General features: G+C 72.4%; 41 protein-coding genes and 3 pseudogenes. 15 read left to right on the top strand and 29 right to left on the bottom strand.

The features are described 5' to 3' along the window. Positions 1-462 precede the first annotated feature (462 nt). From GUI43_RS25945 to ftsY, 5 genes are all read right to left on the bottom strand, one after another. A complete protein-coding gene (locus tag GUI43_RS25945; protein ID WP_112581989.1) occupies positions 463-2793 on the bottom strand; it encodes a [protein-PII] uridylyltransferase in 2331 nt (776 codons plus the stop codon). A gap of 16 nt (positions 2794-2809) precedes the next feature. Beyond that, positions 2810-3148 (bottom strand): P-II family nitrogen regulator, encoded by a 339-nt coding sequence (locus tag GUI43_RS25940; RefSeq protein WP_172862163.1) that lies wholly within the window; start codon positions 3146-3148, stop codon positions 2810-2812. A gap of 25 nt (positions 3149-3173) precedes the next feature. Then, on the bottom strand, positions 3174-4586 hold the full coding sequence (locus GUI43_RS25935) for an ammonium transporter (protein WP_112699992.1): 1413 nt from the start codon (positions 4584-4586) through the stop codon (positions 3174-3176). A gap of 275 nt (positions 4587-4861) precedes the next feature. After that, positions 4862-5725, bottom strand: coding sequence for a phosphotransferase (locus GUI43_RS25930; RefSeq protein ID WP_181518597.1), 864 nt, complete (start codon positions 5723-5725; stop codon positions 4862-4864). 6 nt (positions 5726-5731) lie between these two features. Next, positions 5732-6913 (bottom strand): signal recognition particle-docking protein FtsY, encoded by a 1182-nt coding sequence (gene ftsY, locus GUI43_RS25925; protein ID WP_112603473.1) that lies wholly within the window; start codon positions 6911-6913, stop codon positions 5732-5734. A 151-nt stretch (positions 6914-7064) separates the two neighbouring features. Here ftsY and GUI43_RS25920 point away from each other — a divergent pair, with 151 nt between their 5' ends. The 5 genes and pseudogenes from GUI43_RS25920 to GUI43_RS25900 all read left to right on the top strand — a co-directional run bounded on the left by GUI43_RS25920 (position 7065) and on the right by GUI43_RS25900 (position 12140). Beyond that, positions 7065-8792 carry an alkaline phosphatase D family protein gene (locus tag GUI43_RS25920; protein ID WP_112581996.1) on the top strand — a complete coding sequence of 576 codons (1728 nt, stop codon included), beginning with the start codon at positions 7065-7067 and terminating at the stop codon, positions 8790-8792. 10 nt (positions 8793-8802) lie between these two features. Beyond that, complete coding sequence (locus GUI43_RS25915) at positions 8803-9243, top strand: MarR family winged helix-turn-helix transcriptional regulator (RefSeq protein ID WP_238681244.1); 441 nt, start codon at positions 8803-8805, stop codon at positions 9241-9243. Positions 9244-9493: 250 nt separating this feature from the next. Further along, complete coding sequence (locus GUI43_RS25910; RefSeq protein ID WP_486480153.1) at positions 9494-11071, top strand: MDR family MFS transporter; 1578 nt, start codon at positions 9494-9496, stop codon at positions 11069-11071. A 9-nt stretch (positions 11072-11080) separates the two neighbouring features. After that, complete coding sequence (locus tag GUI43_RS25905; protein WP_181518596.1) at positions 11081-11575, top strand: universal stress protein; 495 nt, start codon at positions 11081-11083, stop codon at positions 11573-11575. A 44-nt stretch (positions 11576-11619) separates the two neighbouring features. Then, positions 11620-12140: pseudogene (locus GUI43_RS25900) on the top strand (DinB family protein). A 12-nt stretch (positions 12141-12152) separates the two neighbouring features. Here the strand turns inward: GUI43_RS25900 and GUI43_RS25895 are convergent. Next, positions 12153-13127, bottom strand: coding sequence for an ArsR/SmtB family transcription factor (locus GUI43_RS25895; RefSeq protein WP_112603469.1), 975 nt, complete (start codon positions 13125-13127; stop codon positions 12153-12155). A gap of 76 nt (positions 13128-13203) precedes the next feature. Here GUI43_RS25895 and GUI43_RS25890 point away from each other — a divergent pair, with 76 nt between their 5' ends. Then, on the top strand, positions 13204-14154 hold the full coding sequence (locus GUI43_RS25890) for an NHL repeat-containing protein (RefSeq protein WP_146765958.1): 951 nt from the start codon (positions 13204-13206) through the stop codon (positions 14152-14154). A 13-nt stretch (positions 14155-14167) separates the two neighbouring features. Here the strand turns inward: GUI43_RS25890 and GUI43_RS25885 are convergent, their stop codons facing one another. The 3 genes from GUI43_RS25885 to GUI43_RS25875 all read right to left on the bottom strand — a co-directional run bounded on the left by GUI43_RS25885 (position 14168) and on the right by GUI43_RS25875 (position 18945). After that, positions 14168-14788, bottom strand: coding sequence for an HAD family hydrolase (locus tag GUI43_RS25885; RefSeq protein WP_112699989.1), 621 nt, complete (start codon positions 14786-14788; stop codon positions 14168-14170). Beyond that, positions 14788-18402 (bottom strand): chromosome segregation protein SMC, encoded by a 3615-nt coding sequence (gene smc / locus GUI43_RS25880; protein WP_112582002.1) that lies wholly within the window; start codon positions 18400-18402, stop codon positions 14788-14790. Before smc ends, GUI43_RS25885 begins: the two co-directional genes overlap by 1 nt. Positions 18403-18750: 348 nt before the next feature. Continuing rightward, complete coding sequence (locus GUI43_RS25875; protein WP_030487463.1) at positions 18751-18945, bottom strand: hypothetical protein; 195 nt, start codon at positions 18943-18945, stop codon at positions 18751-18753. Positions 18946-19317: 372 nt separating this feature from the next. On the opposite strand from GUI43_RS25875, the gene GUI43_RS25870 reads away from it, so the two are divergent. Both GUI43_RS25870 and GUI43_RS25865 read left to right on the top strand, forming a co-directional pair. Beyond that, entirely contained in the window at positions 19318-20481 is a 1164-nt protein-coding gene (locus tag GUI43_RS25870; protein ID WP_112699988.1) for a CAP domain-containing protein, read from the top strand. 115 nt (positions 20482-20596) lie between these two features. After that, the gene (locus GUI43_RS25865) at positions 20597-21439 is read left to right on the top strand and encodes an endo alpha-1,4 polygalactosaminidase (protein ID WP_112699987.1); all 843 of its coding nucleotides are present in this window, start codon (positions 20597-20599) and stop codon (positions 21437-21439) included. Positions 21440-21490: 51 nt separating this feature from the next. Here the strand turns inward: GUI43_RS25865 and GUI43_RS25860 are convergent, their stop codons facing one another. From GUI43_RS25860 to rsmD, 9 genes and pseudogenes are all read right to left on the bottom strand, one after another. Then, positions 21491-23710: an MMPL family transporter gene (locus tag GUI43_RS25860; protein WP_112582007.1), complete on the bottom strand. Its 2220-nt coding sequence runs from the start codon at positions 23708-23710 to the stop codon at positions 21491-21493. A 220-nt stretch (positions 23711-23930) separates the two neighbouring features. Next, a complete protein-coding gene (mutM, locus tag GUI43_RS25855) occupies positions 23931-24788 on the bottom strand; it encodes a bifunctional DNA-formamidopyrimidine glycosylase/DNA-(apurinic or apyrimidinic site) lyase (RefSeq protein ID WP_112582008.1) in 858 nt (285 codons plus the stop codon). A 253-nt stretch (positions 24789-25041) separates the two neighbouring features. Then, positions 25042-25758 (bottom strand): annotated as a pseudogene (rnc, locus tag GUI43_RS25850) (ribonuclease III); the annotation flags it as partial. After that, a complete protein-coding gene (locus GUI43_RS25845; protein WP_112582010.1) occupies positions 25755-26738 on the bottom strand; it encodes a phosphate acyltransferase in 984 nt (327 codons plus the stop codon). The gene GUI43_RS25845 and the pseudogene rnc, both read right to left, overlap by 4 nt. 114 nt (positions 26739-26852) lie before the next feature. Continuing rightward, entirely contained in the window at positions 26853-27026 is a 174-nt protein-coding gene (rpmF, locus tag GUI43_RS25840) for a 50S ribosomal protein L32 (RefSeq protein WP_030335284.1), read from the bottom strand. Between the two features lie 5 nt (positions 27027-27031). After that, positions 27032-27595 (bottom strand): YceD family protein, encoded by a 564-nt coding sequence (locus GUI43_RS25835; protein ID WP_091393061.1) that lies wholly within the window; start codon positions 27593-27595, stop codon positions 27032-27034. Between the two features lie 109 nt (positions 27596-27704). Then, complete coding sequence (locus GUI43_RS25830; protein WP_030335287.1) at positions 27705-28202, bottom strand: SPFH domain-containing protein; 498 nt, start codon at positions 28200-28202, stop codon at positions 27705-27707. Positions 28203-28469: 267 nt separating this feature from the next. After that, entirely contained in the window at positions 28470-28952 is a 483-nt protein-coding gene (coaD, locus tag GUI43_RS25825) for a pantetheine-phosphate adenylyltransferase (protein WP_091393067.1), read from the bottom strand. Then, positions 28949-29512: a 16S rRNA (guanine(966)-N(2))-methyltransferase RsmD gene (rsmD, locus tag GUI43_RS25820; RefSeq protein WP_091393070.1), complete on the bottom strand. Its 564-nt coding sequence runs from the start codon at positions 29510-29512 to the stop codon at positions 28949-28951. The genes coaD and rsmD overlap by 4 nt, the downstream gene beginning before the upstream one ends. A 398-nt stretch (positions 29513-29910) precedes the next feature. Between rsmD and GUI43_RS25815 the strand changes: the two genes are divergently transcribed. Continuing rightward, positions 29911-30873 (top strand): S-Ena type endospore appendage, encoded by a 963-nt coding sequence (locus GUI43_RS25815; protein WP_112582011.1) that lies wholly within the window; start codon positions 29911-29913, stop codon positions 30871-30873. A 76-nt stretch (positions 30874-30949) separates the two neighbouring features. Here GUI43_RS25815 and recG read toward each other — a convergent pair whose 3' ends face one another. Together recG and GUI43_RS25805 are read right to left on the bottom strand one after the other, a co-directional pair. Then, the gene (gene recG, locus GUI43_RS25810) at positions 30950-33148 is read right to left on the bottom strand and encodes an ATP-dependent DNA helicase RecG (protein WP_112582012.1); all 2199 of its coding nucleotides are present in this window, start codon (positions 33146-33148) and stop codon (positions 30950-30952) included. Beyond that, the gene (locus tag GUI43_RS25805; RefSeq protein ID WP_112582477.1) at positions 33145-34758 is read right to left on the bottom strand and encodes a DAK2 domain-containing protein; all 1614 of its coding nucleotides are present in this window, start codon (positions 34756-34758) and stop codon (positions 33145-33147) included. The genes recG and GUI43_RS25805 overlap by 4 nt, the downstream gene beginning before the upstream one ends. Before the next feature lie 287 nt (positions 34759-35045). Between GUI43_RS25805 and rpmB the strand changes: the two genes are divergently transcribed. Then, positions 35046-35237: a 50S ribosomal protein L28 gene (gene rpmB, locus GUI43_RS25800; protein WP_011905179.1), complete on the top strand. Its 192-nt coding sequence runs from the start codon at positions 35046-35048 to the stop codon at positions 35235-35237. A gap of 177 nt (positions 35238-35414) precedes the next feature. On the opposite strand, the gene GUI43_RS25795 is transcribed toward rpmB, so the two are convergent. Next, positions 35415-35876 (bottom strand): GNAT family N-acetyltransferase, encoded by a 462-nt coding sequence (locus tag GUI43_RS25795; RefSeq protein ID WP_112582014.1) that lies wholly within the window; start codon positions 35874-35876, stop codon positions 35415-35417. A gap of 29 nt (positions 35877-35905) precedes the next feature. Further along, on the bottom strand, positions 35906-36895 hold the full coding sequence (locus GUI43_RS25790; RefSeq protein WP_112699986.1) for a thiamine-phosphate kinase: 990 nt from the start codon (positions 36893-36895) through the stop codon (positions 35906-35908). 96 nt (positions 36896-36991) lie between these two features. Here GUI43_RS25790 and GUI43_RS25785 point away from each other — a divergent pair, with 96 nt between their 5' ends. Both GUI43_RS25785 and GUI43_RS25780 read left to right on the top strand, forming a co-directional pair. Continuing rightward, positions 36992-37225 carry an Lrp/AsnC ligand binding domain-containing protein gene (locus tag GUI43_RS25785; protein ID WP_030487446.1) on the top strand — a complete coding sequence of 78 codons (234 nt, stop codon included), beginning with the start codon at positions 36992-36994 and terminating at the stop codon, positions 37223-37225. A gap of 9 nt (positions 37226-37234) precedes the next feature. Beyond that, positions 37235-37918: a DUF3515 family protein gene (locus GUI43_RS25780; RefSeq protein WP_112582478.1), complete on the top strand. Its 684-nt coding sequence runs from the start codon at positions 37235-37237 to the stop codon at positions 37916-37918. A 55-nt stretch (positions 37919-37973) separates the two neighbouring features. Here the strand turns inward: GUI43_RS25780 and GUI43_RS25775 are convergent, their stop codons facing one another. Both GUI43_RS25775 and GUI43_RS25770 read right to left on the bottom strand, forming a co-directional pair. After that, positions 37974-39074 carry a D-alanine--D-alanine ligase family protein gene (locus GUI43_RS25775; protein ID WP_091393084.1) on the bottom strand — a complete coding sequence of 367 codons (1101 nt, stop codon included), beginning with the start codon at positions 39072-39074 and terminating at the stop codon, positions 37974-37976. A gap of 195 nt (positions 39075-39269) precedes the next feature. Beyond that, positions 39270-39488 (bottom strand): hypothetical protein, encoded by a 219-nt coding sequence (locus GUI43_RS25770; protein ID WP_030335309.1) that lies wholly within the window; start codon positions 39486-39488, stop codon positions 39270-39272. 278 nt (positions 39489-39766) lie between these two features. On the opposite strand from GUI43_RS25770, the gene GUI43_RS25765 reads away from it, so the two are divergent. Both GUI43_RS25765 and GUI43_RS25760 read left to right on the top strand, forming a co-directional pair. Beyond that, complete coding sequence (locus GUI43_RS25765; RefSeq protein ID WP_091393087.1) at positions 39767-40612, top strand: helix-turn-helix domain-containing protein; 846 nt, start codon at positions 39767-39769, stop codon at positions 40610-40612. Positions 40613-40617: 5 nt separating this feature from the next. After that, entirely contained in the window at positions 40618-40818 is a 201-nt protein-coding gene (locus GUI43_RS25760) for a DUF397 domain-containing protein (protein WP_112582016.1), read from the top strand. A 41-nt stretch (positions 40819-40859) separates the two neighbouring features. Here the strand turns inward: GUI43_RS25760 and GUI43_RS25755 are convergent, their stop codons facing one another. The 5 genes from GUI43_RS25755 to GUI43_RS25735 form a co-directional block, all read right to left on the bottom strand. Beyond that, positions 40860-41909, bottom strand: coding sequence for an ROK family protein (locus GUI43_RS25755; protein ID WP_112582018.1), 1050 nt, complete (start codon positions 41907-41909; stop codon positions 40860-40862). Between the two features lie 176 nt (positions 41910-42085). Continuing rightward, positions 42086-42871, bottom strand: coding sequence for a putative protein N(5)-glutamine methyltransferase (locus tag GUI43_RS25750; protein ID WP_112582020.1), 786 nt, complete (start codon positions 42869-42871; stop codon positions 42086-42088). Between the two features lie 144 nt (positions 42872-43015). Next, on the bottom strand, positions 43016-44134 hold the full coding sequence (locus GUI43_RS25745; RefSeq protein ID WP_112603450.1) for a cystathionine gamma-lyase: 1119 nt from the start codon (positions 44132-44134) through the stop codon (positions 43016-43018). A gap of 8 nt (positions 44135-44142) precedes the next feature. Next, positions 44143-45150, bottom strand: coding sequence for an NAD(P)H-dependent glycerol-3-phosphate dehydrogenase (locus tag GUI43_RS25740; protein WP_091393100.1), 1008 nt, complete (start codon positions 45148-45150; stop codon positions 44143-44145). After that, positions 45147-45884 (bottom strand): lysophospholipid acyltransferase family protein, encoded by a 738-nt coding sequence (locus GUI43_RS25735; protein WP_112699985.1) that lies wholly within the window; start codon positions 45882-45884, stop codon positions 45147-45149. Before GUI43_RS25735 ends, GUI43_RS25740 begins: the two co-directional genes overlap by 4 nt. Positions 45885-46012: 128 nt before the next feature. On the opposite strand from GUI43_RS25735, the pseudogene GUI43_RS25730 reads away from it, so the two are divergent. Then, positions 46013-46292 (top strand): annotated as a pseudogene (locus GUI43_RS25730) (2-phospho-L-lactate guanylyltransferase); the annotation flags it as partial.

Genomic DNA, 46292 nt, shown 5'->3' with positions numbered 1-46292 from the left:
CGGCGCTTGCGGGCGGCGCTTGCGGGCGGCGCTTGCGGGCGGCGCTTGCGGGCGGCGCTTGCGGGCGGCGCTTGCGGGCGGCGCTTGGCGGCGGCGGCAAGCAGAGCTGACAGACGTCAGCGGACGCAATCGGCGGCGGACATCGCGGAGAGCGCTATACCTCAGAGGTATAAATATGCCTCTGAGGTATAGCGCTGAAAGGGGCACGAGGGCTGGCGGGCCTGCTTCATGGCTGGCCCCGGGTGGCAGGGCCGAGGTGGCAGGGCCGCGAGGTCGCCGAAGAGAACCGGTAGCCGCAGAGGCAGCACGCCTCGACCCCCAAACCGCAGCCTCGGCCCGAACGGCAGCGCTGGCCCGAACGGCAGCGCTGGCCCGAACGGCAGCGCTGGCCAGGACGGCAGCGCTGGCCAGGACGGCAGCGCTGGCCAGGACGGCAGCGCTGGCCAGGACGGCAACCGTGGATCAGACGGCGGCGAGGACCGCGGCCTCCAGGCGGGCCCGGGTGGCGTCGTCCGGCCAACCGCCGACCAGGTAGAAGGCGTCGACCACGTCGGCGCCGAGGGTGGAGATGCGGGCCGCGCGGACCAGGGCGCCGGCCTCGTCGAGCGCGCAGGCGACCCGGTAGAGCAGCCCGGCGGCGTCGGCGGCGCGCAGTTCCAGCAGTACGGCGTCGGTGGCCGCCTCGCGGTGCCAGACCACTCGTGGAGCCGCGCCACCGCCACGGCTGGCGAGCGCACGGCCGCGCAGCCGTTGGATGACCGACACGTCGCCGGCGACCGCCCGGCGCAGGTCGGCGCGGAGGGGGACCGGGTCCGGCGGAAGACCGTAACGGGGCTGCACCCGGCACTCGACCAGGGCCCGGCCGTCGACGGCGGAGGCGTCCGCGGAGATCACCTCCAGCCGGTGCAGCGCCAGGCAGCCGGCCACCGTGGCGAGCAGACCACGCCGGTCGGCCGCCGCTACCGACACCCGGTCGCCGGTCAGGTGGACGACCGGCAGTGGCCCGGCCAGCAGCTCCGGGTTCGGGGCGGGTGGCTCGGGGAGTACGCCGGTGTCCAGCGCGGTGCGAACCCGGGCGACCAGCTCGGCGACGAGGCGGCCCTTCCAGTCGGACCAGGCCGCCGGCCCGGTCGCCGCCGCGTCGGCGCGGACCAACGCGTGCAGCACGTCGAGGGTGCCGGTGTCACCGACCGCCTCGGCCACCGAGGCGATGGTGACCGGGTCGCTCAGGTCCCGGCGGGTGGCCACGTCGGGCAGCAGCAGGTGCAGCCGGACCAGCTTGCCGATCAGCTCGACCTCCGCGGTGGGCAGACCGACAGTGGTGGCCACCGCCTGGGCAACCGGCACACCGACGGTGCTGTGGTCACCAGGGAGGCCCTTGCCGATGTCGTGCAGGAGAGCGCCGAGGAGCAGCAGGTCGGGGCGCTCCACCTCCCGGGCGTGCCGGCTGGCCTCGTGCGCGGTCTGCACGAGGTGCCGGTCGAGGGTGAAGCGGTGTACCGGGTTGTGCTGGGGCAGGCTGCGTAGCCGGGTCCACTCGGGCAGCCAGCCGTCGACCAGCCCGTACCTGTCGCAGGTCTCCCAGGCCGGCACCAGGCCGGCGCCGGCGCCGAGCAGGGTGATCAGCGCGGCTCGGGCCTCGGCCGGCCAGGGAGCCGGCAGGGGCGGGCAGTACGCCGCCAGCCACTCGCAGGTGGCCCGCGCGATGGGGATCCGGGTGGTGGCCGACGCGGCGGCCACCCGCAGCGAAAGGCTCGGGTCGGGGCGCGCCCCGATCGCCGTGCGGGCGAGCACCAACTCGCCGTCGTGTTCGACCACGTCGCGGGCGACCGGGCGGCGGGCGGGGCGGCCGTTGCCACCCCGGGAGCGGCCGGAGCGCAGCCGGTCGGCGGCCCGGAAGGCGTCGTCCAGGGCGTGGCTGACCGTGCGGGCGTCACCGGCGACCCGACGCAGCAGCGCGTCGCCGTCTTCCACGACGGCTCCAGGCCGCCGCGCGCCGTCAGACGCGCCGGGCTGGAGTTGTCGCAGGCCGAGCAGGTTGGCCACTCCGTCGCGCTCCTGGGCGACCAGCCGGTCGACCCGTCGGCCGACCTGCTGGTGCAGCGCGTCGCGGGTGTCCAACAGGCGCAGGTGGGCGGCGCGTACGGCGGGACGCAGCGCGTCGGTGATGCCGGCGGCGGAGATCGCCCGCAGCAGCCCCACGTCACGCAGACCACCGGCGGCCTCCTTGAGGTCGCCCTCCAGCAGGAACGCCAGCTCACCGTGGGACTGCCAACGGGCTTCGGTGACCTCCCGCAGGCCGGGCAGGTGCCGGACCGCGGTGCGTCGCCAGTGATCGGCGGCGGTGCGGATCAGCGCGTCGGCCAGCGCCTGATCCCCCACGATCAACCGGGCGTCGAGCAGCCCGAGGGCGACCTTGACGTCGTCCTGGGCCACCGAGAGCGCCTCGGCGACGGTACGGACGGAATGGTCGAGCCGCAGGCCCGCGTCCCAGATCGGGTACCAGACCGAGGCGGCCAACTCGTCAGTGCCGGGCACCCCGGCGTGCAGCAGCACCAGGTCGAGGTCGCCGTACGGGGCACACTGCCGCCGACCCAACCCTCCGACCGCCAGCAGTGCCACCCCGTCCCGCTCCGGCAGCAACCCCCGCAGGAACGAGTCGTACGCGGCGGCCCGTCCCCGCCGGGCCGCTTCCCCGATCCCCCCGGGAACGCCGACGACCTCGTTGATCAAGAGGTTCGCGTCGCCGTCATCGGCGGGTCCTGACGCGTTCTTCTTGATCAACGAGGTCATGTCGGTAGTGGCCGCGTCAGAGTGCGTCGAGGCCGCGTTCGCCGGTACGTACCCGGACGACCTCTTCGACACCGGTGACCCAGACCTTGCCGTCACCGATCTTGCCCGTGCGGGCCGCTCCGACGATGGCGTCCACCACCTTGTCGACGTCGATCTCGTCGGTGAGCACCTCGACCCGGATCTTGGGCAGGAACTCGACCGTGTACTCGGCACCCCGGTAGACCTCGGTGTGCCCCTTCTGGCGCCCGTACCCCTGAACCTCGCTGACGGTCAGCCCGGCCACCCCGAGGGCGTGCAGGGCCTCCTTCACCGCGTCCAGTTGGTACGGCTTGATGACTGCGGTCACCAGCTTCATGTCCAACCCCTCCATCCTAGGAACGTTAACCGGCGACCTTTTCGCTGACCGGCTCGGCGGGCTCCGCCTCCGGCTTGGCACCACTCGTCGCGCCGCCACCGGGGGTGCCGATGCCGGCCATCGCGAACGCGCTGCCCGTGCCGCCGCCGGCCGGGGACAGGTCGTAGCTGCTCTCGGCGTGCTCGGCGATGTCGATGCCCTCGACCTCCGCCTCGGCCTTGACGCGGAAGCCGATCGTCTTCTCGATGACGAAGGCGAGCACCCAGGCGATGCCGAACGACCAAGCGGTGACGATCAGGCCGGCGAGGGCCTGCCGCCCGAGCTGGGTCGCGCCGCCGCCGTAGAAGAGGCCGTCGGAGGCGCCCACCACGTCGGTGATCGCGGCGTTGACCGAGTTGGTGGCGAAGAGACCGAGCCAGAGCGAGCCGATCCAACCACCGACGAAGTGCACGCCGACCACGTCGAGCGAGTCGTCGTAGCCGAGCTTGTACTTGAGGCTGACGGCGAGCGCGCACACGACACCGGCGACGATGCCGAGCAGGACGGACGCCCACGGTGCGATGAAGCCGCAGGCCGGGGTGATGGCGACCAGACCGGCGACTGCGCCGGACGAGGCACCGACCATGGTCGGCTTACGGTCCTTGACCCACTCGACAGCGATCCAGCCGAGCACCGCCGCCGCCGTGGCGAGCTGGGTGTTGATGAAGGCGAGGCCGGCGACCGAGTCGACGGTCAGCTCCGAGCCGGCGTTGAACCCGAACCAGCCGAACCACAGCAGACCAGCACCGAGCGCGACAAGCGGGATGTTGTGCGGCTTCATGCCCTCACGCGGCCAACCGAGCCGCTTTCCGAGGACCAGGACCACGGCCAGGGCCGCCGCACCGGCGTTGATGTGCACCGCGGTGCCACCGGCGAAGTCCAGTGCGTGGATGTCGCCGCCGATGATGCCGCCGCCCCACACCCAGTGGGCGACCGGGAAGTAGACCAGGGTGGCCCAGCCGAAGGCGAAGAGCAGCCAGCCGGCGAACTTGGCCCGGTCGGCGATGGCACCGCTGATCAGCGCGACGGTGATCACCGCGAAGACCATCTGGAAGGCCATGAACACGTAGAGCGGGACGCCGATGCCGCTGGGGTTCTCCGCCGTGGCGCCCCACAGGTCGGTTTCGGCGAGGAAGGTCTTGGTGCCGAGGTACGCGCCCGGGTCGCCCCAGAAGCCGTTCACGTCGGTCCCGAAGGCGACGCTGAATCCGTAGAACCACCACAGAATAGAGATGAGCCCGATAGCCGAGAAGCTCATCATCATCATGTTGAGTACGCCCTTGGCCCGGTTGAGGCCGCCGTAGAACAGCGCCAGTCCGGGGGTCATGAGCAGCACGAGCGCGGTCGAAACCAGCAGCCACGTGGTATTGGCGCCGTCGATCGTCGGTGCTTCAGGCACGCTGGCCTCCTAAAGGTGAAGTCCTCCTTCGCGGCTTTCCGGGGCAGCGTCGCCCGTAGGCCGGTTGCGCGGAAGCTTCGCGGCCGGCTGTTTCACTTTGGGTCCCGTGCGGGTTTCCGTTTCGTGACGGGTTGTTTCGGACGTGTCACGAACTCCGCACAGTCAGCAGCATGGACGACTGTGGATCGACCGGACGGTGAACGTCGATGGCTGACCGGTCAGCGGCATCGACCGGTGCGCCTGACACCCCCGGCCGAGCATCGCCCGACCGGCGCTCAGCGGAGGGCGTTCTCCAGGGTGTGCCGCTCGTAGTCGAGCAGCCGCAGATCGCGCATCGGTCGACGCAGGTGGCCCTTGTGCACGATCCGGACGAACGCCGGCTCACCGGCGGCGGCCATCCGCCGGATCCCCTCGACGTGGTCCACGATCCGTTTGCGGATGGTCCGGATCAGCCGGTGCCGGTCCCGGGGGATCAGCCCGTACGCGTCGGCGAAGAGCCGGAGGCGGCGCGGGCGGTCCGGGTGCTTCCAGCCCAGCGTGATCGAGTCCCGGTCCGCGAAGATCGGCACCCAGGTCCAGGCCGCGTACGCCACGTCGTAGATCCGCGCTCCGGGCGAGGCGAGGTCGAAGTCGATCAGCCCGAGGGTGCCGTCCGGACGCCAGATCACGTTGTGCGGCGCGGCGTCGTGGTGGCAGATCACCTCGGTGTCCGGTGGTGGGGGCCCGAACGAGCGCCAGACCGCCGCCTGCGGAGGGGTGAAGCCGTACTGCGCGTCGTGGAACATCCGCAGCATGGTGGCGACGGTGACCAGGGCCTCGTCGGTCACCCAGTGCGGGGCGAGCGGATATTCTCCGCACTCCCCCTCCAGGTACGACAGCACCTCACGGTTGCGCTCGTCCATCCCGAGCGCCCGGGGGGCGCCGGTGAACCCCACGTACTCCAGGTGGCGCAGCAGCGCGTGCACGGACGGGGTCCACGGCCCGGCGTTGCGTCGGACCGTGTCACCCACGCGGACAACGGTGCTCACGTTGCCGCCGTGCAGCGGGATCTCCTGCGAAGTCACGTACGGTCTCCCGAGGCGCTGCGAAGGATGGCCGGGGTCACGCCAGCCCGCGTACGCGCGATCGTCAGTGGTCACCCGAGACTACGCGTCCCGGCCGGTGGCCTCGGTCCCCAGCAACGCGTCGACGAACTGCGCCGGGTCGAACGGGGCCAGATCGTCCTTGCCTTCGCCGAGGCCGACCAGCTTCACGGGGATGCCCAGCTTGCGCTGCACGGCGATCACGATGCCACCCTTGGCGGTGCCGTCGAGCTTGGTCAGCACCACACCGGTCACGTTGACCACCTCGGTGAAGACCCGGGCCTGCTCCAGGCCGTTCTGCCCGGTGGTGGCGTCCAGGATGAGCAGTGTCTCGTCGATCGGGCCCTGCTTCTCCACCACGCGCTTGACCTTGCCCAGCTCGTCCATCAGGCCGACCTTGTTCTGCAGGCGGCCGGCGGTGTCGATGAGCACGGTGTCCACGCCGGTGTCGATGCCGCGCTTGACGGCGTCGAAGGCGACGCTTGCCGGGTCGGCGGCCTCGGGCCCCCGCACGGTCTCGGCTCCGACGCGCGAGCCCCAGGTCTCCAGTTGGTCGGCCGCGGCGGCCCGGAAGGTGTCCGCCGCGCCGAGCAGCACGCTGCGTCCGTCGGCCACCAGCACCCGGGCGATCTTGCCGCAGGTGGTGGTCTTGCCTGCGCCGTTGACGCCGACGACCAGGACCACAGCCGGCACGCCGTCCTTGGGGGCGGTCCGCAACGAGCGGTCCAGGCTCGGGTCGAGCGCGTTGACCAGCTCGGCGGCGAGCAGGGCCCGCAGCTCGGAGGCCGAGCGGGTGCCGAGCACCCGGGTGCGCTCGCGGAGCCGGTCGACGATGTCGCGGGTGGCGTCGACGCCGACGTCGGCGGTGATCAGGCTGTCCTCGATCTCCTCCCAGACGTCCTCGTCGAGGTGGTCGCGGGCGAGCAGGCCGAGCAGGCTCTTGCCGAACACGTTCTGTGAGCGCGACAGCCGCGAGCGGAGCCGGACCAGCCGCCCGGCGGTCGGCTCGGGGACCTCGACCTGTGGTTCGAGCACCGGCGGCGGCTCGACCAGGACGCCGGTGGACAGATCGGACTCCGGTGCCTCGACCGGCGGGCCGGCGAGATCCTCCTCGGCCCTGGTGTCGACCTCCGTGCGTGGCAGCGGGGGCTCGGGCCGTCGCCGCAATCGCGGCACGACCAGCCCGACTGTGCCGGCGATCAGCACACCGAGCAGGACCAGAGCGAGGACGAGATATTCGGCCATGCCGGAATCCTGTCAGATGCCGGCGGCGGCGTCCCAGCCACCGCACCCCGAGCTGTGCCCGGAGCCTCAGCCCACCGCTCCCGCGCGCGGTACTGGGGGTCTCAGCACCGCACCCGGCCGACACCAGCGAACCGGCGGTAGGCTCGGCCGCATGCCCGCCGCACACCTCCTCATCGGCCCACTTCTGCGGCGAGTGGTGGACACCCGGGCGACGATCTGGGTGGAGACGGCGGCGCCCGCCGTGGTCACCGTCCGCACCGCCGGCGGCGCCACCGGCACCGCGCCCACCTTCTCGGCGTACGACCACCACTACGCCCTCGTGGTGGTCGAGGGCCTTGCCCCGGACAGCGAGACCACCTACGAGGTGCTGGTCGACGACGAGATCGTCTGGCCGGTGCCGAGCAGCGGGTTCCCGCCGAGCGTGATCCGCACCCGGGCCGCCGACGATCGGGACCAGCCGGTAAATCTGATCTTCGGCTCGTGTCGCGAGACCACCCAGCACGCCACCACCCGCAAACTGCCACCGGACGCGTTGGACGCGTACGCCCGGCGGCTGATGGCCGACCCGGAGTCGAACCCGCTGCCCGATCTGCTGGTGCTGCTCGGTGACCAGGTCTACGCCGACGTCACCTCGCCCACCGTGCGCCGACTGCTGCGCCGACGGCGGCGGCGGCCGAAGGGTGCTCCGGCCGACCAGGTGGTGAGCTTCGACGAGTACACCAAGCTCTACCTGGAGTCCTGGCGTGACCCGGAGATCCGCTGGCTGCTCTCCACAGTACCCAGCGTGATGATCTTCGACGATCACGAGATCATCGACGACTGGAACACCTCGGCGGCGTGGCGAGCCGAGGTGCGCGAGCAGCCGTGGTGGCAGGAGCGGATCGGCAGTGGGCTCGCCTCGTACTGGGTCTACCAGCACCTGGGCAACCTCTCCCCCGACGAGATCGTCGCCGATCCGGTCTTCGCGAAGGTCGCCGCCGCCGAGGACGCCACCAGCGTGCTGCGCGAGTTCGGTCACCGGGTCGACCAGGAGTCCGACCTGGCGCACGACACCGAGCGCTGGCGCGCGGTGCAGTACCAGTGGAGCTACGCACTGGACCTGGGCCGGACCCGGCTCGTCATGCTGGACAACCGGTGCAGCCGGGTGCTCGAGCCCAACAGCCGGGCGATGCTGCCGCCCGGCGAGTGGGCCTGGTTCCTCGACCAGGCGCACGGGGTCTACGACCACCTGGTGGTGGGCGCCTCACTGCCCTGGCTGCTGCCGCAGGGCATCCACCACATCGAGGCATGGAACGAGAAACTGGCGGACTCACGCCGACCGTGGGTGGCGCGCGGGGCGGAGAAGCTGCGCCGCGCCCTGGACCTGGAGCACTGGGCGGCGTTCCGGCGGTCATTCGAGGCGCTCGCGGAGACGTTCGCCCGCATCGGCACCGGCACCCCGCGGCAGTCCGGCGCGCGGATCGGGGCCGGCCCGGCGTACGCCCCACCGGCGTCGATCAGCGTGCTCTCCGGGGATGTGCACCACTCGTACGTGGCGCGGGCCCGGTTCGCGGACCCGGCGGTGGTGACCCCGGTGCACCAGCTCACCTGTTCGCCGATCCACAACCAGGTGCCGGCGGGCATCCGTCCGCTGATGCGGCTGGGCTGGTCGCCCGGTCCTGCCGGGGCCACCCGGGCGCTGGCCCGTTCGGCGGGGGTACGTCGACCGGGGGTGCGCTGGCGCAAGCTGGCGGGCCCGTACTTCGGTAACGCCGTCGCCACCCTGACCCATCACGGGCGCGGGGCCGACGTGGTCATCGAGGGCACCACCAAGGACGGGCACCTACGCCCGGTGATGCGGCGTCGACTCTCCGGCGCCGGCGAGCCGGTCGCGCCGTAGTCTCTACGCCGTGGACGAGCACCTGCCGGAGCCGATCCGGGCGGTCGAGCACGAGTTGACCGCTCTGCTGCGCCGTGGCCGGGCGGTCTCCTGGGAGATCGCCCGGGAGGTGCACCCGAACCTGGAGCCGAACACCTACGGGTTGCTGCTCTGGTTGCGGCGTAGCGGGTCGATCCGGTTGACCGAGTTGGCGGCGCGGCTGGGCGTGGGCAAGGGGACGCTGAGCCGGCAGATCAACGCCCTGGAGGTCCTCGGGCTGGTGCACCGCGACCCCGATCCGAGTGACCGGCGGGCCGCGCAGATCAGCCTCACCGACGAGGGGCAGCGCCGGTTCGACGTGGCCCGCGCGGCCCGGCTGGGCGAGTTCCTGCGCGCTCTGGACGGCTGGCCGGAGCGGGACGTCGAGGAGTTCGCCCGGCTGCTCGGCCGGTTCAACGACTCCTGGCAGTAGCCGCACGGTGCCAGGGAAGTCCTGGCAGTAGCCGCACGGTGCCAGGGAAGTCCTGGCAGTAGCCGCACGGAACCGGGAATAGGGTGCCGGTCCGACAAGTTGTTGCTTCAGGCAACCAAGTAATACCGTTGCCTCAGGCAACTCAACAGGCGGCCCGTGCGTACCAGCCCCGCCGTTCCACCTCGACTCCGCTCGGAGGCAACAAACGATGAGCCAGGCGACAGTGCCTCCCCAGGCGACCGCCGTGACCATGACCCACCGGCAGATCCTGGAAGCACTCTCCGGCCTGCTGCTGGGCCTGTTCGTCGCGATCCTCTCCTCCACGGTCATCTCGAACGCGCTGCCGCGGATCATCACCGAACTGCACGGCGGCCAGTCCGCGTACACCTGGGTGGTGACCTCGGCCCTGCTCGCGACCACCGCGACCACCCCCATCTGGGGCAAGCTGGCCGACCTGACCAGTAAGAAGACCCTGGTCCAGCTGGCCCTGGGGATCTACGTGCTGGGCTCGGTGCTGGCCGGCCTCGCCCAGGGCACCGGTGAGCTGATCGCCTGCCGGGTGCTCCAGGGCGTCGGCGCCGGCGGTCTCACCGCGCTGGCCCAGGTGATCATGGCCACGATGATCGCGCCCCGCGAACGCGGCCGTTACAGCGGCTACCTCGGTGCCGTGATGGCCGTCGGCACCATCGGTGGCCCGCTGATCGGCGGCGTGATCGTGGACACCTCCTGGCTCGGCTGGCGCTGGTGCTTCTACGTCGGCGTGCCGTTCGCCATCATCGCGCTGATCGTGCTCCAGAAGACCCTGCACCTGCCGGTGGTCAAGCGGAAGGCCGAGATCGACTGGTGGGGCGCCACTCTGATCACCGCGGCCGTGTCGGTGCTGCTGATCTGGGTCTCGCTCGCCGGCGACCAGTTCGCCTGGGCCTCCTGGCAGACCGCCGCCATGGTCGTCGGCGCGCTGGTCCTCGGCGCGCTGGCCATCCGGGTCGAGACCCGGGCCGCCGAGCCGATGATCCCGCCACGGCTGTTCCGCAACCGCACCATCACCCTCGCCGTCATCGCCAGCATCGCGGTCGGTGTGGGCATGTTCGGCGCATCGATCTTCCTGGGCCAGTACTTCCAGATCAGCCGCGGGCAGAGCCCCACCATGTCCGGTCTGATGACCCTGCCGATGATCCTCGGCCTGCTGGTCGCCTCCACGGTCATCGGGCGGGTCATCACCAAGACCGGTCGCTGGAAGCGGTACCTGGTGATCGGGTCGGCGCTGCTCACCATCGGCTTCGCGCTGATGGGCACCCTCCGCGCCGACACCAGCTTCACACTGCTCAGCGTCTACATGCTGCTGATCGGCGTCGGCCTGGGCATGACTATGCAGAACCTGGTCCTCGCCGTGCAGAACACCGTCGGCCCGCACGAACTCGGCGCAGCCAGCTCGGTGGTGGCGTTCTTCCGCAGCCTGGGTGGCGCGATCGGCGTCTCCGCCCTCGGCGCGGTGCTCGCCCACAAGGTCAAGGACTACACCGCCGACGGGCTGGCCCAACTCGGCATCCCCGCCTCCAGCTCGGGCAGCGGCGGCGCCCTGCCCGACGTGCACACCCTGCCCGGCCCGCTGCGGGCGGTGGTGGAGAGCGCGTACGGCCACGGCGCCGGTGACATCTTCCTGGCCGCCGCCCCGTTCGCGCTGATCGCGCTGATCGCGGTGGCCTTCATCAAGGAGGTGCCACTGCGCCAGCACAACGGCAACCCGGTTTCCGACCAGGTCGAGCGGGAATCGACAGTCGCTGCCGGCGCTGGCGCATCCGTGATCCGTACCGGCGAGCAGAGGTGAGGTAGAGCCATGGGCGTGGGAGCACCGGACCGCGAGGAGTACGGCCCCCGGACCCGACCGCTGCCCTTCGAGCGCGGCACGGACGGCCCTCGGGTGATCATGGTGGGCATCGACGGCACCCGGACCTCCGAGCGGGCCGGCTCCTACGCCGCGGGCCTGGCCCGTCGGCAGGGCGCCGCGCTGGTGGTGGTCTTCGTCAGCTCAACGAGCGGGCTGACCGCCCTGGTGCCCGGCATGGACGCCGGCGCAGTCCAGCGCACCCACGACGAGTTGGCCGACGAGCTACGCCGGGAGTGCCGGCGTGGCGCCGAGCAGTGGGGCATTCCGGTGACCCTGCTGGTGCGGCGCGGCGACGCGTACGGCGAGCTGTGCGCGGCGGCCGACGAGTTCCAGGCCGACATGCTGGTGGTCGGCGCCTCCGAGCAGGCCGGACACCGGCTGGTCGGCTCGGTCGCCACCCGGCTGGTCCGCGCCGGCCGCTGGCCGGTCGTCGTGGTGCCCTGATAACCCGTCGCGCCATGTCCGAGGTGCCGGGCAGGATGCGCGGCATGACCTGGATCGCGCCGGAGATCACCCGGACCCCCGAACCGTACGTCGGCGACGAGCGCACCATGCTCGACGGCTGGCTCGACTACCACCGACAGACACTGCTGCTCAAGTGCGCCGGCCTGACCGAGGAGCAGTTGCGGACGCCGAGCGTCCAACCGTCCGGGCTGACCCTGCTCGGCCTGGTCCGTCACCTGGCCGAGGTGGAGGCCTGGTGGTTCCGGGAGAACTTCGCGGGCGAGCGTGTCGACTACCCGTACTTCACCCCGGAGAACCCGGACGCCGACCACGACGTCAGCGCCGCCGACGCCGCTGCCGACTTCCCATCTTCCACCGCGAGGTGGCGCTGGCCCGCGAGGCTGCCGCCGGCCACTCGCTCGACGAGACGTTCACCGAGGTCGGCGCGAAGAAGCGCACCTTCAACCTGCGCTGGGTGTACGTGCACATGATCGAGGAGTACGCCCGGCACAACGGCCACGCCGACCTGATCCGCGAACGCATCGACGGCGTCACCGGCGAGTGACGAGCGGTCCCGTCAACCGGTGTGCCCGGCGCGGAGCAGGTGCTCGCCCAGCGGGGTGAGCGTGTGCCGCACCGCCGGGCCCGCCCGGTGGGTGGTGACCAACCCGGCCGACCGGAGGACGGAGGCGTGCTGGCTGGCCGAGGCCAGGGAGATGCCGACCGTCCGGGCCACCTGTGAGGTGCTCGGGCCGTCGACGATCGCACCCAGCACCGCCGCTCGGGTCCGCCCCAGCAGGTCAGCCAGGGGTTTGCTGCTCACCAGTGCCCGCTGGGCGGTGGGACGGATCGGATAGGCCAGCACCAGCGGGCCGGCCGGGTCGTCCAGCACGCAGGGCCGGGGCAGCAGGTACGACGGCACCAGTGTGACGCCTCGGCCGGCCGGCGCCAGGGCGATCCCGTCGGCGAAGCCACACTCGTACGACAACTCGTACCGCTCGCCGTACGGCTTCCAGAACAGGTACGGGCTCAGGTCACGCAGGACGCGGTCGATCCCGGCGTCCACCATGGTGTGTGCCCGCACGACCCGGTCGCCGCGAACCGCTGCCGTGATCGTCTGCTGGTACGGCGCGACCGCGATCTGGTGGAACGCCCGCATCGCCACGCAGAGTCGCCGCCGGGCGGTCGTCTCGCCAGAGGCGAGGGCAGCGACCCGGGCCGGCAGGTCGCCGGCGGCGATCCGGGGCCGCAGCTCCGCCGCCAGCGTCGCCGTCGGGGTGGCCAGCACCTCGTCCAGGGCTGCCGGCAGGTCGCTGCCGAGGCTTGGCGGGGTGAGGAAGTCCGGAAACCACCCGGGCAGCCGGCACAGGTCGAGGTACGGACGCATCTCCGGACGCAGCGCCGCCCGGGTGCGTGCCCACCAGGCCGTGAGGTGTTCCGGTGCGCCCTCGAACAGCCGTTGGCCGGCCGCCCCGAGCTCCAGCAGCACAGCGGGTTCGGAGCGCAGGACGGTGCGGCTCAGATCCGTCGCGGTGAGCTGCAACGTCAGCATGAGCTGACGCTAGCCACCCTTCGGCCCTGCCTGAAAGGGCATGGAGCAGGCCGTGACCGGACCGGATCCTCGTGCCATGAACACCTTCCTTGTCCTGACCACCAGCCTGGTCGTGCTCGCCGGCACCTCTGGCGTCCCAGCCCACGCCGCCATCGGTCGCGCCGACACCTACGTCGTCTCCAGCGAACCGGGCGTGCTGCCCGAGGGCATTGCCGTCACCCGCACCGGCACCATGTACGTCACGAGTCTCGCCACCGGTGCCGTCTATCGCGGCGACGTCCGGCACCGGCGGCTACGTCCCTTCCTCCCCGCGGGCTCGGACGGGAGGACCCACGCCGCCGGCGTCCGCGTCGATCGCGCCGGCCGGCTCTTCGTGGCCGGTTACGACACCGCGACCCTCTTCGTGTACGACCCGGACGGCCGCCTGCTGGCGAAGCGGGGCGCGGTGACCGGTGCGGCTCTCAACGACCTGGTGATCACCGACCATGCCGTCTACGTGACCGACTCTGTCGGCGGCACGATCTGGCGGGCCACGCTGGACGGTGGGCGCGTCGGCCCGCTCGAAGCGTGGCTACTGCCGTCCGACTTCCCGACCGCCCCTGGCTTCCTCAACGGCATCGTCGCCGGCGCCGGCGATCGGCTCGCCGTCGTCGCCGACCAGGGCACCGGCGCGCCGGGCACCGAACGTCTCTGGCGCATCGACCTCGCCGACGCCACGGCCAGCGAGGTCAGAGTGTCGGGTGGACAGCTCGGTGCCGACGGGCTGCTGCTGGAGGGCAACCGCCTCTACGGTGTGGTCAACTTCCCCGACCCCGCTGACGGATACCGCTTCAGGGTCAACCTGGCGGTGCTGGACGGTGATCTTCGGGCCGCCCGGGTGGTCCGGCAGTCCCGCACCGCTGGCCTGGAGCAGTCTCCGACCACCCTGGCCCGTGACCGCGACCGGCTGCTGTGGGTCAACAGCCAGCTCAGCGCGACCGCACCGGCGCCACCGTTCACGGTGACCGAGGTCCCCGGCCTGAGCTGAGAGGCGGCCCGGTTCAGTAGTCCAGGGCCGCCCGCAGGTAACGCAGGTCGGCGTGGCCGCCCCAGCGGTGCGCCGACAGCCCGGCGGCCCGGGCACCCCGCACGGCCCAGTCCTCGTCGTCGGCGAAGAGCACCCGGGCCGGCGGGGTGGCCAGGGCCACGCAGGCGGCCTTGAAGTATTCCGGGGCGGGCTTGTGCACGCCGATCACCGAGGAGTTGACCACCACGTCCAGTTCGCCGACCAGGCGTAGCGCGGCCAGGTCGGCGTCGAGCAGGTCGGTGGCGTTGGTGCCCAACCCGACCCGGACGCCCGCCGCACGGACCTCCCTCACGAACGCCAGCACCTCCTGGTCGACCTCTCCCCGGTAGCTCTGCCACTGCTCCACAGCGGCGCGGGCCCGTTCCGGGCTGCCCACCGACTCGGTCAGGGCGTCCGCGACGCTGTTCACCCACTCGGCGTGGTTGACCTGGCCGGTGAGCACCGGCTGGAGCCGCCCCCACTGCATGGCGATCTCACCGAGCACGCCCTCGGAGAGGCCGTACTCCCGCTCGACAACGGCGGCCACCGCCGGGTCCCACCGGCGCAGTACGCCGTCGAAGTCCAGCAGGAGCGCCGTCGCGCGTTCCCGAGCCACTACCCGTTCTCCTCGCCGCGGCCGTGCCGCTGGTCGTCCTCGTCGGCCCGGTTGAGCCGTTGGCTGATCACCTGAGTGACCCCACTGCGCATCGTCACGCCATAGAGCGCGTCGGCGATCTCCATCGTCCGCTTCTGGTGCGTGATGACGATCAGCTGACTCTTCTCGCGCAACTGTGCCAGCAACGTGATCAGTCGGCCCAGGTTGACGTCGTCCAGGGCCGCCTCCACCTCGTCCATGATGTAGAACGGGCTGGGCCGGGCGCGGAAGATCGCCACCAACATGGCCACCGCGGTCAGCGACCGCTCACCACCGGAGAGCAGCGACAGCCGCTTGATCTTCTTGCCCGGCGGGCGGGCCTCCACCTCGACGCCGGTGGTGAGCAGGTCGTCCGGTTCGGTGAGGATCAGCCGTCCCTCGCCACCGGGGAAGAGCACTGTGAACACCTGCTCGAACTCCCGGGCGGTGTCCTCGAAGGCGCTGGCGAAGACCTCCAGGATCCGTTCGTCCACGTCCTTGACCACTGTGAGCAGGTCCCGACGGGTGGCCTTGAGGTCCTCCAGCTGCTCGGAGAGGAACTTGAAACGCTCCTCCAGCGCGGCGAACTCCTCCAACGCGAGTGGGTTGACCTTGCCGAGCAGGGCCAGTTCGCGTTCCGCCTTGGCGGCACGCTTCTCCTGCACCGGCCGCTCGTAGCGCACCGGCTCGGGCACCGGCAGACCGTCACGTTCGGCCGCCGCGACGTCGACCTGGGTCGGCGGAACGGGCTGAGTCGGGCCGTACTCGGCGACCAGCGTCTCCACGTCCAGCCCGAAGTCCTCGGCGGCCTTCGCCTCCAACTGCTCGATGCGCAGCCGCTGCTCCGCCCGGGCCACCTCGTCGCGGTGCACCTGGCTGGTCAGCCGCTCCAACTCCGCGCCGAGCCGCTTGGCGGCACCGCGTACCTCCTGAAGCTCTGCCTCCCGCGCGGCGCGCTCCAGGGCGACCGCGTCGCGGTGCTCCTCGGCCGTCGCGATCGAGGTGGTAAGCCGGGTCAGCGCCTCCCGGGCGCCACCGGCGACGGACCGGGCGATGCCCGCGCCCCGGGCGCGGGCGGCCCGCCGCGCCGCCGCGCGTTCCCGGGCGGCGCGCTCCGCGGTGGCCTGCCGCGCGAGCGAGTCGGCCCGGCCGGCGATCGAGGAGACCCGCTCCTCGGCGGTACGCACGGCGAGCCGGACCTCCATCTCGTTCTGCCGGGCCTGCGGCACCATGGCCGCCAGTTGATCCCGTTCCTCCGTGGAGGGCTCGGCGTCGACCGGGGTCTCCTCGGCCAGCCGTAGCCGCTCCTCCAGCTCGGCGAGCGCGGTGAGGTCCCGTTGCCGGGCGGCCTCGGCGCGGGAGCGGGAGTCGCCGAGCCGGTCGGTCTCGGCCTTCGCGGAGCGGGCCGCCGCCCCCAGCTCGGCCAGCCGGCGAGCAGCAGCGTTGCGGTGGCTCTCCGCCTCGCGCTTCTCGGCGGCGGCGTGCTGCACGGCCTCCTTGGCAGCCGCCACCTCGGCGCGCGCCTCGACCAACTGATCACGAAGCTCCAGGCCAGCGCGTTCGGCGGTGACCCGGTTGGCGCGGGCCTCCTCGACGGCGGCCTGCACCTCGATGTAGCTCTGGGCCTTGGCCGACCCGCCCGCCGCCGCGTACGCCCCGACGACGTCACCGTCCGGGGTGACCGCCCGCAGCTCGGGGTTGCTGGCGACCAGCTCGGCGGCGGCGGCGAGATCGTCGACGAGCGCCACGTCCCGCAGGGCCCGGTGCACCGCCGGACGCAGCTCGGCGCTGCACTCCACCAGATCAGGTGCCCACCGGGCGTCGTCCGGCAGCTTCGGGCGCAGCGCGTCGGCGGAGCCGGTCATGCCGGGCCCCGCCGGGCTGCCGACCAGCAGGCCGGCCCGGCCGGCGTCGGAGATCTTCAACAGCCGCATCGCCTCGACGGCCTCGTCCACCCCGCTGACGGCGACCGCGTCGGCGAGGCCGCCGAGCGCGGCGGCCAGCGCGGCCTCGTGACCGGGCGCGACGGTGAGCAACCCGGCGAGGCTGCCGAGCAGGCCGGGCACGTCCCCGGCGCGGGCGAGCAGCGCCCCGGCGCCGTCCTTGCGCCGCAGCCCCAGGGCGAGTGCCTCCTCGCGGGCCTTCCAGGTGGCGGCGTCCTTCTCCGCCGCCCGCTCGGCGTCGGACAGCGATCGGACGGTGGCCTGGGCCCGTTCCTGCACGGCGACCGCCTCGGCGTGCCGGGCGTCCAGGTCCGCGTTGTCCCGGTCGGCCTCGGTGGACTGGGCGGCGACCGCGTCCAGGTCGGCCTGCGCCTGCTCGGCGCGGCCCAGCGCGTCGGCGTGCGCGATCGCGAGGCGTTCGATCTCCTCGCCGGCGCTGGTGGTCCGGGCCCGGGCGGAGTTGACCTGGCCGGTGAGCCGGGCCATCCCCTCGCGCCGGTCGGCGATGGCCTTGGCCGCGGCGACCAGCTCGCGCTCGGCGGCGGCCAACTGCCGCTCCAACTCCTGGCGGTGCTCGACCGCCTCGGCCAGTCGGATCTGGTCGTCGGTGAGCGCGCCGCGCAGTTCCTCCTCCTGCTCGCGGACGCGTTCCGCCTCGGCCTCCAGCTGGTCCGGGTCGCGGCCGGGCCGCTCGTCGTCGCCGGTGGCGCTGAGGTGCCGCAGCCGCTCCCGGGCCAACTGCTCGATCGAGCGGAAGCGTTCCTGAAGGGCGGAGAGCTTGTACCAGGTGTCCTGGGCGGCGGCGAGCAGCGGCGCGTCCTCCGCGAGGGCGGCCTCCAACTCGCCGAGCCGGCCCTGCACCTCGGTGTGCTCACCCTCGATCTGCTCGCGCCGCTCGCGCAGCGCGGTCTCGTCGGCGATCTCCCGGTCGAGGGTGGTCCGCAGGGTGGCCAGGTCGTCGGCGAGCAGCCGCAACCGGGCGTCGCGCAGGTTGGCCTGGATGGCGGCGGCGCGCCGGGCCACCTCGGCCTGCCGGCCCAGCGGCTTGAGCTGACGACGCAGCTCGGCCGTGAGGTCGGTCAAGCGATTGAGATTTACTTGCATCGCGTCGAGCTTGCGCAGCGCCTTTTCCTTGCGCTTGCGGTGCTTGAGGACGCCGGCCGCCTCCTCGATGAACGCCCGGCGGTCCTCCGGCTTGGCGTGCAGCATGCCGTCGAGGCGGCCCTGCCCGACGATGATGTGCATCTCCCGGCCGATGCCGGAGTCGGAGAGCAGCTCCTGGATGTCGAGCAACCGGCAGGAGTTGCCGTTGATCTCGTACTCGCTCTCGCCGGAGCGGAACATCCGGCGGGTGATGGACACCTCGGTGTACTCGATCGGCAGCGCGCCGTCGGTGTTGTCGATGGTGAGGGTGACCTCGGCACGACCCAGCGGCGCCCGGCCGGCGGTGCCGGCGAAGATGACGTCCTCCATCTTGCCGCCACGGAGGGCCTTGGCGCCCTGTTCGCCGAGGACCCAGGCGATGGCGTCGACGACGTTGGACTTGCCGGAGCCGTTCGGGCCCACCACGCAGGTGATCCCGGGCTCCAGCTTCAACGTCGTCGCGGAGGCGAAGGACTTGAACCCCTTCACCGTCAGGCTCTTGAGATACACCTACTCGATCCTCGTCCGGTGGCCGCCGTACCGTCGCCGGCTGTGGGGACCTGGGTGAACTCGCAGACTAACCCGGCGGTGCGAGCGGCCCGGCACGCGACCCGCCCCGCGTCGTGTCGACGGTGGGCGCGCTGTTGTTCCGGAGACCGCGAGAAAGGCAAGCGCCTTTCATGATCGGCTTATCCGCCGACGCGCTTTTCGGTAACTGCGCGGCGCGCTTCCCGCACGATCGGCCGCAAGATCATGAATCGTCGGCGTCGAAAAGGACCCGGACAGTGTTACGCGCCGGCACAGAGGTGTCGGCGCGTATTTTTGCGGTGGTGCGATTCAGTTTTTACGACCTGAAGATCAGGTCAGCGCCGGCTCGGCCAGACGGAGCAGATCGTCCGCCTCCGCCGCGGCCGCCGCGAGCCGATCATTGTCGGCACGCAGACGCGTGATCTCGAACTCCAGTGCCTGAACCCTGGAACGCAGTCGGGTGACCTCGTCGAGCAGACGCCGGTCGGGCGCTGCACCTACGTGGCCGTAGAGGGCCTTCGCCATGCTGACTCCTTGATATGCGCTGCCGGAAAGGCCGGCCAACGCGCGCCCAATTCATACGCGGCTGTCATTCCAGGCTGTATCTGGGCATGACCGGGCGCGACTGGCGACACCTATATATTGAGCCGCAAACCCCTCCTTCGTCAAGTTCTCGCAGGCCGTAGATCATCTCCACGTCGACCTGTCCACTTGTCGGGGGGCTGCCGCAAGGCACGGACACTCTCTGTCCGGACGCCTTTACTGTACGCCCGGATCTGCGGAAGTCCGCACCCTGGCGTCCGACTTCCCCTTAACTCTTTCTTAGCCACGTTGCCGCAGGTCGTAGGCGCGCCGTAGCGTCACCCCGGCCCGCAACCGACCCCTGGAGGCATAGGCGTGTACGGCTGGACCGATCCGATGGACCCGAACGGCGCCCCCCGGCGCGCCGAGGGACCGACCGACGAGCCGGCCTGGCTGCACGACCGCCCAGAGCCCCGCTCGGCCTACCTCTTCGGCGACGAGCCCGGTCAGTCGGGCGACGAGTGGCACCGGGAGCAGCCCACCGAGGGCCGGCAACCGGACCCGGTGATCCCCGCCGAGGCGGCCGACGCCCGCACCGCGGCCTGGGGGGCCTACCAGCCGGACAGCGAGACCGACGGCTGGGGCGACAGCCGCCCGGCCCAGGACACCACCGGCGGACGGCGCGCCGAGGCGCCCGGCGGCTGGCACACCGACACCGACCCGGAGAGCACCGACGGCTGGCACGGCGCAGCCGAGACCGGCCGGCCCGGCGAGGGACGGCACCGCTCCCCACGCCGCTGGCGCCGGCCGCTGATGATCGGGGGCGCCGCCGCGGCCGCCACCCTCGTGGTCAGCTTCGGCGTCGGCGCGCTCACCCTCCCCGGCGGTGACGACGGGGCCGCCCAACCGACGGCCGTCGACGACTCCTTCGCCGCGTCGGCCGCGCCGACCGAAGAGCCGGCGCTGGACACCCTCGCCGCACCCTCCCCGTCAACCATCCCCACCCCGGCGTCTCCGAGCCCGTCGCCCAGCAAGGTCGTCAAGCCCACGCCGGCGTCGTCGCGGAGCACCGCCGCGTCGCGCCGCAGCGTCGAGCGCAGCACCGCGCCGAGCAACACCGGCAGCTCCACCGGTTCCAACGGCTCCAGCGGCTCCGTCAGCGCTCAGGCCCGTGAGGTGGTGGACCTGGTCAACGCCGAGCGGGCCAAGGCCGGCTGCAAGGCGCTGAGCATCGACGACAAGCTGATGACGGCCGCCCAGCGGCACAGCCAGGACCAGGCCGACAACCAGAACATGTCACACACCGGCAGCGACGGCAGCAACGCCGGCACCCGGCTGGACCGGGTCGGCTACACCTGGCGCACGTACGGCGAGAACGTGGCCTGGAACCAGAAGACCCCCGCCGCTGTGATGGACGCCTGGATGAACAGCTCCGGCCACCGGGCCAACATCCTGAACTGCGCATTCACCGAGATCGGCGTCGGCATCGCCAACAGCAATGGGCCGTACTGGACGCAGGTCTTCGCGGCGCCGCGCTGACCGCGCGTCGTTCCCGCCCCCGCGCTCGTTGACCCGTTAGGTACGTCGGGCCGGAGCGTGGGGGCCGCGTACCGGTGCGGGCGGCGACCGGCCGTCCGGGACCCGGGAGCTGCCGATGCGGATCCGGCCGCGGCGACGCGTCGCCGTACGCCCACTGCGCCGCGCCCTGTCCGCCAGCGTCGCTCTCGTGCTGCTGGTGCCGGCGTACGGGTGCCGGCCCGAGCTGACCCCGCCCGGCGCGCCCACCGCGTGGCCGGCGGCCCAGGCCCGGCACTGGCAGTGGCAGTGGCAGCTCAGCGGCCAGCTCGACCCGGCGGTGGACGCCCACGTCTTCCTCCTCGACCCGGTGGCCACCACCGCCGCACAGACCGCCGAGTTGCGCTCCCGGGACCGCCGGTTGATCTGCCAGGTGAACGTGGGATCGGTCCGCTCCGACGACCCGGACGCCAGCCGGTTCCCGCAGGTCGTCCGGGGCGCGGCCGGGCGTCGACCCGACAGCCGGTGGCTGGACGTCCGGAGTTGGGACGCGCTCCGGCCGGTGCTGGCCGACCGGTTCCGGCTCTGCCGGGGCAAGGGCTTCGGCGCGGTGGCGCTCTTCGACGCCGACGGGTACGCGGCACGCACCGGCTTTGCTCTCGACTTCGACGACCAGCTGCTGTTCAACCGCCGGCTGGCCGAGTTGGCCCGCTCGCTGAGTCTCTCCCCGGGGCTGGTCAACGACGTGCCACAGCTCGCCGCGCTGGCCCCGGACTTCGACTTCGCGGTCAACGAGGAGTGCGTCCGGCTGGCCCAGTGCGCCAAACTGCTGCCGTTCAGCGACGCCGGCAAGCCGGTCTTTCACGTCGAGTACACCGGCTCGACCGACGACTTCTGCGTCACCACCGTCGGCTACGGCTTCGCGTCGATCCGCAAGGACCGCACGCTGGACGCCTCCCGGGAGCCCTGCCCACTCCCCTGACCCCGCTGGGCCAGGCCACGATTCGCGGCCTGGCCCAGCGGGTTCGGGCGGTCAAGGGACCGGGACCAGCTCCGGCGCGGGGGCGGGCGGGTCGGTGGGCGCGGGTGCCGGGCGGGGCCGCAGGAAGCGCGGGGCCCACCAGTTGGCGTCGCCGAGCATGGTCATCAGCGCCGGCAGCACCACTCCCCGGATGATGGTGGCGTCCAGCAGGATCGCCGCCGCCAGACCGATGCCGAGCTGCTTCATGTCGATAGTGCTCAGCGTGGCGAAGATCGAGAAGACCCCGACCATCACGATCGCCGCGCTGGTCACCACTCCGGCCGACGAGGTGATCCCGTACGACACGGCGTCGCGGTTGGGCAGGCCGGACCGGACACCCTCGCGGATCCGACTGACCACGAAGACGTGGTAGTCCATCGAGAGGCCGAACAGCACCACGAACAGGAACAGCGGCAACCAGGACACGATCGCGCCCATCGACGTGAAGCCGAGCAGTCCCTGCGCCCACTCGCCCTGGAAGATCAGCACCAGCAGACCGTACGCGGCACCCGCGGAGAGCAGGTTCAGCGCGATCGAGCTGGCCGCGATCACCACCGACCGGAAGGTGAACGTCATGACCAGGAAGGTCAGCACCAGCACGAAGCCCATGACCAGCGGCAACTTGTCCCGGACGTGCTGGGCGTAGTCCTCGCTGTCGGCGACACTCCCGCCCACCGCGTACTCGATGCCGGGAATGCCGCGCAGCTCGGCCGGGACCAGGTCCCCGCGCAGCTTCTCCAACGACTGCACCGACCGGTCGTCGCGACTGGCGTACGGGGTGGGGACGTCCAGCACCGAGACCCGCCGGTCGGCCGACACCTCGATCTTCGGGCCGTCCGCCTCGGCCGGGGCGAACAGCGGATCGCCGGCAGCCCGGGTGGACAGGCCGGTGAGGGCGGCGCGTACCCGGTCGGCCTGGTCGGCGGGCGCCCGGACGGCCACCACGTGATTGGTGCCGGCGCTCGGGAAGGCGGCGGTGAGCCGGTCGTACGCCTGCATTGCCGGCGTCGTGCGAGGCAGGTCCTCCATGCCGGGGAACTTCAGCTTCATCCCGAGCGCCGGCGCGGCCAGCGCGAGCAGCAGCCCGACCGAGATGACAAGCGTCGCCACCGGCGCGCGCAGCGCGGGCCGGAGCACCGCCGGCCACAGCCGGGGAGCGCGGGACTCGCCGTGCCGGCCGGTACGCGGCGCGGTCAGTCGCCAGAGCAGCGGCACCCGGGGCCGGTCCACCCAACGGCCGAGCCGGGCCAGCAGGGCGGGCAGGACGGTCAGTGAACCGGTCACCGCGACGGCCACCACGAGGATCGAACCGATGGCGAGGGACGAGAAGACCACGTCGCCGGCGAGCAGCAGCCCGGCCATCGAGATGATCACCGCGAAGCCGGAGACCACCACCGCGTGCCCGGAGGTCTCCGCGGCGATCTCCACCGCGTCCAGACCGGACCGACCCTTGGCGCGTTCCTCCCGCTCCCGACGGATGTAGAACAGCGAGTAGTCGACGCCGACCGCCATGCCGATCAGCAGGATCACCGGTGCCGTGGTGTCGGTGGCCGGCACCAGGTGCGAGGCGAGAGTGGACAGACCCATCGCGGCGGCCACCGAGGAGAGCGCCAGCAGCACCGGCACGCTCGCCGCGACCAGCGCGCCGAACGCGATGATCAGGATCGCCAGGGTGACCGGCAGACTGAGCAGTTCGGCGCGCTTGAAGTCCTTACCCAGGGTGTCGTCGAGGGCCTGGCCGATCGACGGCCCGCCGACCTGCTCGACGCGCAGCCCGGGGTACGCGTCCTGCACGGAGGCGGTGGCGTCGCGCAACGGCTGCACCCGATCCGAGGCCGTCTCCGGGTCACCCGACATGGTGATCGGCAGCAGCAGCGCCGAGCCGTCCCGCGCGGTGACCGGCTGGCCCACCCCGGCCACCCCGGCGACCGTACGCAGCCGGGCCGCCGCGTCGTCGGCCGCCGACTTCGCCGCCGCCTGGTCCAACGCGCCGCCCCTGGAGGTGATGAGGACGTTGTCCACGGCCGGGTCGTCGAAGTCACCGCCGTCCACGATGAGGCTGGCCCGCCCCGCCTCGCCGATCGCCTGGTCACCGCTGGTGGCCTCGTTGAGTCCGGCGGCGTTGCCGCCCACGAAACACACCGCCACGAACACGGCCCACAGCGCGATCGCCCGCCACGGGTGCTCGGCGCTCCACCGCGCCAGCCGCACCGTCACCGGTCTTCTCCCCATCTCGGGTCCCCCTGTCACGTCAACCCCCTGTCAACGGTGCTGACGCTAGGTGCGTGACGAGGCGGTCACATCGGGGATCGACCCGGGCCCACCCTGGAACCACCGGACCGGGTGCGGGGGTGGGTTCGCCGGGGGCCGAACCGCGATCCGGACGTACACCGGGGTCCACCCCGGAGCGACAGGCCGCGACCCGCCGGCATCGCCCCGAGCCGGCTCCGGGTCATCCCCGAAGGGAACCCCGGGGCCGTGGCTGACAGTGCGGGCAGCTGTACGAGGACCGGTTCATGAACGCCTCGCGGCGGATCGGCGCGCCACACCGCCGGCACGGCTCGCCCTCGCGGCCGTAGGCGTTGAGCGCCCGGTCGAAGTAGCCACTCTCGCCGTTGACGTTCACGTAGAGGGCGTCGAAGCTGGTGCCGCCCTCGCTGATCGCCTCGGCCAGCACGTCGCGGACGTGGCCGAGCAGGCGCTGTGCGGCCGGGCCGGTCAACGCGTCGGTGGGTCGGCCGCCGTGCAGCTTGGCGCGCCAGAGCGCCTCGTCGGCGTAGATGTTGCCCACCCCGGAGATCAGGGTCTGGTCGAGCAGTGCCCGCTTCACCTCGGTGTGCCGGCGGCGCAGCGCCGCGACGAACGCCTCGTCGGAGAACTCCGGGTCCATCGGGTCGCGGGCGATGTGCGCGATCTCGTCGGGCAGCTCGGCGCCGCCCTCGCTCACCGAGAGCCCGCCGAACGTTCGCTGGTCGACGAAACGCAGCTCCGGGCCGTCGTCGCTGAACCGGAACCGGACCCGAAGGTGGGTCTCGTCCGTCGTCCCCGGTGGCTGGAGCAGCAGTTGACCCGACATGCCGAGGTGCCCGACGATCGCGTCACCGCTGTCCAGTGGCAGCCACAGGTACTTGCCGCGACGGCGGGCGTCCAGCACCGTCCGGCCGGCGAGCACGTCGGCGAAGTGCACGTCGCCGGGAGCGTGCCGGCGGACCGCACGCGGATGACGAACCTCGACGGAGGCGATCCGACGGCCGACGACCCACTGGGCCACCCCCTGTCGGACGGTCTCCACCTCGGGTAGCTCAGGCACGCCGCCGACCCGTCTCGTGACCGTCGGCGCCCCCGGCCGGCAGTGCCTGAGCCAGGTGGTCGGCCTGCTCGGCATGAGCCGCCCGCTCGGCGCGCTCCAGCGGCCCGAACGGCTCGTCCCGGTCGGCCGCGTCGTCCGGGTCGATCGGCTGGTCCGTGCGGTCGTCGCCGACCCGACCGTTCCGGCGGTCGTCGCCGACCCGCCCGTCCTTGCCGTCGATGCTGGCTTGGCTGTCCTTGCCGTCGTCGCCGGCTTGGCCGTTCTGCTCGGCGAGCGTCCGCCAGGCGGCCTCGGCGGCCCGCTGCTCGGCCTCCTTCTTGCTGCGCCCCTCGGCGCCGCCGTACCGGATGCCGGCCACCACCACCCAGGCGGTGAACGTCTTGAGGTGATCCGGGCCGGTGCCCTCGATCCGGTACTCCGGGACGCCGAGCCCGAGCGCCGCCGTCAGCTCCTGGAGGCTGGTCTTCCAGTCCAGGGCGGCCCCGCGACCAGCCGACTCGGCCATCAGCGGGTCGAAGAGCCGGTGGATGACGATGCCCGTGGTGTCCAGGCCGTACTGGAGGTAGATCGCGCCGAGCAGCGCCTCCAGCGTGTCGGCGAGGATGCTCGCCTTGTCCCGGCCCCCGGTCGTCTCCTCGCCCTTCCCGAGCAGCAGGTACGCGCCCAGCCCGTCCGGGCCCAGGCCGCGGGCCACGTCGGCGAGCGCCCGCATGTTGACCACGCTGGCCCGCAACTTGGCCAACTGCCCCTCGGGCAGATCCGGGTGGTTGTGGAAGAGCGCCGTGGTGATCACCACGCCGAGCACCGAGTCGCCGAGGAACTCCAGCCGCTCGTTGGTCGGCAGCCCGCCGTTCTCGTACGCGTACGACCGGTGGGTCAACGCGCGCTGGAGCAGCTCGGGTTCCAGGCTCACTCCGAAGGCGGCTTCCAGGTGACCGACGGACGCCCGCCGCCGCTTGTCGTTGCTCATGTGCGTACCTCGGTGTCGGTGGAGCGGTCGGTGCGATCCGTCGCGGCGTCGCGGTCGAGCAACGCGGAGACCAGATCGGTGGCGCGCCGCCGCCACAGGTGGGCGGCGAGAGCTATGCCGGAGGCGACGTCGTCGGCGCGGGCGGACCCGTGACAGACGACCACCGTCCCCGCGACGCCCAGCAGGGCCGCCGCGCGGGGCGCGCCGCCCTGGGCAGGTGGGCCGCCGGCCATCGCGTACGCGCCCTCGATGGCCTTGAGCAGCACGTTACCGGTGAAGCCGTCGGTGACGACCACATCTGCGCGCGCACCGAGGGCCACGTCGTACCCCTCGACCAGGCCGACGTAGCGCGCCCCGCCGGGCAGCGGTTCGACGGCGAGCAGGGGGTCGGTGGCGCGGCGGACCCGGTCGCCCTTGCCGGCCTCGGTGCCGACCGAGAGCAGCCCGACCCGGGGCGCGGCGATCGAGTGGGCCACCGCCGCGTACGCGGCGCCGAGCACGGCGTGGCGGGCGAGGGTGGCCGGGCGGGGTTCCAGGGAGCCGCCGACGTCGAGCAACACGACAGGTCCCGCCACGGCGGGCAGGGTGGCGGCCAGCGCGGGTTGGCGGATCTCCGGCGAGCGGCCGAGGCCGAGCACGGCTGCGGTGACTGTGGCGCCGGTGGCGCCGGCGGAGACCAGGGCGTCGGCGGTCCCGTCCCGGACGGCGGTGACCGCGGCCCGGACGGTGCTCTCGGAGCGGGCGGCGCTGGGATGGTCGGCCATGCCGACTACGTCGCGAACGGGCCGCACCGTGATCCGGGCGCGTTGCGCCGGATCGAGGGCAGCAATCAGCTCGTCGGCGACCTCAGTCGGACCGACGAGAAGCAGATGCAGGTCAGGGTCGGCGCGCATGGCCCGCAGAGCGCCGTCAACCACGACGGCGGGAGCGTCGTCCCCGCCGAGGAGGTCAACGGCGATCCGCGCGGCGCCCGGCTCCACCGGAACGCCGGCCGGATTGGGCCGGCCGGCGTCGGAGGGAGCCGGAGCACCGGGCGAATGCCAGGATGCGCGCGCCGCCCGACCTGGGGTCGGGGGCGTCACTCGGCGTCCAGGTCAGACCTCGAGAACCTGGCGGCCGTTGTAGGTGCCGCAGACGGAGCAGGCGGCGTGCGGCAGCTTCGGGGACTTGCACTGCGGGCACGCAACGGTCGCGACCACTGTCGCCTTCCAGTTCGCCCGGCGGGACCGGGTGTTGCTGCGCGACATCTTGCGCTTCGGGACGGCCACGGTTCTTACTCCTCTGTAACGGTCAGTTGCGACAGGCCCGCCCAACGCGGGTCGATCTGCTGGTGACTGTGGTCGGCCGGCAGATCGTCCCAGTGCGCCCCGCATTCGGGGCACAGTCCTGGGCAGTCCTCCCGGCAGAGCGGGTTGGTCGGCAGCGTGAGCACCAACGCGTCCCGCAGCGCCGGCTCCAGGTCGATCAGATCGCCCTGCATCCGGCCCACCTCGTCCTCGTCGGTCGTGGCGTCCGTGGTGCTGTCCTCGTACGCGTACAGCTCCTGGATCGTCACGCCCATCGAGTCGTTGATCTCGCGCAGGCAACGGCCGCACTCGCCCCGGACGGGACCGGTGATGGTCCCGGAGACGAGCACGCCCTCGGACACCGACTGCAACCTCAGATCGAGGTCGAGGTCCGCGCCCTCCGGCACGCCGATCAACTCCACACCGAGGTCCGCCGGTGCCGGCACGACCCGCCGGACCTCACGCAACGCGCCAGGGCGACGCGGGAGGTCCCTCGTGTCGAGGACCAACGGCGACCTGGGGTTGAGTGTCGATGGCGAGTGCTTGGGCATAGTTAGACTCCGGCCGGTGAGAGGCCGACAAAAAAGGTTACCTGGACGACCGCCGGACCGTCGAACCGGGGGCGACGCCCGCCTGAGAAGTCGGCTGGTGAGGTGCCGCTCAGAAGGGTAGCGGGCGTTCCGCCTCATCCCCAGCGAAGGTGCCGATCTCGCGCAGCGCGTGCATCTTGTCCCGGCCGCGCTCTATCGAGGCCAGCGCCCGGGTGAGGAACTGCTCGAAGTTGGCCAGCGCGGTGTCGACGTAGTCGTCGACCTCCTCACGCAGGCGCTGCGCCTCGGCGCGGGCCTCGCCGATGATCCGGGCGCCCTCGTGCTCGGCCGACACGGTGATCTCGTTCACGGAGACCAGGCGGGCGTGTTCTGCCTCACCCTCGCTGATGATCCGGTCCGCCTCGCGCTTGCCGGCTTCCATGATCTTGTCGCGCTCCTCGAGGAGCGCGGCGGCGCGACGCAGGTCGGCGGGGAGATCGGCACGCATCTCATCGAGGGCAGCGATCATCTCACCCCGGTCGACCATGCAGTTGTTGCGCGACATCGGGACGGAGCGGGCCTGCTCCAGGATGGCGATCAGTTCGTCGATGCGATCGAGCGGGTCCACCGGCTACCTCACTCCTGTCGTTCGTCGGCCGACCTCCATGATGCGGGCTACGGCCGTTCCCCGCGCCACCAATCATGTCGTGCCGGCCCCACCGCCGCCCCACTCACCCCAACCCGGCGAGTCGCGACATAGTCACCCCCGGCTCCCACCCGGCCTCCCCCGCGCCGATCTTGCACTTTCGGTCGCGCCGAACGACGCCGAAAGGGGCGGTCCGGGAACCACAAGTGCAAGATCGCGGGAGTGAAGGAGCGAGGGCGTGGGGGCAGGTTAGGGGCGGGGGCCCAGGCGGGCCTGGAGGGCTTCGCGGACCGGGTCGGGGACGTGGGCGGAGATGTCGCCACCCCACTTGGCCACGTCCTTGACCAGGCTCGACGAGAGGAACGAGTAGAGCGGGTTGGTCGGCATGAAGAGCGTCTCGACGCCGGCCAGACCGATGTTCATCTGGGCCATCTGCAACTCGTAGTCGAAGTCGCTGACCGCCCGCAGGCCCTTGATCAGCACACTGGCCTGCTGGGCCCGGCAGAAGTCCACCAGCAGCCCTCGGAACGACTCGACCCGCACGTTGCCGTACGACGAGGTCACCTCGCGGAGCATCTCGATGCGCTCCTCGACGGTGAACAGGCCACTCTTCGACTGATTCACCAGCACACCGACGATCACCTCATCGAAGAGCCGACTGGCCCTCCCGATGATGTCGAGGTGTCCGTTGGTGACCGGGTCGAACGAACCAGGGCACACCGCACGTCTCATGATCGGCGACCGTACCAAAGGGTGGTCTCGCCGTAACGGCGACTGCGCTCGGCGGTGATCCCCTCCACCCAGTCGAACTCCCTGGTACGGCGGGACCGCTCCACCACCACCAACGCGTCGGGCGCCAGCCAGCCGCCGTCGACCAGCGCGGCCAACAGCGCGGTGATCTCCTCGTCCGGCACCGCGTACGGCGGGTCGGCGAAGACCACGTCGTACGGCTCGCCGTCCGGTCCGGCGGCAAGCACCGTCGCCACCTTGCCGGTGACCAGACGGGCCGCCGGACCGGCACGGAGGGCCGCCACGTTCTCCCGGATCACCCGGGCCGCCCGCGGGTCGGACTCGACCAGTAACACGTGCCGGGCACCCCGGGAGAGCGCCTCCAGGCCGACCGCGCCGGAGCCGGCGTACAGGTCGGCGAAGCGGGCGCCGTCGAGATCGACCTCGGCCTGGACGGCACTGAACAGCGCCTCCCGGACCCGGTCCGAGGTGGGTCGGGTGCCGGCGCCGGGCGGCGCGGCGATCCGCCGGCCACCGAGCGTCCCGGCCACGATCCGGGTCACCGTTTCCTCCTGCTCATGCCCGCGACGCTACGCGACGCGGCGCGGCCCCGGTCAGCACGGCGCGGATCCGAGGGGTTGGCCGGCCGGCGACGACGGGGAGCACCTGAGCAGCCCCGACGGCGCGGCATCCACCGTGGAGCCACGGTGGCCGCACCGTCCCCAGTGACCGGACCGACACCTTCGGTCTATCAAAGATCACGAATCGACTACATTGCCGGATGGCAATGATCTGAACTCCCCTCATTAACCACCCATCAGTACAGTCTCCCCCTGTCCCCGCTTTCGCCGCGGGAACACCACCGCGTCGCGCGACGCCCCCGGTGAGCAGGTGACCCCCCGGTCACGATGTCTCCCGGCCTCCCGCCACGCGATCCGTACCCCCCTCACCAGGAGCAGGCGTGAACCCTCCCAAGTCTCCGTTCCGGCGCGTCGCGGCCATCGCCGCGGGCGCGTTGATCGGCATCGCCGGCGTCGGCGTCCTCGCGAGCCCCGCGAGTGCCCACCACCCCGAGCCCTCCGGCACCTACTGCCTGACCTCCGACGGCCAGGTCAAGGTGACCTGGACGGTCGGCAACAGCGAGAACATCGACGCGAAGATCACCAAGCTCGAGTCGACCGTCCCGGCCGACTTCACCGGTGGCCTGGCGAAGGACGCCACTCTCCCGGCGAAGGGCGAGGGTTTCCTCACCGGCACCCAGGCCCACCGCTTCGACCAGAAGCGGCCGACGATCGAGCTGACCGTCGAGGCGCGGTGGGTGCGCTCCGACCGGATCGTGACCGAGGAGCGGACCGTGGCCGCCGAGCCGAAGGGCACCTGCGCGGCAGAGGCCACGCCCTCGCCGAGCAGCCCGACGCCGACCGCCACTCCGTCGGCGACCCCCACCCCGACCCCCACTGTCGTCTCTCCGTCGCCGAGCCAGCCTCCGACCCAGAGCCCGACCCCGACTGCCACCCCGGCTCCGGCGGAGCCGGTGGGCTCGGTCGAGTCGACCTGCGACAAGCTCACCTTCACGATTGAGAACCCCGCCGACGGTGAGACCGTCACGCTCACCCTGACCCCGAACAAGGGCGAGGTGAAGACGCTTGTCGTGAAGCCGGGCGAGACCGGTTCCGTCTCCTTCGACGCGTTCGAGGGTCTGACCGTCACGCCGGCCGCCGAGGGCCTCGACGACACCGCGCCGATCGCCTGGGAGCAGCCGGCTGAGTGCGCCCCGGGTCAGGGTGGCGGTAAGGACGAACCTGCTCTGCCGCTGACCGGTGCTGCCACCGGCGGCATCATCGCCGGCGCCGTGGTGCTGCTGGCCGCCGGTGCCGCCCTGTTCGTGGTGGCCCGTCGTCGTCGGGTTCGCTTCACCGCCTGAACCAACCCGCTCTGACAGTTGAGGGCGCGTCGACCACCCGGTCGGCGCGCCCTCAGCCATGTGATGGCCTCTGTGGTCAGCCCTTTTCCAGGTACTCCGCGCGATCCTCGTCCACCAGCGCGGCCACCGAGGCGGCCAGTGCCGGGCTGCGGGCAAGCTCCGGGTCGTCCTCGATCAGGGTGATCGCCTCGGCGCGGGCGTCGCGGATCAGATCGGCGTCGCGTCGCAGGGACAGCAACCGCAGGTGCGAACGGTGACCGGACTGGGTGGCACCCAGCACGTCGCCCTCGCGGCGTTGCTCCAGATCCAGTTCGGCGAGCTTGAAACCGTCACTCGTGGACGCGACCGCGTCCAACCGTTCCCGCGCCGACGAACCCTCGGCCGCCTCGCTGACCAGCAGGCAGAGCCCGGCGGCAGCACCCCGGCCGACCCGGCCCCGCAGCTGGTGCAGCTGGGAGACGCCGAACCGGTCAGCGTCCAACACGATCATCACGGTGGCGTTCGGCACGTCCACGCCAACCTCGATCACTGTCGTCGCCACCAGCACGTCCAGGTCACCAGCCGCGAAGGTACGCATCACCGCGTCCTTCTCGTCGGCCGGCAGTCGACCGTGCAGCACCCCGATCCGCAGGCCGTGCAGCGGGCCCTCGGCCAGCAGCGGAGCCACCTCGGTGACCGCCAGAGGTGGCCGACGGCCGTTGTCGTCCTCGGGTGGCGGTTCCTCGTCGCTGGTCGGCCCGTCACCGATCCGCGGGCACACCACGTACGCCTGGTGGCCGGCGTTCACCTCCTCGCGCAGCCGACGCCAGGCCCGGTCCAGGTAGGCCGGTTTCTCGGCGGCCGGCACCACGTGCGAGGCGATCGGCGACCGCCCTCGGGGCAGCTGGGAGAGCGTGGAGACCTCCAGGTCGCCGTAGACGGTCATCGCCACAGTGCGCGGGATCGGGGTGGCCGTCATCACCAGCACGTGCGGCGGTTGGTCGGCCTTGGCCCGCAGGGCGTCGCGCTGCTCCACGCCGAAGCGGTGCTGCTCGTCGACCACCACCAGGCCGAGGTCGGCGAAGTCGACCCCCTCGTACAGCAGGGCGTGGGTGCCGAGCACGATGCCGGCGGCACCGCTGGCCACCTCGCCGAGCGCCCGGCGGCGAGCCGCCGCGCCCAGCGAGCCGGTGACCAGCTCGACCCGGGTGGCGTGCTCGGCGGAGCCCAGCTCACCGGCCCGCCCGAGCGGCCCGAGCAGGTCGAGCATGCCGCGGTGGTGCTGGGCGGCCAGGACCTCGGTGGGTGCCAGCAGCGCGGCCTGCCCGCCCGCGTCGACCACCTGAAGCATCGCCCGTAGCGCCACCACCGTCTTGCCCGAGCCCACCTCGCCCTGCAACAGGCGGTGCATGGGGTGCGGGGTGGCCAGGTCCGCCGCGATCTCCACACCCACCTCACGCTGACCGGCCGTCAGCTCGTACGGGAGTCGGGCGTCAAAGGCCTCCAGCAGCCCACCCGGGCGCGCCGGGCGGGGTCGGGCCGGCCAGTCGGCCGCCCGGTGCTTGCGCTGCACCAGTGTCACCTGGACGGCGAAGGCCTCGTCCCACTTGAGTCGCCGGCGGGCCTGGTGCAGCGCCTCCTTGCTGGACGGCCGGTGGATCTCGGTCAGCGCGGCGCCCAGCCCGACCAGCTTGCGGCTGGCCCGCACGGCGCTCGGCAGTGGATCGTCCGGCGGGGTGAACGTGTCCAGTACGACGCGCACGCAGCGCGCGATCACCCAGGTCGGCACGGCCGCGGCGGCCGGGTAGACGGGGATCAGCGCCCCGGCGAACTCCTCGATGTCGTCGCTGACCGCTGCCTCACCGTCGCCACCCTCGCCGAGCAGGACGTACTCCGGGCCGTTGAGCTGCCGTTTGCCCCGGAACTCGGTGACCTTGCCGGCGAACAGGCCCCACCGGCCCGGGCGCAGCTCGCGCTCGCGCCACGCCTGGTTGCCGAAGAAGGTCAACGTCAGCACCCCGCCGGAGCCGTCGCCGACTGTCACCTCCAGCAGGTTGCCCCGCCGCTGACGCATCGGGCGCACCGCGGTGCGCTGCACCTGGGCCAGCACGGTGACCTGCTCACCGACGTCCAGCGAGCGGATGTCGGTGTGTTCACCACGCTCGTCGTAGCGACGCGGGAAGTGGTAGACCAGGTCACCCGCGGTGTGCAGGTCGAGGTGCGAGGCCAGCGCCTTGGCTGTCTTGTCCCCGACCAGCTTCTTCAGCGGAGTGTCCACCGTGGCTGGTTCGCTCATTCGATCCCTACCAGGAGCGGATAAAACGGCTGGCCGCCCGGGTACGCGTGCACCTCGACGAACGGCCAGCGTCGCGCGACGTGCGCGCGGACGGCATCGGTGAGCCCGGCCGGAGCGTCCACCCCGGCCAGCAGTGTGACCATCTCGCCGCCACCACCGAGCATCCGGTCGACCACTGCCGCGCAGGTGTCGGTAAGGTCGGTGCCGATCAGGTGCACCTCCCCCTCCACCAGCGCCAGCACGTCACCGGGACGGCACGGGCCGGCCACTGTCAGCGCCTCCCGGCTGGCATGGCAGACCTCGGCGTAACGGCAGGCGCCAGCCGCCTCGGCCATCGCGATGACGTCGTCCTCGAAACGGCGGTCACCGTCGCGGACCGCGAGGGCTGCGAGGGCCTGCACCGGCGAGCGGGTCGGCACCACGCTCACCTTGATGCCGTACCGATGGGCCTCGCGGGCGGCCGCGCTCGCCACCGCCTCGGTGTTGGCGTCGTTGGGCAGCACCACCACCCGGGCCGCGCCGGTGCTGCGGACGGCGTCCAGCAACTCACCCGTGGACGGGTTGCCCGGCACGACGGTGGCGCCCTCCGCGGCGAACAGGTCGGCGATGCCGCCGCCGGTGGCCACCACCACCGCGGCCCGGCCGGCCACCACCGGGCCGGAGGGCGACTCCGACTGGTCGGCGAAACGGGTCACCGAGATGCGGTACGGGCGGCCGGCGGCGACACCGGCCTCGACCGCCGCGCCCACGTCGTTGACGTGCACGTGCACGTTCCAGGTGCCTTCCGGCTCACGCCCGTCGCCGACGACGACCAGTGAATCTCCCAGGGCGTCGAGTGCCCGCCGCAGCCCGGCGACCGCCTCGGCTCGGGCGTCGAGCAGGAACTGCACCTCGTACGCGTATTCATCCGAACCGGTCTCGCGGGCGACGGTGGCCGCCGGGCGGGCGGAGCGCGGCGTCGGCGCGGGCCGGGCCGTGCGCTCCCCGGTCAGCACCTCGACCAAGGCGTCGAGCAGCACGCAGAGCCCTCGACCACCGGCGTCGACCACGCCCGCGCGGGCCAGCGCCGGCAACTGTTCCGGGGTGCGGGCGAGCGCCTCGGCCGCCGCCCGGGCCGCGACGCCGGCCACCGTCGGCAGGTCGTCGCTGTCCGCGCCCTCGGCTGCGGCGGCGGCCGCCGCGACCACTGTGAGAACTGTGCCCTCGACCGGCCGGGAGACCGCTGTGTACGCGGCGGCGGTGCCGGAGCGCAGAGCGGCGGCCAACTCCCGGCCACGCACCGCCGGCACCCCGGCGACCTGGTCGGCGAAACCACGCAGGATCTGCGAAAGGATCACCCCGGAGTTGCCCCGCGCGCCGAGCAGCGCGCCCTGCGCCATCAGCCGCAGCGCGTGCCCGTGCGCTGTCGGCCCGCTGTCGGGGAGAGTGTCCAGATCCATGGCGAGCGCCTGCTGCGCCGAGGTGAGGGTGAGCACAAGGTTGGTGCCGGTGTCGCCGTCGGGCACCGGATAGACGTTGAGCTGGTCGATCTCGCCCTGGTGACGCTTCAGTGCGGCCAGCCCGCTCGCGCACCAGCGGCGGACCGCGGCGGCGTCGAGGGTGTCCAGCACGGGCAGAAGCCTACTGGCGCGCACCGACACCCGTCGGACTCGTCCGGCGTGTCCGCGCCGGCCCGGGCCGGCGCTGGCCGCAGCGGGGAGGAGCGCCTCCGGTACCCTTGCCGCCGGGCCGGCCCACCGTTGGGCGGACGGGCCCACGACCAGGCGTGAGCCGGGGCACGGGCGAGCGCCGGACCGGGCCGGTTGGCCGGGTCGGCGAGTCATCGGGTAACCTGACCAGGTTGCCCGGGCAGCACCTGCCGGCGACCTCATGAACGTATCAATCCCAGGAGTATCCCGTGGCTAGCGTGTGCGACGTCTGTGGCAAGGGACCGGGCTTCGGCCACAACGTGTCCCACTCGCACCGGCGGACCAACCGCCGCTGGAACCCGAACATCCAGTCGGTGCGTACCCCGGCCGGTGGCGGCAACACCAAGAAGTTGAAGGTCTGCACCTCGTGCATCAAGGCCGGCAAGGTCACCCGCGCCTGACGCGGTAGCACCCACCTTTTCGTTCGGCTCAGCCGGCGGACCCCGAGGGTCCGCCGGCTCTGTCGTGTGCCCGGGCGGACGCCGCACACCGGCCGGGTGGCCTGGCACACCGGCCAGGCCGAGCCCGGCGGGGCCGGCACACCAGCCAGGCCGGGCCCACCGCGGCCGGCGCGCAGGTCAGAGGGTGCGGCCGAAGGAGACGCAGCCCTCCGCGTCCTTGTAGAAGCCGAAGTTCGGGATCCGCTCGTACCCGGCGGAGCCGTACATGGCGATCGCCTCGGGCTGCTTGTCGCCGCATTCCAGGACCACCCGCTTGCGGCCCTGCTCGCGGGCGGAGCGCTCGACGGCCGCCAGCACCGCACGGGCCACCCCCCGCCCCCGTGCCGCCGGGGTCGTGTACATCCGCTTCAGCTCCGCGGTGTCCGCGCCGTGACTGCGCCAGCCACCGCAGCCGACCGGCTCGCCGGCCAGGTAGGCCACCAGGAACGCGCCGTCGGGCGGCTCGAACTCGGCCGCGTCCACCGGGGTGTCGTCGCCGGTGCCGCCGTAGCGGGCACCGAGGTCCGCCAGTGCGGCGTGGATCAGGTGCTGCGCCACCGGTGCGTCGAACCGCACCACCCGGATCTCGATCTCACTCACGGTATCCAGGGTACGGCCGCGCGCGGGTCTCACCGGAAGTGGTCCCAGCCGACCGGGCCGTCGTAGGCGACGCCGTCGACCGTCACGCCGGCACCGTCGGTGACCAGGCCGATCGGCCGCCAGCCCGACGGCAGGACCACCGCCGGGGGGAAGGTCGCGGCCAGCGCGTGGTCGTCGCCACCGGCGAGGATCCAGGTGTACGGGTCGACGCCCAGTGCCTGCGCCGCGTCGGCCATCTGCCGGGGCACCTCGAACCCGTCGCGGCGTACGTCGATCGCCACCCCGCTGGCCGCCGAGACGTGCCCGAGGTCGGCGAGGAGCCCGTCCGACACGTCGATCATGGAGGTGGCGCCGAGCTGGGCGGCCTGCGGGCCGGCCTGGTAGGGCACCTGCGGCCGCCGGTACGCCTCGACCAACAGCCGGGGGGTACGGAAGCCCCGGGTCAGCACGGTCAGCCCGGCTGCCGCGAACCCGGTGCGCCCGGCCAGAGCGAGCACGTCCCCCGGTCGGGCCCCCGAGCGCAGCACGGGCGGACGGCCCGCCAGGTCGCCCAGCGCGGTGACCGCGACGGTCAGGGTGGGACTGGCCGACATGTCCCCGCCGACGACGCTCGCGCCGACCGTCGCCGCCTCGGCGGAGAGCCCGTCGGCCAACTCCTCCGCCCAGGCGGTGTCCAGGTCCGCCGGCATGCAGAGAGCGACCAGCAGGGCGGTCGGCGTGGCACCCATCGCCGCGATGTCCGCCAGGTTGGCGGCTGCCGCCCGGTGCCCGACGTCGCGGGCCGATGACCAGTCCCGTCGGAAGTGCCGCCCGTCGACCAGCACGTCGGTGGAGGCCGCCACCCGGCCGTCCGGCGCGGCCACCACCGCCGCGTCGTCGCCCGGGCCGAGCAGGGTCGTCGGCCCGTACGACAGTCGGGCGGTGATTTTCCCGATCAGCCCGAACTCCCCGATCCCGGACACGCCGACGCCACCGCTGGCGTTCCGCCCGTGCCGCCCGGCTCCGCCGTGCTCGCTCACCGCTGCTCCTTGACCACCGATAGGGATCAGACCTGGTCCGTAAGGTACTTTCACCCTTCGGGCCGCTCCCGGGCGGCGACGGACGGAGGTCGAGTCGTGGTACAGGCGTACATCCTCATCCAGACCGAGGTCGGCCGCGCACGTGACGTGGCGGGTCTCATCGCGGACATCCCCGGCGTGGTACGCGTCGACGCCGTCACCGGGCCGTACGACGTGGTCGTCCTCACCGAGGCGAACACCGTCGACGAGCTCGGCAAACTCATCGTCAGCAAGGTGCAGATGGTGCCCGGCATCACTCGCACCCTCACGTGTTCGGTGGTGCGGCTGTAAGTGGACGAGATGACGACCTCCTCCTCGGCTCTGGACGACGACGGGGCGCGCGACGCGGCCGACGGGACGTCCGAGCCGGCTGACGGTAACCGCGAGTCGACCGATCCCGCCGCCGCCGCGCCGGCCGGCCGGGATCGGACCATGCGTGGCGCGGCCCTACTGGCCACGTTGATCGCGCTGCCGATCACGCTGCTGGTGGCCGTGCTGGCCTTCAGCAAGCTCAGCCCGGACGCGCCGGCCGCCGCGCCGACGCCCTCCGCGACCACCGCCCGGGTGCAGTCCACCACCCCGGTGGAGATGGCCGCCCCGGCGCTGGCCGCCCGCCCGGCCACGGTCTGCCGGGCCCTGCTCTCCCAGCTTCCGGCGAGCATCCGCGACCTGGCTCAGCGGCCGGTCACCGCCGGCCCGGAGCAGAACGCCGCCTACGGCGACCCCGCGCTCACCGTGGCCTGCGGCGGCACCGAGCCGGCCTTCCCCAGCACCGACGAGGTCTGGACGGTCAACCGGGTCTGCTGGCACCTGGCGGAACAGGCCGACGCGGCGGTCCTCTCCACCGTCGACCGGGAGACGCTGATCACCGTGCGCGTCCCGCGCTCGTACGAGCAGCCGTTGCAGTGGTTGCCGACGATCTCCAGCACGATCGTGGCGAGCGTGCCCTCCGGCGGCGCGATCCCGTCCGGCTGCCAGCGCTGAACTCGAACCGACTCCGCCCGCGCCGGCTTGACCTGCGCGGGCGGGATCGGACGGCTCAGTGCAGGCCGACGCCGCGCCGCTGGGCGGTACGGATCAGCCGGTTGACCAGCTTCGGGTACTCCAGGCCGGAGGCCGCCCACATCCGCGGGAACATCGACGTCGGGGTGAAGCCGGGCATCGTGTTGATCTCGTTGAGGTAGACGTCCAGCTCGGGAGTGACGAAGAAGTCGGCCCGGGCCAGACCGGCGCAGTCCAGCGCGGTGAACGCGCGGACCGCGTACTCCTGCACCTGGCGGGTCACCTTCTCCGGCAGGTTGGCCGGAATGTCGTACTCGCAGGAGTCGTCGAGGTACTTCGCCTCGAAGTCGTAGAAGTCGTGGTCGGCGACGACCCGTACCTCGGCCAGCACGGACGCCTCGGGCGTGCCGCCGGCCTCGCCCTCCAGCACACCGCACTCGATCTCGCGGCCGACGATCGCGGCCTCGATGATGACCTTCGGGTCGAACTGCCGGGCGGCGGCGACCGCCGCGTCCAGCTCGGCCCAGTCGGTGACCTTGCTGACGCCGAACGATGACCCGGCCCGGGACGGCTTGACGAAGACCGGCAGGCCGAGCCGCTCCTTGTCCTGCTCGCTGAGCGTCATGCCGTTGCGCAGCACGGCGTACGTGCCGACCGGGATGCCCTCGACGGCACAGAGCTTCTTGGTGAACTCCTTGTCCATGGCGGCCGCGGAGGCGAACACGTTCGCCCCGACGTAGGGGATGCCGGCCATCTCCAGCATTCCCTGGATGGTGCCGTCCTCGCCGTAGGTGCCGTGCAGCACCGGGAAGACCACGTCCACGTCGGCCAGCGCCCGGGGGCCCTCGGTCGGGTCGAGCACCATCAGTCCGTTACCGGTGGGGTCGGCGCGCAGCACGATGTCGTCGCCCGAGTCGGCGGTGATCTCCGGCAGCTGACGGGCGTTGATCGCGAGCTGGGCGGGGTCTCCGTTGGTCAGCACCCACTGGCCGGCCCGGGTGATGCCCACCGGCACCACCTCGAACTCGTCCGGGTCGAGTGCGCCGAACACGCTGCCGGCGCTGACGCAGGAGATGCCGTGCTCCGGGCTGCGGCCGCCGAAGACGATCGCCACGCGGGTCTTGCCTGGGGTGGTCACTCCGGTCACCTCTTCGTACGCGACTGCGGCTGGTCGTGCTCGCCGGTGGCGCTCACCCGGTTGACCTTACTGTGCGTGGCCACGGGGCGAGGCGATACCCGGCGAGCCACGGCACGACACGGCAAACGGTCAGGAGAGGATATACGGTGCGTAACCGGGTGGTAGCGGTGCCACAGAGCGCTGACCTGGGGCTGCTCAGTCCCGGGAGTGCCGGCGGCCCACCGCGATCACCTTCACCCGCTGCCGACCGGCCCGCACCATGCCCAGCGCCATGAACGCGCCGGCGATGCGGTCGGCGGCCTCCCGGCTGCTGGCGCCGACGACCTGCCGGCGCCGTTCCGGCGCGACCCGCTCGTTGCGGTTGACGCCCTCGACGGGACGCACGTCGGTGAGCACCACGAGGAAGCGGGTCATCGCACGCCGCCCCAGGGTACGGCGGGGGGCTCCGGGCGGGTTCGCACGTCGTCTCCTTCCGGCAGGCCGGGATGGAGGGGCGGCACGCGACGATCGGGTACGGGGGAGAAACCCGATCGCCGCGCGCCCCATCCCCTCCGGTCGCTCACCACCACCGTCGCCACGACAACCGGCGGTGAGGACGCCATCACAGATTGACACGTGTATAGGCGTGAATGCAACTCCCATCGACGTTCTCTCATGCAGACGTTCCCGCAAATGTATGCGACCATCGATGCATGGCTCCGAAGACCGCCCGCGCCCGCCGGCTCGGCATCGCCCTGCGCCACCACCGGGAAGCCGCCGGGCTGACGCTGGAGACTGCGGCGGATGAGATCAACAGCACCCGCAGCACCCTCTCCCGCTACGAGAACGCCCAGACCCTGATCAGCCCGGCCACCGTGCGCGCCCTGCTCACGTCGTACGGGGTGAGTGCCGAGGAGGTGGCCGCCGCGGTGCAGCTCGCCAAGGACGCCCGCAAGCCCGGCTGGTGGGTGTCGTACTCCTACCTGCTGGATCCGCGCACCATCGACTTCATTGCGCTGGAGGCCGAGGCGACCGCCATCGCCAACTTCGAGCCCTCGGTGGTGCCCGGCCTGTTGCAGACCGCGGACTACATCCGTGGCGTGATGCGCGGCGGGCCGCACACCCTCGGTGACGACCTGGTGGAGCAGCGGGTCAAGATCCGGCTCGACCGACAACAGCGGCTCACCGCCGACCAGCCGCCCATCCTCGACGCGATCATCGACGAGGGCGCGCTGTTACGGCCGGTCGGTGACCAGTCGGTGATGAACGGGCAACTACGGCACCTGGTCAAGATGGCCGAGTTGCCGAACATCAGCGTCCAGGTGATCCCGCTCTCCGCCGGCTACCACCGGGGCACCCGGGGTTCCCTGCACATCCTCGAGTTCGCCGACCCGGAGGACCCGATCATCGCGTCGGTGGAAACCGTTGCGGGTCAGATGATCCTCGACCGCGCCGGCGAGACGCGTACCTGCACCAAGATCATGGAGCATCTCCGAAGCGTGGCGCTCAGCCCGGCGGACAGCCGCGAGATGCTCCTGTCAGTCCTGAAGGGACGGTAGGACCGATGACCCCGATGATCACAGCGGCCTTGGCCGCGGCGCGGTGGCGCAAGAGCAGCCGCAGCGGCGACGAAGGCGCCTGCGTGGAGGTGGCCGCGATCCCGCGGCTCGTTGCCGTGCGCGACTCCAAGGACCCGGCCGGCCCGGCCCTGCTGTTCCCAACGGCGGCCTGGGCCGCCTTCGCCCAGGCGCCACCGCAGCGCTGACCAGAGGTGCCGAGCCGGTGCGGGCCGAGGCCCGCGCCGGCTCAGGCAACCAGCGGGCGGGGCTCCGGAACAGCGCGTAGCGCCTCCAGCGCGGCGATCGCGACGCCTCGGGCACCGGCCATGTCCCGATCCGGTACCAGGGCGAAGGTGGCCACCGCCGCCTGCTCCTCGCGGAGCACGGTGTGCTCGCGGACCGTCGCCAGGAACCAGTCGCGGAACTCCGGTGCCGCCTCCACCACCCCGCCGCCGACGAAGTACGCGTGCGGGTCGGTGAAGTTCGCGGCGACGGTGAACAGCCGCCCCAGCGCCATCGCCTGCTGGGTGAAGAGGTCCCGGGCGAGGGCGTCCTCGCGCTCGCCGTACCCCCGGACCAGCTTGGCCGCGCGGGCCACCGGCTCGGCGGCGAGCGGGTGGTCGGGGTACCGGGTCAGCCAGTACGGCAGCAGGTTGCGTTCGATGCCGGTCAGCGAGGCGACGCTCTCGACATCTCCGGTGAAGCCGCAGGCGCAGGTGGGCTCCGGTTGACCCGGGCCGAGCAGCCCGCTCAGCGGGATGTGCACGTGGCCCAACTCGCCCGCCATCCCGGCCGCACCGGCGATCACCCGACCGCTCTCGACCACACCGCCGCCGAGGCCGGTGCCGACGATCGCGGACACCGACGAGCGGTTCATCGCGTCGGCGCCGAAGTGGACGTGGTGGGCGTAGAGCGCGGCCGCGTTGCCGTCGTTGTGATAGATCACCGGCAGCCCGAGCCGTCGCTCCAGCGCCCCTCGCACGTCGAAGCCGCGCCAGGCCGGCTGGGAGAAGTTGGTGGAGCCCCGCGACGAGATGACGCCCTCGGCGCTGGCCGGGCCGGGAGTGTCCAGCCCGACCGCCTGGACCAGGTCACGCGGCACGCCGGTCTGCGCAAGGGCGCCGTCCAGCGCCTGGGCCAACGCCTCGATCGCCGCCTCCGGCCCGGCCCGCACCTCGCTGGGGATCTCCAACAGCCCGTCCACCAGGAAGCGGCCGTCCACCGTCAGCACTGTGGCGTTGTTGCTGGTGCCGCCGTTGTCCAGCCCGACGACCACCGGCACCCCTGCGCTGCCCACCGAAACCGCCTCCCGCCGTCATGAGTGTGAGCCGAGGCTAGTGCCAACCCCCCTCCCCCGCCATGCCGGACGGCCTCCCCCTCCCCGCGATCTTGCACTTACTGTCCCGCAACAAGGGGCACGCCACTCATTCCGACAACCGAAACTGCAAGATCGGGCGGGCGGGGTGGGGTGGGTCAGGGGCGGCGGGCGAAGACCGCGGTGGCGTCCAGGTCTTCGTCGTGGCGCACGGTTGGCACAAGGCCCGCCGCGCTGAACGCTTCGCAGAGTGTGTCGACCTGGGTGGTGCCGGCTTCGACCACCAGGTGGCCGCCGGGGGTCAGCCACCCGGCGGCGTCGGCACCGACCCGGCGCAACACGGAGAGCCCGTCCGGGCCGCCGTCGAGCGCCACCGGGGCCTCGTGCAGCCGCGCCTCCGGCGGCATCAGCGCGACCGCGTCGGTCGGCACGTACGGGGCGTTGGCGACCACCAGGTCCAGCTCCCCCCGCCACCGCCGGGGCAGCGGCGCGAAGAGGTCGCCCTCGTACACCTCGGCGTCCAACCCGACGACGTTGCGGCGCGCACACGCCACGGCCGCCGGGTCGATGTCGGCGGCGGCCAGCCAGCGCGGCGCGAGGCGGTGCGCCAGCGCGACGGTGGTGGCCCCGGAGCCGCAGCACAGGTCGACCACGGCCGGAGCCGTGCCGGTCAGTTCGGCCGCCACCTCGACCAGCAGAGCGGTACGGGCCCGGGGCACGAAGACGCCGTCGTCGACGGCTATCCGCAGGCCGCAGAACTCCGCCCAGCCGAGCAGGTACTCCAACGGTTCGCCGGCCACCCGACGGTCGGTCAGGTCGGCCAACGCCGCCGGGCTGCGCGCGGCGGCCAGCAGCAGCTCGGCCTCGTCCTCGGCGTAGACGCAACCGGCGGCGCGCAGCCGGCGTACGAGCGCAGGACGGTCGGTGGGGAACGGTGGTGCCATGGGAATCCTCCGGGAAACGCTCGCCGGCGCTCCCGCGGCCGCTATTGCGGCAGGGACACGGGAGGAAGCGCCGGTCCTGTCTGTTGGCGGATCGGACTCACCTCCTCCGGTCGTGGCCGCCGGTGCGGCCGCCGACACCCTAACTCAGAGCGGGCCGGCGGCGTCGAGCGCGGCGGCGATGTCGGCCACCAGGTCCGCGGTGTCCTCCGCGCCGCAGGAGAGCCGGACGAAGCCGGGAGCGGTGTCGTCGCCCCACTGCGCCCGCCGGTCCGCAGTGGTGTGCAGGCCACCGAAGGAGGTCGCCGCCGCCACCAGCCGGGCGGCCTCGACGAATCGGCCCACCCGGTCGGCGTCGCCCAGGTCGAACGAGAGCACCCCCGGTATCCGGCGCATCTGCGCCGAGGCCACCGCGTACGCCGGGTCGTCCGGCCGTCCCGGCCACCGCAGGCCGGTCACGTCCGGCCGACCGGCGAGCAGGTCGACGACCGCGGCGGCGTTCGCGCTCTGCCGCGCCAGCCGCAGGTCGAGAGTGGCCAGTGACCGGTGGGCCAGCCAGGCGTCGAACGCGCCCGGAACCGCCCCGGTGGTGGTACGCCAGGTCGTCACCGCATCGATCAGCTCGGCGGACCGGCTGGCCAGGTAGCCCAGCAGTAGGTCGGAGTGGCCGGTGAGCGCCTTCGTGCCGGAGGCGACCACCAGGTCGGCACCGAGATCCAGCGGACGCTGTCCGAGCGGGGTGGCAGTGGTGTTGTCCACCGCGAGCAGCGCGCCAGCGGCGTGCGCCCGCTCGGCCAGGGCCGCCACGTCGACCACGTCGAGGCCCGGATTGGCGGGCGTCTCCACCAGCACCAGCCGGACGCCCTCGAACGACGGGTACGGCCCCACGGTCGGCGCGAACAGCACCCGGACGCCGATCCCCTCCAGCACATCGGTGGCGAACGCCCGGACCGGGAAGTATCCGTCGGTGGGGAGCACCACGGTGTCCCCCGGCCGCAGCAGGGTGAGCAGCAGGCCGGTGATGGCCGCCTGACCGGTCGCGAAGACCCGGCAGTCACCGCCCTCCAGCTCGCCCACCGCAGCCTCCAGCAGCCGGCGGGTCGGGTTGTCGGGGCGGCCGTAGCCGTTCGGCGACGTGCCCTGACCCGCAAACGGGTCGAGGTGGTACGGCGCGGCGAAGACCGGCCCGGGTAGGAACGGGTCCCCCGGTGCCGGCTCGGGCAGGCCAGCACGTACGCAGCGGGTGCCGTCTCCCCACTCGCTCATCGGGTTCCTCACTCGTACGACTCGGGTTTGGCGGTGCGGCTCATCAGGGTCTCCACGGCGAGGCGCGGGTCCATTCCCTCGTGACAGATCCGTTCGACGTGCTCGGTGATCGGCATCTCCACGCCGTGCGCCCGGGCCAGGTCGCGGATCGCCAGGCAGCTCTTCACGCCCTCGGCGGTCTGCCGGGTGGCGGCCTGGGCCTGCTCCAGCGTCTCGCCCCGGCCCAGATGCTCGCCGAAGGTGCGGTTGCGGGCCAGCGGGGATGAGCAGGACGCGACCAGGTCGCCCATGCCGGCGAGGCCGGCGAAGGTGATCGGGTCCGCGCCGAGCGCCACGCCCAGGCGGGCCGTCTCGGCCAGCCCACGGGTCATCAGCATGGCCCGGGTGTTGTCGCCGAAACCCATCGCGGTGGCGATGCCGTACGACAGGGCGATCACGTTCTTGACCGCCCCGCCCAGCTCACAGCCGATCACGTCGTCGTTGGTGTAGGGGCGCAGGTACGGCGTCCGGATCGACGACTGGACGAGCGTGGCGCGGGCGCTGTTCGTCCCGGCGACCACTGTCGCGGCGGGCTGCTCGGCGGCGATCTCCGGGGCGAGGTTCGGGCCGGACACGACGACCACCCGGTCCGCGGCGACCCCGGCGGTCTCCACGATGACCTCGCTCATCCGCTTGGTGGTGCCCAGCTCGATGCCCTTCATCAGCGACACCAGGGTGGAATCCGGGTGCAGGTGCCCGGCCCATTCGGCGAGGTTGCCGCGCAGGGTCTGCGACGGCACGGCCAACACCACCACCTCGGCGCCGGTGATCGCCTCGGCGGCGTCGGCGGTGGCGGTGACGCGGGCCGGGAGCAGCAGGTCGGGCAGGTACTCCGGATTGCGGCGCTCGGTCCGGATGCTCTCGGCGACCGGCGCCCGGCGGGCCCACACCGTCACGTCCCGCCCCGCGTCCGCGAGGATCTTGGCGAACGCGGTGCCCCAGGAACCGGCACCGAGCACCGCGACGTGACCGCTCATGCTGCGTCGTCCCGCTGCTCGCGGCCGACGGAGGACCGGGCCGGTCGCTCCCACAGTGGCGGCGGGGTACCGCCACGGATCTCGGCGAGCATGTCCCGCAGCCGCAACATGATGGTGTCCGTCATCTCCTCGAGGGTGGCCCGGGTCGGCTGGGCGTCCGCCCACCGGCTCAGGTCGATCGGCTCCCCGGCGGCAACGGTCACCGGGATCCGGGGGCGCAGGCTGACACGGGTCGTCCGCGGGTCGAAGATCCGTTCCGGCCCCCACATCACCACCGGTACGACGGGGGCGCCGGTGGCCAGGGCCAGCCGGGCCGCACCGGTCTTGGCCTTCATCGGCCAGAGCTCCGGCTGTCGCGTGGTGGTGCCCTCAGGGTAGATCACGACCGCGCCGCCCTCGTCGAGCGCGGCGACCAGCGCGTCCAGTGAGCGGACAGCGTCCACGCTGCCCCGCTCGACCGGGATCTGCCGGCACCGGTGCAGGATCCAGCCGACCACCGGCACCCGGAACACGCTGGCCTTGCCCAGGTACTGCGGCCAGCGCCCGGAGTCGTAAATGAAGTGCGCGGACACCAGCGGGTCGGCGTGGGAAATGTGGTTCGCCACGATGATCATGCCGCCGTCGCGGTGGAGATGCTCCTGACCACGCCAGGTACGCCGGGTCCAGACGGTCATCACCGGCTTCACCAGCCCCACGGCGAACCGTTGCCAGAACCCCAGCCTCCGCCGTGCCACTGTGCCTCCTCTTCGCGCCCCAACCCCGCCGCGAAATCCCGCCCGCGACACCCGCAGCGGAAATCATGCCTGCTCGCCCCCGGTACGGCCAGCGAGGGGCCCATCGTCCGGCTGGCAGGATTGCGGACGTGAGTCAGCCGAGGTGGGCCGTGGTGGTGCCGGTGAAGCGGCTGGCCGTGGCCAAGAGCCGGCTGCGGGGCGCGCTGCCGGGCGTACCGCATGAGGAGTTGGCGCTGGCCCTGGCGGCCGACACGCTCCGCGCGGTGCTGGCCTGCCCGGCGGTCGCCGAGGCCGTGGTGGTGACCGACGACGCCCGGGTGGCGGCGGCGGCGCGGGCCGCCGGCGCGCGGGTGCTGCCGGACGAGCCGGACGCCGGCCTGAACGCCGCGTTCCGGCACGGGGCGGCCA

Origin of the sequence: Micromonospora noduli, from assembly GCF_003264365.1 — a bacterium.
Lineage (GTDB): Bacteria > Actinomycetota > Actinomycetes > Mycobacteriales > Micromonosporaceae > Micromonospora > Micromonospora noduli.
This window is presented reverse-complemented; position numbering and strand designations above follow the sequence as displayed.

Bases quoted from the DNA above. Each gene is read 5' to 3' on its own strand.
- GUI43_RS25945 (WP_112581989.1), bottom strand. From the start codon at position 2,793: ATGACCTCGTTGATCAAGAAGAACGCGTCAGGACCCGCCGATGACGGC.
- GUI43_RS25940 (WP_172862163.1), bottom strand. From the start codon at position 3,148: ATGAAGCTGGTGACCGCAGTCATCAAGCCGTACCAACTGGACGCGGTG.
- ftsY (WP_112603473.1), bottom strand. From the start codon at position 6,913: ATGGCCGAATATCTCGTCCTCGCTCTGGTCCTGCTCGGTGTGCTGATC.
- GUI43_RS25920 (WP_112581996.1), top strand. From the start codon at position 7,065: ATGCCCGCCGCACACCTCCTCATCGGCCCACTTCTGCGGCGAGTGGTG.
- GUI43_RS25910 (WP_486480153.1), top strand. From the start codon at position 9,494: ATGACCCACCGGCAGATCCTGGAAGCACTCTCCGGCCTGCTGCTGGGC.
- GUI43_RS25905 (WP_181518596.1), top strand. From the start codon at position 11,081: ATGGGCGTGGGAGCACCGGACCGCGAGGAGTACGGCCCCCGGACCCGA.
- GUI43_RS25895 (WP_112603469.1), bottom strand. From the start codon at position 13,127: ATGCTGACGTTGCAGCTCACCGCGACGGATCTGAGCCGCACCGTCCTG.
- GUI43_RS25890 (WP_146765958.1), top strand. From the start codon at position 13,204: ATGAACACCTTCCTTGTCCTGACCACCAGCCTGGTCGTGCTCGCCGGC.
- GUI43_RS25875 (WP_030487463.1), bottom strand. From the start codon at position 18,945: ATGGCGAAGGCCCTCTACGGCCACGTAGGTGCAGCGCCCGACCGGCGT.
- GUI43_RS25865 (WP_112699987.1), top strand. From the start codon at position 20,597: ATGCGGATCCGGCCGCGGCGACGCGTCGCCGTACGCCCACTGCGCCGC.
- GUI43_RS25860 (WP_112582007.1), bottom strand. From the start codon at position 23,710: ATGGGGAGAAGACCGGTGACGGTGCGGCTGGCGCGGTGGAGCGCCGAG.
- GUI43_RS25835 (WP_091393061.1), bottom strand. From the start codon at position 27,595: ATGCCCAAGCACTCGCCATCGACACTCAACCCCAGGTCGCCGTTGGTC.
- coaD (WP_091393067.1), bottom strand. From the start codon at position 28,952: ATGAGACGTGCGGTGTGCCCTGGTTCGTTCGACCCGGTCACCAACGGA.
- recG (WP_112582012.1), bottom strand. From the start codon at position 33,148: ATGAGCGAACCAGCCACGGTGGACACTCCGCTGAAGAAGCTGGTCGGG.
- GUI43_RS25780 (WP_112582478.1), top strand. From the start codon at position 37,235: ATGACGACCTCCTCCTCGGCTCTGGACGACGACGGGGCGCGCGACGCG.
- GUI43_RS25770 (WP_030335309.1), bottom strand. From the start codon at position 39,488: ATGACCCGCTTCCTCGTGGTGCTCACCGACGTGCGTCCCGTCGAGGGC.
- GUI43_RS25765 (WP_091393087.1), top strand. From the start codon at position 39,767: ATGGCTCCGAAGACCGCCCGCGCCCGCCGGCTCGGCATCGCCCTGCGC.
- GUI43_RS25760 (WP_112582016.1), top strand. From the start codon at position 40,618: ATGACCCCGATGATCACAGCGGCCTTGGCCGCGGCGCGGTGGCGCAAG.
- GUI43_RS25750 (WP_112582020.1), bottom strand. From the start codon at position 42,871: ATGGCACCACCGTTCCCCACCGACCGTCCTGCGCTCGTACGCCGGCTG.
- GUI43_RS25745 (WP_112603450.1), bottom strand. From the start codon at position 44,134: ATGAGCGAGTGGGGAGACGGCACCCGCTGCGTACGTGCTGGCCTGCCC.
- GUI43_RS25740 (WP_091393100.1), bottom strand. From the start codon at position 45,150: ATGAGCGGTCACGTCGCGGTGCTCGGTGCCGGTTCCTGGGGCACCGCG.